At 61.1% G+C, this 55932-nt stretch carries 57 protein-coding genes (2 of these 57 cut by a window edge); 31 read left to right on the top strand and 26 right to left on the bottom strand.

Annotated elements, in window-relative coordinates:
- The 12 genes from H4V98_RS09425 to H4V98_RS09370 form a co-directional block, all read left to right on the top strand.
- Nucleotides 1–1558, top strand: partial view of a TonB-dependent siderophore receptor gene (locus H4V98_RS09425; protein WP_280757468.1) — the 3' portion only. It extends 605 nt beyond the left edge of the window; only the last 1558 of its 2163 coding nucleotides appear in the window; its start codon lies off the left edge, out of view; it ends in the stop codon at nucleotides 1556–1558.
- 86 nt (nucleotides 1559–1644) lie between these two features.
- Nucleotides 1645–2358, top strand: coding sequence for a Fe2+-dependent dioxygenase (locus H4V98_RS09420; protein ID WP_196862741.1), 714 nt, complete (start codon nucleotides 1645–1647; stop codon nucleotides 2356–2358).
- 139 nt (nucleotides 2359–2497) lie between these two features.
- Complete coding sequence (locus H4V98_RS09415) at nucleotides 2498–3700, top strand: imelysin family protein (protein ID WP_196862742.1); 1203 nt, start codon at nucleotides 2498–2500, stop codon at nucleotides 3698–3700.
- Between the two features lie 11 nt (nucleotides 3701–3711).
- Nucleotides 3712–5142 (top strand): di-heme oxidoredictase family protein, encoded by a 1431-nt coding sequence (locus H4V98_RS09410; RefSeq protein WP_196862743.1) that lies wholly within the window; start codon nucleotides 3712–3714, stop codon nucleotides 5140–5142.
- Nucleotides 5139–6221, top strand: a complete 1083-nt coding sequence (locus H4V98_RS09405; protein ID WP_196862744.1) for an imelysin family protein — start codon at nucleotides 5139–5141, stop codon at nucleotides 6219–6221. Before H4V98_RS09410 ends, H4V98_RS09405 begins: the two co-directional genes overlap by 4 nt.
- Before the next feature lie 3 nt (nucleotides 6222–6224).
- Entirely contained in the window at nucleotides 6225–6710 is a 486-nt protein-coding gene (locus tag H4V98_RS09400) for a DUF1513 domain-containing protein (RefSeq protein WP_255532137.1), read from the top strand.
- Entirely contained in the window at nucleotides 6595–7362 is a 768-nt protein-coding gene (locus H4V98_RS09395) for a DUF1513 domain-containing protein (RefSeq protein WP_255532138.1), read from the top strand. The genes H4V98_RS09400 and H4V98_RS09395 overlap by 116 nt, the downstream gene beginning before the upstream one ends.
- A 180-nt stretch (nucleotides 7363–7542) precedes the next feature.
- Nucleotides 7543–7776 carry a (2Fe-2S)-binding protein gene (locus H4V98_RS09390; protein ID WP_196862745.1) on the top strand — a complete coding sequence of 78 codons (234 nt, stop codon included), beginning with the start codon at nucleotides 7543–7545 and terminating at the stop codon, nucleotides 7774–7776.
- Nucleotides 7777–7909: 133 nt separating this feature from the next.
- Nucleotides 7910–8662 (top strand): energy transducer TonB, encoded by a 753-nt coding sequence (locus H4V98_RS09385; RefSeq protein ID WP_196862746.1) that lies wholly within the window; start codon nucleotides 7910–7912, stop codon nucleotides 8660–8662.
- A gap of 25 nt (nucleotides 8663–8687) precedes the next feature.
- Complete coding sequence (locus H4V98_RS09380; protein ID WP_196862747.1) at nucleotides 8688–9416, top strand: MotA/TolQ/ExbB proton channel family protein; 729 nt, start codon at nucleotides 8688–8690, stop codon at nucleotides 9414–9416.
- Nucleotides 9417–9418: 2 nt separating this feature from the next.
- Nucleotides 9419–9829, top strand: a complete 411-nt coding sequence (locus H4V98_RS09375) for a biopolymer transporter ExbD (RefSeq protein WP_196862748.1) — start codon at nucleotides 9419–9421, stop codon at nucleotides 9827–9829.
- Nucleotides 9830–9889: 60 nt separating this feature from the next.
- Nucleotides 9890–10054 (top strand): hemin uptake protein HemP, encoded by a 165-nt coding sequence (locus H4V98_RS09370; RefSeq protein ID WP_196862919.1) that lies wholly within the window; start codon nucleotides 9890–9892, stop codon nucleotides 10052–10054.
- A 233-nt stretch (nucleotides 10055–10287) separates the two neighbouring features.
- Here H4V98_RS09370 and H4V98_RS09365 read toward each other — a convergent pair whose 3' ends face one another.
- The gene (locus tag H4V98_RS09365) at nucleotides 10288–10695 is read right to left on the bottom strand and encodes a heme-binding protein (protein WP_196862749.1); all 408 of its coding nucleotides are present in this window, start codon (nucleotides 10693–10695) and stop codon (nucleotides 10288–10290) included.
- Between the two features lie 204 nt (nucleotides 10696–10899).
- Here H4V98_RS09365 and H4V98_RS09360 point away from each other — a divergent pair, with 204 nt between their 5' ends.
- Nucleotides 10900–11592 (top strand): Bax inhibitor-1 family protein, encoded by a 693-nt coding sequence (locus tag H4V98_RS09360; protein ID WP_196862750.1) that lies wholly within the window; start codon nucleotides 10900–10902, stop codon nucleotides 11590–11592.
- Nucleotides 11593–11654: 62 nt separating this feature from the next.
- Here H4V98_RS09360 and rlmD read toward each other — a convergent pair whose 3' ends face one another.
- From rlmD to surE, 4 genes are all read right to left on the bottom strand, one after another.
- Nucleotides 11655–13130, bottom strand: coding sequence for a 23S rRNA (uracil(1939)-C(5))-methyltransferase RlmD (gene rlmD, locus H4V98_RS09355; protein ID WP_196862751.1), 1476 nt, complete (start codon nucleotides 13128–13130; stop codon nucleotides 11655–11657).
- A gap of 285 nt (nucleotides 13131–13415) precedes the next feature.
- Nucleotides 13416–14285: a peptidoglycan DD-metalloendopeptidase family protein gene (locus tag H4V98_RS09350; RefSeq protein ID WP_196862752.1), complete on the bottom strand. Its 870-nt coding sequence runs from the start codon at nucleotides 14283–14285 to the stop codon at nucleotides 13416–13418.
- A 59-nt stretch (nucleotides 14286–14344) separates the two neighbouring features.
- Nucleotides 14345–15199: a protein-L-isoaspartate(D-aspartate) O-methyltransferase gene (locus tag H4V98_RS09345; RefSeq protein ID WP_231374646.1), complete on the bottom strand. Its 855-nt coding sequence runs from the start codon at nucleotides 15197–15199 to the stop codon at nucleotides 14345–14347.
- A 13-nt stretch (nucleotides 15200–15212) separates the two neighbouring features.
- Nucleotides 15213–15998: a 5'/3'-nucleotidase SurE gene (surE, locus tag H4V98_RS09340; protein ID WP_196862753.1), complete on the bottom strand. Its 786-nt coding sequence runs from the start codon at nucleotides 15996–15998 to the stop codon at nucleotides 15213–15215.
- A 154-nt stretch (nucleotides 15999–16152) separates the two neighbouring features.
- On the opposite strand from surE, the gene H4V98_RS09335 reads away from it, so the two are divergent.
- On the top strand, nucleotides 16153–17127 hold the full coding sequence (locus H4V98_RS09335) for an NADPH:quinone oxidoreductase family protein (RefSeq protein ID WP_196862754.1): 975 nt from the start codon (nucleotides 16153–16155) through the stop codon (nucleotides 17125–17127).
- Between the two features lie 6 nt (nucleotides 17128–17133).
- Here the strand turns inward: H4V98_RS09335 and H4V98_RS09330 are convergent, their stop codons facing one another.
- From H4V98_RS09330 to arsC, 4 genes are all read right to left on the bottom strand, one after another.
- Nucleotides 17134–17973, bottom strand: a complete 840-nt coding sequence (locus tag H4V98_RS09330; RefSeq protein WP_196862755.1) for a GNAT family N-acyltransferase — start codon at nucleotides 17971–17973, stop codon at nucleotides 17134–17136.
- A 110-nt stretch (nucleotides 17974–18083) separates the two neighbouring features.
- Nucleotides 18084–18332, bottom strand: a complete 249-nt coding sequence (locus H4V98_RS09325; RefSeq protein WP_196862756.1) for a hypothetical protein — start codon at nucleotides 18330–18332, stop codon at nucleotides 18084–18086.
- Between the two features lie 191 nt (nucleotides 18333–18523).
- Nucleotides 18524–19267, bottom strand: coding sequence for an arsenical resistance protein ArsH (arsH, locus tag H4V98_RS09320; protein ID WP_196862921.1), 744 nt, complete (start codon nucleotides 19265–19267; stop codon nucleotides 18524–18526).
- Nucleotides 19242–19673 (bottom strand): arsenate reductase (glutaredoxin), encoded by a 432-nt coding sequence (arsC, locus tag H4V98_RS09315; RefSeq protein ID WP_196862757.1) that lies wholly within the window; start codon nucleotides 19671–19673, stop codon nucleotides 19242–19244. The genes arsH and arsC overlap by 26 nt, the downstream gene beginning before the upstream one ends.
- Before the next feature lie 84 nt (nucleotides 19674–19757).
- Here arsC and H4V98_RS09310 point away from each other — a divergent pair, with 84 nt between their 5' ends.
- On the top strand, nucleotides 19758–20108 hold the full coding sequence (locus tag H4V98_RS09310) for a helix-turn-helix transcriptional regulator (RefSeq protein ID WP_196862758.1): 351 nt from the start codon (nucleotides 19758–19760) through the stop codon (nucleotides 20106–20108).
- 216 nt (nucleotides 20109–20324) lie between these two features.
- Nucleotides 20325–21608: an arsenic transporter gene (locus H4V98_RS09305; RefSeq protein ID WP_280757467.1), complete on the top strand. Its 1284-nt coding sequence runs from the start codon at nucleotides 20325–20327 to the stop codon at nucleotides 21606–21608.
- Nucleotides 21609–21713: 105 nt separating this feature from the next.
- Here H4V98_RS09305 and H4V98_RS09300 read toward each other — a convergent pair whose 3' ends face one another.
- The 4 genes from H4V98_RS09300 to H4V98_RS09285 form a co-directional block, all read right to left on the bottom strand.
- Nucleotides 21714–22031: a YnfA family protein gene (locus H4V98_RS09300; RefSeq protein WP_196862760.1), complete on the bottom strand. Its 318-nt coding sequence runs from the start codon at nucleotides 22029–22031 to the stop codon at nucleotides 21714–21716.
- Between the two features lie 3 nt (nucleotides 22032–22034).
- Entirely contained in the window at nucleotides 22035–22889 is an 855-nt protein-coding gene (locus H4V98_RS09295; RefSeq protein WP_196862761.1) for a universal stress protein, read from the bottom strand.
- Between the two features lie 38 nt (nucleotides 22890–22927).
- Nucleotides 22928–24403 (bottom strand): SulP family inorganic anion transporter, encoded by a 1476-nt coding sequence (locus H4V98_RS09290; protein WP_196862922.1) that lies wholly within the window; start codon nucleotides 24401–24403, stop codon nucleotides 22928–22930.
- Between the two features lie 330 nt (nucleotides 24404–24733).
- Entirely contained in the window at nucleotides 24734–25591 is an 858-nt protein-coding gene (locus H4V98_RS09285; RefSeq protein ID WP_280757466.1) for a cupin domain-containing protein, read from the bottom strand.
- 105 nt (nucleotides 25592–25696) lie between these two features.
- Here H4V98_RS09285 and H4V98_RS09280 point away from each other — a divergent pair, with 105 nt between their 5' ends.
- The gene (locus H4V98_RS09280; RefSeq protein ID WP_196862763.1) at nucleotides 25697–26245 is read left to right on the top strand and encodes a peroxiredoxin-like family protein; all 549 of its coding nucleotides are present in this window, start codon (nucleotides 25697–25699) and stop codon (nucleotides 26243–26245) included.
- Nucleotides 26246–26324: 79 nt separating this feature from the next.
- Here H4V98_RS09280 and H4V98_RS09275 read toward each other — a convergent pair whose 3' ends face one another.
- The gene (locus H4V98_RS09275; RefSeq protein WP_280757465.1) at nucleotides 26325–26855 is read right to left on the bottom strand and encodes a GNAT family N-acetyltransferase; all 531 of its coding nucleotides are present in this window, start codon (nucleotides 26853–26855) and stop codon (nucleotides 26325–26327) included.
- Between the two features lie 296 nt (nucleotides 26856–27151).
- On the opposite strand from H4V98_RS09275, the gene H4V98_RS09270 reads away from it, so the two are divergent.
- The 5 genes from H4V98_RS09270 to H4V98_RS09250 all read left to right on the top strand — a co-directional run bounded on the left by H4V98_RS09270 (nucleotide 27152) and on the right by H4V98_RS09250 (nucleotide 38083).
- Complete coding sequence (locus tag H4V98_RS09270; protein WP_196862764.1) at nucleotides 27152–28531, top strand: efflux RND transporter periplasmic adaptor subunit; 1380 nt, start codon at nucleotides 27152–27154, stop codon at nucleotides 28529–28531.
- A gap of 116 nt (nucleotides 28532–28647) precedes the next feature.
- Complete coding sequence (locus tag H4V98_RS09265) at nucleotides 28648–31824, top strand: efflux RND transporter permease subunit (RefSeq protein WP_280757849.1); 3177 nt, start codon at nucleotides 28648–28650, stop codon at nucleotides 31822–31824.
- 960 nt (nucleotides 31825–32784) lie between these two features.
- Nucleotides 32785–36024 (top strand): efflux RND transporter permease subunit, encoded by a 3240-nt coding sequence (locus tag H4V98_RS09260; RefSeq protein ID WP_196862765.1) that lies wholly within the window; start codon nucleotides 32785–32787, stop codon nucleotides 36022–36024.
- Between the two features lie 111 nt (nucleotides 36025–36135).
- Nucleotides 36136–37557 (top strand): efflux transporter outer membrane subunit, encoded by a 1422-nt coding sequence (locus H4V98_RS09255; RefSeq protein ID WP_280757464.1) that lies wholly within the window; start codon nucleotides 36136–36138, stop codon nucleotides 37555–37557.
- Between the two features lie 382 nt (nucleotides 37558–37939).
- Nucleotides 37940–38083 (top strand): DUF3149 domain-containing protein, encoded by a 144-nt coding sequence (locus H4V98_RS09250; RefSeq protein WP_196862767.1) that lies wholly within the window; start codon nucleotides 37940–37942, stop codon nucleotides 38081–38083.
- A 116-nt stretch (nucleotides 38084–38199) separates the two neighbouring features.
- On the opposite strand, the gene H4V98_RS09245 is transcribed toward H4V98_RS09250, so the two are convergent.
- Nucleotides 38200–38775, bottom strand: a complete 576-nt coding sequence (locus H4V98_RS09245) for a carboxymuconolactone decarboxylase family protein (RefSeq protein ID WP_196862768.1) — start codon at nucleotides 38773–38775, stop codon at nucleotides 38200–38202.
- 68 nt (nucleotides 38776–38843) lie between these two features.
- Nucleotides 38844–39425, bottom strand: coding sequence for a TetR/AcrR family transcriptional regulator (locus H4V98_RS09240; RefSeq protein ID WP_196862769.1), 582 nt, complete (start codon nucleotides 39423–39425; stop codon nucleotides 38844–38846).
- A 103-nt stretch (nucleotides 39426–39528) separates the two neighbouring features.
- Between H4V98_RS09240 and yghU the strand changes: the two genes are divergently transcribed.
- Nucleotides 39529–40416 carry a glutathione-dependent disulfide-bond oxidoreductase gene (gene yghU, locus H4V98_RS09235; RefSeq protein ID WP_196862770.1) on the top strand — a complete coding sequence of 296 codons (888 nt, stop codon included), beginning with the start codon at nucleotides 39529–39531 and terminating at the stop codon, nucleotides 40414–40416.
- Nucleotides 40413–41045 carry a glutathione S-transferase gene (locus tag H4V98_RS09230; protein WP_196862771.1) on the top strand — a complete coding sequence of 211 codons (633 nt, stop codon included), beginning with the start codon at nucleotides 40413–40415 and terminating at the stop codon, nucleotides 41043–41045. The genes yghU and H4V98_RS09230 overlap by 4 nt, the downstream gene beginning before the upstream one ends.
- 42 nt (nucleotides 41046–41087) lie before the next feature.
- Here H4V98_RS09230 and H4V98_RS09225 read toward each other — a convergent pair whose 3' ends face one another.
- The 3 genes from H4V98_RS09225 to merT are packed head-to-tail and all read right to left on the bottom strand — an operon-like array spanning nucleotide 41088 to nucleotide 41974.
- Entirely contained in the window at nucleotides 41088–41312 is a 225-nt protein-coding gene (locus tag H4V98_RS09225) for a GDCCVxC domain-containing (seleno)protein (protein WP_280757463.1), read from the bottom strand.
- Complete coding sequence (merP, locus tag H4V98_RS09220; RefSeq protein WP_196862772.1) at nucleotides 41309–41593, bottom strand: mercury resistance system periplasmic binding protein MerP; 285 nt, start codon at nucleotides 41591–41593, stop codon at nucleotides 41309–41311. Before merP ends, H4V98_RS09225 begins: the two co-directional genes overlap by 4 nt.
- A gap of 9 nt (nucleotides 41594–41602) precedes the next feature.
- The gene (gene merT, locus H4V98_RS09215) at nucleotides 41603–41974 is read right to left on the bottom strand and encodes a mercuric ion transporter MerT (RefSeq protein ID WP_196862773.1); all 372 of its coding nucleotides are present in this window, start codon (nucleotides 41972–41974) and stop codon (nucleotides 41603–41605) included.
- 42 nt (nucleotides 41975–42016) lie between these two features.
- Between merT and merR the strand changes: the two genes are divergently transcribed.
- On the top strand, nucleotides 42017–42424 hold the full coding sequence (gene merR, locus H4V98_RS09210; RefSeq protein WP_196862774.1) for an Hg(II)-responsive transcriptional regulator: 408 nt from the start codon (nucleotides 42017–42019) through the stop codon (nucleotides 42422–42424).
- 134 nt (nucleotides 42425–42558) lie between these two features.
- On the opposite strand, the gene glmM is transcribed toward merR, so the two are convergent.
- The 4 genes from glmM to H4V98_RS09190 form a co-directional block, all read right to left on the bottom strand.
- Entirely contained in the window at nucleotides 42559–43890 is a 1332-nt protein-coding gene (gene glmM / locus H4V98_RS09205; RefSeq protein WP_196862775.1) for a phosphoglucosamine mutase, read from the bottom strand.
- Nucleotides 43891–44044: 154 nt separating this feature from the next.
- The gene (folP, locus tag H4V98_RS09200) at nucleotides 44045–44893 is read right to left on the bottom strand and encodes a dihydropteroate synthase (RefSeq protein WP_196862776.1); all 849 of its coding nucleotides are present in this window, start codon (nucleotides 44891–44893) and stop codon (nucleotides 44045–44047) included.
- Nucleotides 44894–45018: 125 nt separating this feature from the next.
- On the bottom strand, nucleotides 45019–46944 hold the full coding sequence (gene ftsH / locus H4V98_RS09195; protein WP_196862777.1) for an ATP-dependent zinc metalloprotease FtsH: 1926 nt from the start codon (nucleotides 46942–46944) through the stop codon (nucleotides 45019–45021).
- Nucleotides 46945–47099: 155 nt separating this feature from the next.
- Entirely contained in the window at nucleotides 47100–47834 is a 735-nt protein-coding gene (locus tag H4V98_RS09190) for an RlmE family RNA methyltransferase (protein ID WP_196862778.1), read from the bottom strand.
- Nucleotides 47835–47875: 41 nt separating this feature from the next.
- On the opposite strand from H4V98_RS09190, the gene H4V98_RS09185 reads away from it, so the two are divergent.
- The 6 genes from H4V98_RS09185 (at nucleotide 47876) to madM (ending at nucleotide 53645) form a co-directional block, all read left to right on the top strand.
- The gene (locus H4V98_RS09185; RefSeq protein ID WP_029525222.1) at nucleotides 47876–48352 is read left to right on the top strand and encodes a YhbY family RNA-binding protein; all 477 of its coding nucleotides are present in this window, start codon (nucleotides 47876–47878) and stop codon (nucleotides 48350–48352) included.
- Between the two features lie 114 nt (nucleotides 48353–48466).
- Complete coding sequence (locus H4V98_RS09180; RefSeq protein WP_196862779.1) at nucleotides 48467–50518, top strand: M3 family metallopeptidase; 2052 nt, start codon at nucleotides 48467–48469, stop codon at nucleotides 50516–50518.
- 40 nt (nucleotides 50519–50558) lie between these two features.
- Nucleotides 50559–51242, top strand: a complete 684-nt coding sequence (locus H4V98_RS09175; protein WP_196862780.1) for a glutaredoxin domain-containing protein — start codon at nucleotides 50559–50561, stop codon at nucleotides 51240–51242.
- A 119-nt stretch (nucleotides 51243–51361) separates the two neighbouring features.
- Entirely contained in the window at nucleotides 51362–52276 is a 915-nt protein-coding gene (locus tag H4V98_RS09170; RefSeq protein WP_196862781.1) for a LysR family transcriptional regulator, read from the top strand.
- 185 nt (nucleotides 52277–52461) lie between these two features.
- Nucleotides 52462–52875, top strand: a complete 414-nt coding sequence (gene madL, locus H4V98_RS09165) for a malonate transporter subunit MadL (RefSeq protein WP_196862782.1) — start codon at nucleotides 52462–52464, stop codon at nucleotides 52873–52875.
- The gene (gene madM, locus H4V98_RS09160) at nucleotides 52872–53645 is read left to right on the top strand and encodes a malonate transporter subunit MadM (RefSeq protein WP_196862783.1); all 774 of its coding nucleotides are present in this window, start codon (nucleotides 52872–52874) and stop codon (nucleotides 53643–53645) included. Before madL ends, madM begins: the two co-directional genes overlap by 4 nt.
- Before the next feature lie 246 nt (nucleotides 53646–53891).
- Here the strand turns inward: madM and mdcH are convergent, their stop codons facing one another.
- The 3 genes in view from mdcH to mdcE are tightly spaced (each overlapping or abutting the next) and all read right to left on the bottom strand, a layout consistent with a single transcriptional unit that may run on beyond the window.
- On the bottom strand, nucleotides 53892–54827 hold the full coding sequence (gene mdcH, locus H4V98_RS09155) for a malonate decarboxylase subunit epsilon (protein ID WP_196862784.1): 936 nt from the start codon (nucleotides 54825–54827) through the stop codon (nucleotides 53892–53894).
- Nucleotides 54824–55510, bottom strand: a complete 687-nt coding sequence (locus tag H4V98_RS09150; RefSeq protein ID WP_280757462.1) for a malonate decarboxylase holo-ACP synthase — start codon at nucleotides 55508–55510, stop codon at nucleotides 54824–54826. The genes mdcH and H4V98_RS09150 overlap by 4 nt, the downstream gene beginning before the upstream one ends.
- Nucleotides 55507–55932 carry the 3' portion of a biotin-independent malonate decarboxylase subunit gamma gene (mdcE, locus tag H4V98_RS09145; protein ID WP_196862786.1) on the bottom strand. The gene runs 381 nt beyond the window's last position, so 426 of the gene's 807 nt are visible here — the last part of the coding sequence; the start codon falls outside the window, past its right edge; its stop codon occupies nucleotides 55507–55509. Before mdcE ends, H4V98_RS09150 begins: the two co-directional genes overlap by 4 nt.

Here is a 55932-nt window from a genome sequence, read left to right as displayed (position 1 = left end):
TGATGACGAGGCCGCCCTGCGCATCAATGCCATGGCGACCGACGGCGACGGACGCGGCGACAATGCCGGCGCCTCCACCCATCGACGCGGCCTGGCGCTTGACTACCGCTTCGGCATTGGCACCGCCAACGAATTCGCTGTCAGCTATTACCACCTGCATTACAACGACAAGCCCGACTGGGGTTTCCAGTGGCTGGAAGGCAAGCCGGCGCCCTCGCCCACCAACAAATACTGGTATGGCCTGGACAGCGACTTCCAGAAAGACAAGGCTGATGTGTTGACCCTGTCGCATACCCACCGCTGGAGCGACGGCAGCACCTTGAAAACCACCGCGCGCGACGGCTACTATTCACGCGCCATGTGGGCCACGCAGTCCAGCTTTGCCGCCGGCACGACCGGCCTGAACGTTAACCCGAACACGGTGGTGAACCGGCGCACGAATGCCAAGTCGGGCGAAGAACATCACACCTTTTTACAGACCGACTATCTGACCACGACCAACTGGTTTGGCCGCAAGAACAGCTTGCTGGCCGGCGCAGAATATGCGCTGGAAAAGGCCAAACGATCGACCTATCCTTCATTGATCCGCAACAAACTCGCGACAACGGCTGGCAATCCGGACAGTGCGGGCATCAGCGGCGACCTGACCGAGCGGCTGGCCACGCAATTCCAGGCGCGCACGCTGGGCCTGTATTTGCAGGACACGATTGACATTGCGCCTTACTGGAAACTGGTCGGCGGCTTGCGCATTGACAACTTCAAGGGCGACTACGAACGCACGGGCAATACCGCACCCAACAACACGCCGCTGTCGCGCTCGGACACGCTGCTGAGCAAACGCCTGGGCGTGATGTTCCAGCCAAACGAAGAAGTGAGCTATTACGCCTCGTATGGCACATCGTTCAACACATCGGGCGACCTTTACCAGTTTGACCCGACCTCGGCCAATACCGATCCAGAAAGCAGCCGCAACATGGAAATCGGCGCCAAGTGGGAACTGTATGGCGGTGACCTGTCGTTCCGCACCGCACTGGCACGCACCGAAAAATTCAACGAACGCAACACCGACATCGACACGGCCAACAATTCCTACCTGCTTTCAGGCAAGCGCCATACCGATGCGCTGGAGTTCGAGATTGCCGGTCGTATCACGCCGCAGTGGGATGTTTTTGCGGGCCTTGGTTTCATGAAAGCGGTGATTGACCAATCGGGCTCGAATGCCGCCGGTCAGGCTGAAGTCGGGAAAAACCCGGGCCTGAGCCCGAGCCGTCAAGCGACCTTGTTCACCACCTACCGAATTGGCGACAAGTGGCGCGTGGGAGGCGGCTTCACGGCGGTCAGCCAGAACAAGCCAGCCAACAGCGTCACTTCACTGAACCGCGCACCAGGTTATGTCAAGGCCGATGCGCTGCTGGAGTACCGTATCAATGAAGGCAACAGCGTGAAGTTCAACATCGACAACCTGTTTGACAAGGTGTACTACAACACGCTGTACCGGGGCTTTGCCGCGCCGGGCGATGAGCGCAGTGTGCGCCTGACGCTGACCAGCCGGTTTTAACCTGCAGCGCCTGCCATCAGGCGCCCCCCAGAACCTCGGACATTTCGGATTCACGCCGCAATGTCCGATTCCATTTGGAATTACACATGCTGCTTCGCATTCCACAAGTCCTTGCGCCTGACGAACTCGCACAAGTCCGCCACCTCATCCTCGGTGCAGACTGGTCTGATGGCCGCATCACCGCCGGCAGCCAGTCCAGTTCCGTCAAGAACAACCTTCAACTTTCAGAAGAGCTGCCGGCCGCCCAGCAGGCTCGCCACCTTGTTTCCATGGCACTGGCCCGCAACCCGATGTTCGTGACCGGCGCGCTCCCCAAATCAGTCTACCCGCCGCTGTTTAACCGCTACGGCGGTGGCAATGCCACCAACCACTTTGGCAAACACATCGACAACGCCGTGCGCACCCATGCGGCCACAGCGCGCCATGTGCGCACCGATATTTCCTGCACGCTATTTCTGAGCGACCCGGCCAGCTACGACGGCGGTGACCTGGTGGTGGAGGACACCTATGGCGAGCAGCGCATCAAGTTTGAAGCGGGCGACCTGGTGATGTACCCGGGCACATCGGTGCATCGGGTGGAGCCCGTCACGCGAGGCGAGCGGCTGGCCTCCTTTTTCTGGATAGAGAGCATGGTTCGCGCCGATTCGCAGCGCAGGCTGCTGTACGAAATGGACATGGCAATCACTTCACTCCGGCGCAAAGACATGGCGCAATCCGCGCCCGGCAGCGCCGAAAGCAGCGAGGTCGTCAAGCTGACCGGCTGCTATCACAACCTGTTGCGCATGTGGGCCGATGTTTGATGGCAATGCGTGACGCTTGGACGACTGCCTGCGTCGCTGCGCGCCAAGTTGAACATCCAAGTCCGGCCCTAGTATTAGAATAAAAATAATTCTCATTCGCAATTATTTTTTAATCCATCGTATTTATAGAGGACACCAGATGAAGCAACTCGTGATCGCAGCCAGCCTGATGGCGCTGCTTGGCACCTCGCAGGCCGTCCTGGCCCAGACGGCCAGCGCACCTGCAGCCGTCAACGCGTCGGTGGGCGCGGCGTCGTTCAATACCGTCGCCTCGAACTATGCAGTCCTGGTCAATGCCAGCTACGCCGACACCCTGGCGGCAACGAAAACCATGCAGCAGTCGATTGCCGCTTTCGTCAAATCACCCTCTGCCGACACCCTGGCGGCGGCGCGCAAGACCTGGCTGGCGGCGCGCGAGTTCTACGGCCAGACCGAAGCCTTTCGCTTTTATGGCGGTCCCATTGACGACGCCAACGGCCCCGAAGGCCGAATCAACGCCTGGCCCATGGACGAATCCTATGTTGATGGCACAAAAGGCAAGCCCGACAGTGGCCTGATCAGCAATCGCAAATTCGTCATCAGCAAAAAGAACTTGTCGGCGCAAAACGAGCGCGGCGGCGAAGAAAACATTGCCACCGGCTGGCACGCCATCGAATTTTTGTTGTGGGGCCAGGATGTCTCGGACACCGGACCGGGCGACCGCAGCTTTGAGGATTTCGTCGATGGCAAGGCGCCCAATGCCGACCGCCGCCGCCAATACCTGACGGTGGTCACGGACCTGTTGACCGACGATCTGGGCGGTGTGGCCAAGGGCTGGGCGCCTGGCGTTAAAAACAACTACCGCGCCAAGTTTGAAAAAGTCGGCCAGGAATCGGTTCGCAAGATGCTGCTGGGCTTGGGCTCGCTCTCGCGCGGCGAGTTGGCCGGTGAACGTCTGGAAGTGGCGATCAACAGCCAGGACCAGGAAGACGAGCATTCCTGCTTTTCCGACAACACCCACCGCGACGTGGTGAACAACGCCCTGGGCATCCAGAACGTCTGGATGGGGGAATACAAGCGCGCCGACGGCAGCCTGCTCAAGGGCGCCTCCTTGCGCGAGCTGGTCGCTGCCAAGGACCCGGCGCTGGCCGGGCAGACGACCCAGCGGATCAACGCATCGGTCCTGGCGGCACAAGCCATCCAGGCGCCGTTTGACCGTGAAATCATTGGTGCCAAGGAGGCACCGGGCCGCCTGCGCATCCAGAACACCATCGACAGCCTGACGCAGCAAAGCAAGGACCTGGCCGCATCAGCCAAGGCCTTGGGCATCACCCGGCTTGCAATCAGTGCGCCCGCAAAATAACACCGAGCACCATGACTGGAAAACGTTTTGCCGCGGCGCTGCTGTGCAGCAGCGTCGGGCTTGCAATTGCCTTGGGGAGCAGCGCAGCCAAACCGCTGGACGATGAAAGAACCGGCGGCGACACCACGGTTTATGCCACCGGGCGCAATGCCTTTTCGTTTCCGGCGGCCAACCTGGATGACGAGGAGCGCACGCGCTTTGTCATTGGCAACTCGTTTTTCAAGCGCAACTGGGTCGAAGCGCCTGCGTCCACGACGGCGCGCGACGGACTCGGGCCACACTTCATCGCACGGTCTTGCGGTGGCTGCCATGTGACAGACGGCCGGGGCGAGCCGCCGCAAATCTTCAACCAGCTGGTCAAGGCAGACCCGGCGGTGGGACTGCTGATGCGCCTGTCGGTGCCCGGAAAAGCTGACCCTCGGGTTGGCGTGGTGCCTGAGCCGGTGTACGGCGACCAGTTCAACAATGCGGCGGTGCATGGCGTCAAGCCCGAAGGCAGCGTCGTGATTCGCCACACGCCGGTCACCGGCCATTTTGCCGATGGCACCCGCTACACCTTGCAAAAGCCAGCCTACAGTTTCGACCACCTGAATTACGGCCCCATGCAGCCGGGCGTGATGATCGGGCCGCGCATCGCGCCTCAGATCATTGGCGTCGGCCTGCTCGAAGCGATTGCAGAATCGGAAATTCTGGGCAATGCAGCCCGACAAGCTGCGGCGCCCGGCCCGATCAAGGGCCAGGTCAATCGCGTATGGGACGAGTTTGCCCAACGGGAAATGCTGGGCCGTTTTGGCTGGAAGGCCAATGTGGCCACAATTGCGCACCAGACCGCTGCTGCGTTCCGGGGCGATGTCGGCATCACATCGTCACACGCGCCCGACGAAAGCTGCACCCCGACTCAAACCGACTGCCTTCAGGCACCACGCGGTGCGCAGGGCGAAGGCCCGGAAATCGATGACAAGACGCTGGGCGACGTGGTGTTCTACCAGGCCACGCTGGCTCCGCCGGCGCGGCGCAACGCGCAAGACCTCCAAACCGTGCGCGGCCAGCAACTGTTTACCCAGGCCCAGTGCGTCGCTTGCCACCGGCCGAGTTACGTCACTGCGGCCGGACCTTTTGCGCAGTTGACCAGCAAAGCGCTGAACGGCCAGCGCATCTGGCCGTATACCGACTTGCTGCTGCACGACATGGGCGACGGTCTGGCCGATGGCCGCCCCGACTTCCATGCCAGCGGCCGCCAGTGGAAAACGCCACCCCTGTGGGGCATTGGCCTGATCAAGGATGTCAACAGCCACAACCGGCTGCTGCATGACGGGCGCGCGCGCGGCACGCTTGAAGCGATCCTGTGGCACGGCGGCGAGGCTGAGGAGAGCAAGCAGCAGGTGCTGAAGTTCAACAAATCCCAGCGTGAAGCGCTGATTAAATTCGTGGAATCCTTATGAAATTGTTAATTCAGCCTGTCCTGGCGCTGACGCTTGGCTTAGGCCTGTTCGCCAGCGGATCGGCCATGGCGCAGACCAACTGGTCGCAAGTGGCGGTTCCGGCCTACAGCCCCACCCACGTCCTGCAAGGCCTGCACCAGTACTGGACGCTGCCCCGGTCTGACGACTTTGCACGAGAAGCACAGGCTTTGCCGGTGGCGGTCATGGCGCTGTGCGAAGCCGCATCGCCCGCCTCACAGGCACAGGCAGTGGCACGCGGGCAATGGCAGGCCACCACCCATGCCTGGGAGCGGCTTTCGGCAGTGGCTGTCGGGCCACTGATCACACGCCGCTCTCAGCGGCAAATCGACTTCTCGCCGACGCGCCCGGCGCTTATTGAACGGGCGATCAAGTCCGCACCGGTCGGGCCGCAAGCCATGGAACTGGTCGGAACGCCCGGCAAGGGTTTGCCAGCACTCGAATGGCTGCTCTGGACACGTCCGGTCGCGCCCGGCTCTGCCGCCTGCCGTTATGCCGTGGAAGTGGCACATGACATCGAGCGTGAAGCGCTGGCCTTGCAGCAGGACTTCAAGACTTTGGCGGCAACCGACTGGCAAAATGCCGAGCTCGCAACAGTGGCGGCCGGCATGAGTGAACTGGTCAACCAGTGGGCAGGCGGCGTGGAACGCTTGCGCTGGGCGCAAATGGAAAAACCGCTGCGCGCGGCTGGCGACAAGGAAGCGCCCGAGTGGCCCCGCGCGTCCAGCGGCCAGACAGTGCAAAGCTGGACGGCACAATGGGAGTCGTTGCAAGCGCTGGGCGTGTTGCAGGGCAAGGAAGCGCCTGCGCTGGGGCGGGGTCTGGTGCCGCTGGAAACCTACCTGCGCGGCATGGGCCTCAACCCGGTGGCCAACGCATTGCTGGCCGCAACGCAGCACTCAAACCAACGCATTCAAAAATTGGCTGGCAGCCGTGCACCCGGCCATCCGCAGGTGCTGGACGCCTCCCGTTCGCTGGCCGCGCTCAAGCGGGTAACAGAGGGCCAGGTGGCGCCTGCACTGGACATTGGCATGGGCTTTTCGGATGCGGACGGAGATTAGGCCATGACCGCCCGGCGTGACATGCTGCGCATGCTGGGCAGTCTGGGATTGGCGCCATGGCTGACCGGCGCCGCCACGCACGGCGCCAGTTCGCAACCTTCCGCCCGGCTTGTTGCCGCCTGGCAAAGCGCTGACGTTTTCCGGATTGGCGTGCTGGCAGCGCAAACGCAGGGCGTAATGCGCGCCGCACAATCGATTGACGTGCCGACCCGGGCGCACGGTCTGCTGGCTCTGGCGGACGACAATGTGCTGGTGGTGGCCCGGCGGCCCGGCGACTGGCTGCTGCGCTGGTCGCCCGGTGGCAGCAAGCCGGAGCAATGGCAGTGGATCGAATCGAGCCGGGCCTTCAATGGGCATGTGATTGCCAGCCCTGATGGCAAACGGCTTTTCCACCACCGAGACCAACCTGGAAACTGGCGCCGGCCTGGTGGGCGTCAGGGATGCACGTTCCTTGCACAAGCTGGACGAGTGGCCGACTTTCGGCATTGATGCGCACGAGTTGCTGTGGGACACGAGCGAGCCGGGTCGCGCAACGCTGATGGTGGCCAACGGCGGCGTTCTGACGCAGCCCGAAACAGGACGCGCGAAACTTGACCTTGACCAGATGGACTCCTCTCTGGTCAGGCTCGATGCCGCCAGCGGCGCACTGCTTGGCCAATGGCGCTTGGCGGACCAGCGTTTGAGCCTGCGGCATCTGGCCTGGCAAAGCGCACCGGCTGGGAAAAATCCGCTGTTGGGCATCGCGCTTCAGGCCGAGCACGACAACGCCGCGCAAAAAAATCGGGCGCCAGTGCTGGCCCTGTTTGACGGCACCATGCTCAAACCGGTGCAAACCACCACCAGCCTTGCGGGCTATGGCGGCGCCATTTGTGCCATGCAAGACGGCTGGGCAGTGGGCTGTCCGCGGGCGAATGGCGTTGCCCTGTTTGGCAACGACGGTTCGTGGCGCGAATTGGTCGCCCTGCCCCATGCCTGCGCCGTTGCCACGGTGGAGGATGGCTGCTGGGCGGGCGGCCAGGATGAGGCCTTGTGGACCATCGGCGAAACCAAGGCGGCAAACATAACCCTCACGCTGAGCCCAGACACGGTCCGATTGGACAATCACTGGACATTGATGCCGAAGTCTTCACGCAAGGCATAGCTTGACGCTGGGCTGCAGGCCTGCTCAAGCAAGAATTTGTTCCAGGTTGAGCAGACTGTCAATTCAACCCGGATACAAAAAAGCAGCCAACAAAATTCAAGGCTATTGCAAATAAGATCGATTCGCATTTATACTAAACCTCATTCCTTGTTCATCAGCCTGCCAACTCATTTATCCATCATGATTATTTGTGTCTGCCGTCGAATCTCTGACCGTGAAATTGCCCGTCATGCACGTGCCGGCATGGGCTTTGACGACATCCAGTTCGAGCTCGGCGTGGCCACCCAGTGCGGCCGGTGCGAAGGCAGCGCCCGCGATGTGGTGGCGCAGTGCAGTGGTACCTGCCCAAGCGCCAATATTTCGCAGGCTGCAGACATTGCGCAAACTCTGTCATGGAACATCCAGCCAAATTGATCTCAATCCTGCCTGTCAGCCTGATCCTGGTGATTGGCTTTGCATGGTGGATTTTTCGCCGCTAGACCTGTCCACGGCTTGTTGAACACTGGTGGTCCAGTGAAGCATGGCTTCCCCTGAAAACCAATTTTTAATGAACGCTACTTTCTCAGGTTCTCCCTACGATCCCCCCAAGCCACCGACGCGCCTGAGCCGCACTGCCGTGATTGCTGTGGCCGTGGTGGTGTTGCATGTGGGGCTGATCTGGGCGCTGCAAAGCGGGTTGCTGCTGCGCACGGCCGAATTGATCGTGCCGGTCGAGGTGCTGGCGCAACTGATCGAGTTGCCCCAGCCCCAGCCTGAACCCGCGCCACCTGCGCCACCCGCACCCCCTGCGCCGCCTGCTGCGCCAGCGCGACCCGTCAAGCCAGCGCCGGTACAGAAAAAATCCGTTCCCAAGCCAGTGGCTCGGCCACAAGCACAGCCGCTGGCCATGGCCGACCCGACTCCGTCGCCCGACGCGCCCACTGGCAGCTTCATACCCGCCCCTGCAGTCACCCCAGCACCCATGGAAGCGGCTGCAGCACAAGCCGCGCCTGCCACTGCCGCGCCCGGGCCGCCCAGCGTCCAGTTGCCTTCCAGCAACGCCGATTACCTGCAAAACCCGAAACCGCCTTACCCTGCGCTCAGCAAGCGCCTGGGCGAGCAAGGCAAGGTCATTGTTCGCGTGCTGATTGGTACCGACGGCACACCTCGAAAAGCTGAACTTCGCCAGTCCAGCGGTTTTGATCGCCTTGACCAAACGGCACTCAATACCGCCCTCAAATGGCGCTATGTCCCTGGCAAACGCGGTGGCGTGGCAGAGGAAATGTGGTTCAACGTGCCCATCAATTTTGTTCTTGAATAATTAATTCCCTGGAGTAGCTAAGTCAATGGAAACCCAATTCGGCCTTGCCAATGTCTGGTCACAAGGCGATATCGTCACCAAAAGCGTCGCAGTGCTGCTGCTGCTCATGTCGCTGGCCTCGTGGATCGTCATCATCACCAAGGCGCTGGACGTGCGCCGGCTCTCTGCCCAGGCCAAGGCGACTGAAAGCTTTTGGCACAGCGCCGACTTTGCCGATGGCCTGTCCAAGTTCGGCGCTGACCCGGCCAATCCTTTTCGCTTGCTGGCCCTGGAAGGACGCGAGGCCACGGCCCACGTGTTGCACAAGGATGGCAATGCCAAGCCCCAGTTGCATGACGCACTGGACCTGAGCGAGTGGGTTTCCCGCAGCCTGCGCAATTCCATTGACGACATCACCACCCGGATGCAGTCCGGTCTGGCCGTGCTGGCATCGGTCGGATCCACCGCGCCGTTCGTCGGCCTGTTTGGCACGGTCTGGGGTATATATCACGCGCTGCTGGCGATTGGCCTGAACGGCCAGGCGAGCATTGACAAGGTGGCCGGCCCGGTCGGCGAATCCCTGATCATGACGGCGCTGGGACTGGCCGTGGCGATTCCTGCCGTGCTGGGCTACAACGCCCTGGTGCGCGGCAACAAATCGGTCAGCGGCAAGCTGAACCGCTTTGCCCATGACCTGCATGCCTACTTCGTCACCGGCGCCCGGGTCAGCAATCCTGGCGCCGCCAACGTCCTGGCCATGAAAAAAGGGAGCTAACCATGGCCTTTGGAACCCAGGACGACACCGACGAGGTGATGAACGAGATCAACATGACGCCGCTCGTCGACGTCATGCTGGTGCTGCTCATCATCTTCATCATCACCGTACCCGTTATGCAGCATTCGGTCAACATCGACCTTCCACGCGCCAGCAACGAGCAGGAGATTGTCAAGCCGGAAACGGTCAGGCTCAGCGTGGATGCCGATGGCAGCTATTACATCAATGACAACAAAATCGCCGACGACTCGCTGGCGCCCCGGTTAAAGGCTGCAGCAGCGCAGAATCCGCAACCTGACCTGCATATCCGCGGCGACAAGGCGGTACGCTACGAGCGCGTGGCGCAGGCCATGGCGGCAGCGCAACAAGCTGGATTGCGCAAGATCGGCTTCATTACCGAACCGAAGAATTGAGGAGTCTGCATGTACAAAACGCCATTCCACCCCGCCAGCAAAGACCAGCACCCGGGCGCCATGACAGCAGGCAAGGCGTCAAGCCCTCAGGCAGCCGGTTCGCCTTCGGTCTGCGTGGACAGCACCGAGCTGTTGCGTGGGCAAAAAACGGTCGAGATCAGCCACAACGGCTCGACCTACCGCCTGCAGGCCACGCGCCTGGGCAAGCTGATCCTGACCAAATAGAAGAGGACAGCACTTCCCTGCATTTTCATTTCAACCAGTTTCATCGTGGGACGATCCGGGCTAACTGCCCCAAGGTCGTTTTTGCCAGCCACGGACCTTGAACAGGTCGAATAGCCAGGCTTTTTTTACCGCAAAGAGACAATGATTTCATCACGGACACAAAAAAAGCCGACGGTCATTGCGTCGGCTTTTTTCCGTCAGGCGTGTAGCCTGACCGGCAGTGATCTGCGCTTTTACAGACCGATGGCAGCAATTCCGGCGCGTGCAATCTGGGCATCCTCGTTCGACTTCACGCCGCTGACGCCTACGGCGCCCAGGCAGTGGCCGTCCTTGATGATGGGTACGCCGCCTTCGAGCAGACCAGCCAGATGGGGTGCTGACAGGAAGGACATGCGGCCACCATTGACCATGTCTTCATAGACCTTGCTTTCGCGGCGACCCATCGCGGCGGTGTTGGCCTTGGACGGTGCGATGTGCGCCGAAATGGGTGCGGCACCATCAAGGCGATTCAAATGCAGCAAGTGACCGCCGTCATCGACAATCGCGATGGTCACGGCCCAGTTGTTCTTCAGCGCCTCGGCTTCGGCAGCGGCGGCAATGGCCTTGATGTCGGCATGATCTAACAGCGATTTGGATTTCATGGGAGGGTACTTTCCGTAGTTTTTGTAAAAGGTGTCGAGCATACGCATATTTGGGGAACCCCGACAGTGCCATTGACTCGAATACAGTCAAAAGAGCCCTTACAAATAGTAGGAGCTGCACGGGTCCAATGGTTGGGAAAAATCGGCTTGGCCCATAAAATGGATGCATCGCCCGCACACGCGGGTTTTAAAGGAGTGGAAATTATGACTGACAACGTACGGACCTACGGCTACGGCGGAGTCGAGCAGTCGGCCGAGCAGCGCAACAGGGTACTGCGCAACACCTACTGGCTGCTGGCGCTGAGCCTGCTGCCCACAGTGGCAGGCGCCTGGCTGGGCGTGGCCACAGGCATCACGCAGGCATTGACCGGCGGACTGGGTCTGATTGTCTTCCTGGGCGGGGCTTTCGGCTTCATGTACGCCATCGAAAAGACCAAGAATTCGTCCGCTGGTGTTCCTGTGCTGCTGGGCTTTACCTTCTTCATGGGGCTGATGCTGTCACGCATGATTGGCGCGATATTAGGTTTCAGCAACGGCTCGCAGCTGATCATGACGGCCATGGGTGGCACGGCCGGTGTGTTCTTCGTGATGGCAACGCTGGCCAGCGTCATCAAACGCGACATTTCCGGCATGGGCAAGTGGCTGTTCGTCGGCGCACTGGTGGTCATGGTAGGCGCCGTGGTCAATGTGTTTGTCGGCTCAACCGCCGGCATGATGGCCATTTCAGTGGCCGTGATCGGCATTTTCAGCGCCTACATGCTGTATGACCTGAAGCAGATCCTGGACGGCGGCGAAACCAATTACATCAGCGCCACGCTGCGGCTTTATCTGGACATTTTCAACGTGTTCCAGGCGCTGCTGGCCCTGCTGGGCATCATGGGCGGCGAACGCGACTGAGCTTTTTGATACGGATACAAAAAAGGGCCTTTTTAGGCCCTTTTTTCATGTCTGCGGCTGTTTCAAGGTTCCATGCGTTCAAACACCGCCATCGACTCGACATGCGCCGTGTGCGGAAACATGTTGACCACACCCGCCGCCGTGCAGCGGTAGGCACCGCTTTCGACCAGAACGCCGGCATCGCGCGCCAGCGTGGCCGGGTTGCAGCTGACATATACGATACGCTTGGGCAACGTCCAGCCGTCCAGCGCCAGACTTTGCTGATGCACGCCGTCATCGCACGGCACGCCGGTCACGATCTGCTGGTGCAACGCGGCCAGCGACTTGAACAACTCGAACGCGCCTTCGCGCGGCGGATCGACCAGCCATTTTTCGGCAGCGCCGTCCCGCACCAGCATGGCCGGCGTCATCTCGAACAAATTACGCGCTACAAATTTGGTAGCTGCCAGCGCGGGCCGCACCAGCGAAGCTGGCCTGTTTCGCTCATAATTTTCACGCGAGCGGGCAACCAGCACTTCGCTGCCTTCAATGCCGAGCACCTCGCGCGCCTTGGTCGCCAGCGGCAGCGTGAAATTGCCCAGGCCGCAAAACCAGTCAATCACCCGTTCGCTCGGCTGCACGTCCAGCAGGCGTAGCGCGCGCGACACCAGCACCTGGTTGATGTGCGGATTGACCTGCGTGAAATCGGTCGGCTTGAATGGCATGGTGATGCCGAACTCGGGCAGGCCGTAGTTGAGTTCAAGGCTCACCTCGTCAAGCAGCTTCACCGTGTCCAGCCCGCCTGGCTGCAGCCACCACTGCAGTCCCGGGTTCGCGCCGGCAAAGGCGCGCAGCCGCGCCAGGTCGCCGTTGCTCAGCGGCTCCATGTGGCGAAGCACCATCGCCGTCACATCGTCGCCGCAGGCCAGTTCGATCTGCGGAATGGTTTCGCGTGCATCCATGCTGCTGATCAGCCCGCGCAACGGCAGCAGCATGTCGCTCACATGCTGCGGCAGCACATGGCATTCGCGCATGTCGGCCACGTAGGCGCTCTTGCGCTCATGAAAACCGACCAGCGCGGTCCCTTTTTTGCGCACGTAGCGCACCGACAGGCGCGCACGGTAGCGGTAACGCCAGGCGGGGCCCTCAATCGGCCGGAGCAGGTTGTCGGCTTTCAGCTTGCCGATGAAACGCAGGTTGTCTTCAAGCACGCGTTGTTTGACGGCGACCTGCGCACCGATGTGCAGGTGCTGCATCTTGCAGCCGCCACAGGCGCCGGTGTGCATGCCAAAGTGCGGACAGGCCGGACGCACGCGCTGGGACGATTCGTGGTGCACCACCAGCAGCGTGGCTTTTTCAAAGCTGCTTTTCTTGCGGTATACATTGGCGGTCACTACCTCGAAAGGCAGTGCGCCTTCGATGAACACCACCTTGCCGTCGGCGCGGTGGGCGATGCCCTGCGCTTCAATGTCGAGCGATTCGACGGTCAGCAGGTCAATCGGATATTCCCTGGGCTCGGAAGGCAGTTGAATGAGAGGGTCTTGCGTCTTTTCGGTCATCCTGCATTGTCTCAGGCTGCAGCATCCCTTTATTGGACATCGCGGCAACTGCAGACGGATGGCGGTCTGGCCGATCCGTTCGGTCACAGATTCGATTTACTGGCGTTCAAGGGCTACAGCTGCGAGGAACTGGTGCACATCTGAGGCAGACTGCGGCGCATCGCCGTCCACCATTTACTCATATTTTTATAGCAAATAATGCAGGCGCATCAAGCGCAAGAAGGATATTTAACCAAAAAAAGGAACCAGGCCAAGGCTTGATTCCTTTTTTCAGACTTCAGCGGCTTAGCGCGCTGGCAGGTATTTGGCGGGATCGACCGGCTTGCCCTGGCGGCGGATTTCAAAATGCAGCTTGACCTTGTCAGCGTCGCTGTTGCCCATTTCGGCAATTTTCTGACCGCGCTTGACGGTCTGGTCTTCCTTGACCAAAAGCAGCTTGTTGTGCGCGTAGGCTGTCAAAAAGGTGTTGTTGTGCTTGAGGATGATCAGGTTGCCATAGCCGCGCAGACCAGAGCCCGAATACACCACGCGGCCATCGGCTGACGCCACCACCGGATCGCCAGACTTGCCTGAAATGTCCAGCCCCTTGTTCTTGGCTTCGTCAAATCCACCCACCAGCGTTCCTTGCGCTGGCCAGAGCCAGTCAATGTCCTCGTCACTTCCCGTGGGCGCGGCAGAGCCCGGTCGCACAGCCGTGGCGGTCGTGGGCGGTGTGATGGCCACGCTTCCCGGCAAAACCGGCCGGGTCACAACTGCAGCGCTTTCGCTGACCGGCGGTACCACCCGCAGCACCTGACCAACTTCGATCAGGTTCGGGTTTTCAAGGCTGTTCCAGCGGGCCACATCACGCCAGTTCTGGCCATTTTCCAGGCCGATGCGGATCATGGTGTCGCCCGGCTTGACCACGTAGTAGCCCGGTTTCCCGGCGTTCTCGGCACCGGGCATGGGTTTGACCGCGTCGGCCGGCCGCATCATGCCGGTTCCACGGTCCTCGACCGGTGCGCTGTTCAGCGTGCGGGATCCGCAACCGACCACCAGCAGCAAGGCGGCGACGGCCGCACAGGGAAGCGCCAGGCGCGAAGTCCAGCCGGTGCGCTTGGGGGGTTCAGAAGCAGGAAAAGATTCCATGCGATACGACCAGGTGCTGTTGCTCATTGATTCCTTCATCTTTAACCATTGCCTGATTGGCACCGGGCATGACATGTCAGCCCAGCTCATCCGACTCCTGATTTTAAAGGGACAAAGTGCACCGCCTCCAGTAAAGTCTGGCGAATTCCCTGCGATGTCCTGTCGATCACCACCAATGCCTGTGCGCCGCTGGCATCCTGCAGGGGCGCGACCAGGCGCCCGCCGATGGCAAGTTGCTCGGTCCACGCCGTCGGGATCGCCTCGCCGCCCGCCGCGGCAATGATGGCGGCGTAAGGCGCGCCCTTGGCAAAGCCGTTCATGCCGTCGCCAAACAGCAGATGCACATTGGCCAGGCGCAGGGTTCGCAGGTTCTCCCGGGCTTTTTCGTGCAGGCCGCGCAGGCGCTCCATGCTGTAGACCTCGGTCGCCAGGTGGCTGAGCACAGCCGCCTGGTAGCCACAGCCGGTGCCAATTTCCAGTACCCGGCCGAGCCTGCCACTGGCATCATGAACGCCCTGCTGCAGCAATTCGAGCATGCGCGCCACCACGTTGGGCTTGGAAATGGTCTGGCCCAAGCCGATCGGCAGGCTGGTGTCCTCGTAGGCCAGGTTGGCCAGCGCGGTATCGACAAAGTGATGCCGGTGCACGGCGCCCATGGCGGCCAGCACCTGCACATCAACCACACCCTGCTCGGCCAGGCGGCGAACCATGCGTGCGCGCACCGCCGAGTCGAGCCCCAATCCGCTCGAAGCCCCCGGCTGAAACGCCCTTCTCAGTTCATTAAGGCCTGAAGCGCCCGTAGCACGGGCAGCTATTGCTACTTTTTTTGCGGCAAACGGATTATCCCTGTCGGGATGAAGTTGCACCGGAAACGCAGGGCGGACGCCAGCAGAAGACAGTTTTCCCGTGGAATCAAGGGGCGGCTTCAGCGGTGACTTCATGCGTATCCCTTTTTCAGTGCTTGTGGCTCAGCTTGGCCGCTGTCTGTGCCCAGTAAGGCAGTCGTTCATGGTCCGTCAGGTCCACCTTCAAGGGCGTGATGGACACGTAGCCCTGCGCGGTGGCATGGAAATCAGTGCCTTCGCCGGCTTCCTTGGCCTGGCCGGCGCCGCCAATCCAGTACATGGTCTCGCCACGCGGGCTGGTCTGCATGATGACACGCTCGGCCGCATGGCGGCGCCCCAGCCGGCAGACCTTGAAGCCCTCGACCTGCCCGGCGGGCAAGTTGGGAATGTTCACATTGAGGAGCCAGGGCGGAACGCTCGGCTGCGCGCCTTCGGCCACAGCTTCCAGTGAAGGCATGAGCTGCTGGACCAGATTACGCGCCTGCAGCGCCGCCACGTCGATGTGCGCCCAGCCTTTTTCAGTTTGTGAAAAGGCGATGGCCGGGATGCCGAAGAGATAGCCTTCCATGGCCGCCCCGACGGTACCGGAATAAATCGTGTCGTCGCCCATGTTGGCGCCGTTGTTGATGCCCGACACCACCAGGTCCGGCCTGTAGCCGAGCAAACCGGTCAGGGCAATATGCACGCAGTCGGCGGGCGTTCCGTTGACGTAGCGAAAGCCGTTGGCCGCCGTCTGCACATACATCGGCGTGTGCAAGGTCAAGGCATTGGATTTGGCGCTGTTGTTGTGTTCTGGGGCGACCACCTCGACATCGGCAATGGTTTTCAGCGCTTCGTAAAGCGCCACGATTCCGCTGGCCTGGTAGCCATCGTCGTTGCAGATCAGGATTTTCATGCTTTGATTCTACGGTCCCGGTCGTGACAGGGCCTGCGGGTTTTCAGGAAGGCCCCGTCAGCGGGTTTGCCTATGATGACAGCTTGACCTTTTTGCCGGGCCGCCCAAGCAGCGCCCACCCGGCTTTTACCCTTTCATTTCTGGAGACCTGTCCATGCATGCCTGGCTTTGTGAAAATCCCACCGGCGTTGACGCCCTGACCTGGACCGAACTGCCCACGCCCAAACCCCAGGCCGGCGAGGTGCTGATCGAAATCAAGGCGGCGAGCCTGAATTTCCCCGACCTGCTGATTGTGCAGAACAAGTACCAGATGAAGCCGCCGCTGCCTTTCGTTCCGGGCTCGGAATATGCCGGCGTGGTGCAGGCCGTGGGCGACGGCGTGACGCACATCACGGTTGGCCAACATGTCGCCTGCCTGTCAGGCACCGGCGGCTTTGCCACGCACACCATTGCACTGGCCGCGCAGTGCATGCCCCTGCCTGAAGGTTTTCCCTTTGTCGATGCCGCGGCCTTCATCATGATCTACGCCACCTCGCACCATGCGCTGGCCGACCGGGCGCAACTCAAGCCCGGCGAAACCGTGCTGGTGCTGGGCGCGGCTGGCGGCGTCGGCACGTCGGCCATCCAGATTGCCAAGGCACTGGGGGCGCGTGTCATTGCCGCCGCGTCAAGCGATGAAAAATGCGAGTTGTGCCGGTCCATCGGCGCCGATGCCACCATCAACTACAGCACGCAGGACCTGCGCGAAGCCCTCAAGCTGTTGACCGGCGGCAAAGGCCCTGACGTGATCTACGACCCGGTGGGCGGCGACCTGGCCGAGCCGGCCTTTCGCTCGATTGCCTGGCGCGGGCGCTACCTGGTGGTCGGCTTCGCGGCAGGCAGCATTCCGGCGCTGCCGCTGAACCTGACGCTGCTCAAGGGTGCGTCCATCGTCGGTGTGTTCTGGGGCGGTTTTGCCAAGAACGAGCCCAAGGCCAACGCAGCCGCAATGGCCGAACTGGCTCAGTGGTATGCGCAAGGCAAGATCAAGCCGGTGATCGACGGCACCCTGCCCATGGCGGACCTGAAGGCCGCCTATGCGCGCATGGGCTCGCGTGCCGTCAAAGGCAAACTGGTGATGGTGAACTGAGCGGTATCAGGTCCCGGCCGCATTGGCGGAAAAATGCCTGAGATAGCGCGCTGGCAGGTCTGGGAGTCGCATCATCATCGGCAGATCGGCCGAGTTGAAGTCCGGATCCCACGCCGGCGAGCCCAGCACCCGGGCCCCCAGGCGCAGGTAACCCTTGATCAGGGCTGGCGGCTCGACCACCAGAGAATCGTCCAGATGCTCCACTGGCAGGGGCAGGCGTGGCGTGACCCGGAATTCAATCCCGGCCAGATGCGTCTGCCGGACCTGGCGCCAGATGCTGGCGGCCGCATGCCCACCCGGAACGCCCTGGTGCTGCATCGGAATGCTGGCGCAGCCCATCATGGTGTCCAGCCGGTTGCGCCCCATGAACTCGGCCAGCGCGCCCCACAACGCCAAAATCACGCCGCCGTGGCGGTGGTCGGCGTGCACGCAACTGCGGCCCAGCTCGACCATGCGCTCGCGCAAAAACCACAACCGCCCCAGGTCGAATTCAGTGTCGCTGTAGGTGCCGCCGACGCGCCTGGCCTGGGTAGGCGTCAGCACCCGGTACGTGCCAATGACCTGCGCGCTGGCCGCGTCGCGCACCAGCAGATGCTCGCAGTAGTCATCGAACAGGTCGACGTCGTGGCCGGCCAGCGTTTTGGGCAGGGTTGCACCCATTTCCAGCGCGAACACCTGGTACCTCAACCGCTGCGCTTCCCGGACTTCATCCTGGTGCCGCGCCCAACTGACCAAAATTTTCCCTGGCCGCTGAACTGGAGCAAGCGCATGAACGCCCGGATGAAGCGACCTTTGGGGCGTTGCGACCGGCGAAAACGCAAAGGTTGGAATGGGCAGTTCTTTCATGGCGTCTTCCTGGTTGTCCGGTCGATCACACAACACCTGGCCGGCTCCTGGGTGTGGGGCGTGCGGGATGTGAAAAAGCCCCGGAGACGGGGCTTGAAACAGGCGGCAATTCAACACGCGGCAGGCTGCAGTCTGGCGCCCTTATGCCGGCCTTGGCCGCTGCCTGGCGCTGAGGGCAGGCCTTCAAGCCACGGCCGGGTGCCCGGCTTGAAGCGCAGACCGCCGGGGCTGCTGGCCATGGCGTGAGCGGTGCAGCGAAGAATGCGCAGCCGCTGCCGGTCGAGGTCGTGAGGAGGGACGCCGTCAAAGCGGCCTGCGGTGGGTCCGGGCTCGCCGGCAAGGTTCAGATCGATGGCCATGGCATGCTCCTTCAAGCGGTCATGGCGCAATTCTGGGCGCTGTGCGTGACGTCGCCATGTCAGTTCTGTGGCAGTTGCGTGACAGCTGAAACGGCGCAGACCCAGCGCACCGGGCGCTATTGAATCAAGAGCTGCAATCGCTCGCCAAGTATGCGACAGAAGTCGATTTGATGTATTTTTCGGCGTGCTGGCTAGAGCGAACGCTGGTTCACCCGTTTTGACAGCGCTTCGGCACTTTCGCAGCGCTCGCTGTAGCGGTCCGTCAGGTACGACGACACGCCCCGGGTCAGCAGGGTGAACTTGACGAGTTCTTCCATGACATCGACCACGCGGTCGTAATAGCTCGAAGGCTTCATGCGACCGGCCTCGTCAAATTCGAGGAAAGCCTTGGCGACAGACGACTGGTTGGGAATCGTCAGCATGCGCATCCAGCGGCCGAGCACGCGCAGTTGGTTGACGGCATTGAACGACTGCGAGCCGCCCGACACCTGCATCACCGCCAGCGTCTTGCCCTGCGTCGGCCGCATCGCGCCGTCTGCCAGTGGAATCCAGTCGATCTGCGCTTTCATGACGCCGGTCATCGCGCCATGGCGTTCAGGCGATGTCCAGACCATGCCTTCGGCCCATTGCGCCAGCTGGCGCAACTCCTGCACCTTCGGATGGGTATCGGGCACGTCGTCGGGCAGCGGCAGGCCGCGCGGGTCAAAGGTGCGGGTTTCGGCACCCATTGCATTCAGTATGCGTGCGGCCTCCTCGCTGAGCAGCCGGCTGTAGGAACGTTCGCGCACCGATCCGTAGAGCAGCAAAATGCGCGGCGCATGCGTGCTGAGGGCTTGTGGCTGCAGGAGAACACTGGCGGGCGCGTCAAACTGTGCGCTGTCGATGTTCGGTAGGTCATGGATGAAAGGTTTAGCGGCCGGCAACACGCTCTCCATGTTCATTGACCAGCACTTCGCCATCTTCCTTGCGGAAGGCGGCACGCTGTGGCAGCGGCAGGATGTCGAGCACCGCTTCTGACGGACGGCAAAGCCGGGTGCCCAGCGGTGTCACCACAATGGGCCGGTTGATCAGGATGGGGTGGGCCAGCATCGCATCGACGAGCGCGTTGTCGTCAAGGCCCGGGTTGGCCAGCGTCAGCGCTTCATACAGCGTTTCCTTGTGCCGCATCACTTCACGGACGGGAACCGCCATCTGCGCGATCAGCTCGAGCAGCTTTGCACGCGTCGGGGGCGTTTGCAGGTACTCGATGACCACAGGCTCAACGCCGGTGTTGCGGATCAGCGCCAGCACATTGCGCGACGTGCCGCAGTTCGGATTGTGGTAAATGGTGATGTCCGCCATGGTTTGGATACTCCTGTTGAAATTAAAAGACGCTTGCACAATTGAAAAATTGCAATGTTTCAATTGTTCAATTATATTTGAAACATGGAAACGATTACACAGACTGAACTTTCACCTCTCGACGAGTTGTCCGCCGTCAAGGCGCTGGCCGCACTGGCACAGGCACAGCGCCTGCGGGTGTTCCGGACCCTGGTGGTGGCCGGTCCGGGCGGGCTGACGCCCGGCGTGATGGCCGAACAACTGGCCGTGGCACCGAGCGCGCTGTCGTTTCACCTCAAGGAGCTGGCGCATTCCGGCCTGGTCAGCAGCGAGCCGCGCGGCCGCCACCTGATCTACCGCGCCGACATCGGCCACATGAATGCGTTGCTGGCCTACCTGACCGAGCATTGCTGCGAAGGCCAGGCTTGCAGCCCCGTTACAGCGCTTGTTTGCTGATTTTTCAAGGTATTTCAGCCATTTTCGCAATGGCGGCGAGCTTAATCAGCTATTTATTTCATAGCAAATACTTTTCATGCACCGAAGGCTGACCCTGCGGGTCAGCCTGCCCACTAAAAAAACCCGAACGATCCTGCTGCAAAGCAAAGCCTGCGATTTGAACCCGTCCTGATCAAGCACTGAACCCCGCCACAAGATTCATAAAACCTGCCCGACATGCTCACTGCCCTGCTCATCTTCATCTTCACCCTGATTCTTGTCATCTGGCAACCACGCGGCCTCGGAATTGGCTGGAGCGCCTCGCTCGGGGCAGTGCTTGCGCTGCTGACGGGCGCTGTACAGGTGAGCGACATCACGACGGTCTGGCTTATCGTCTGGAACGCCACCGCCACCTTCATCGCCATCATCATCATCAGCCTGCTGCTCGACGAATCGGGTTTTTTCGAGTGGGCCGCGCTGCATGTGGCGCGCTGGGGAAAAGGAAACGGCCGGCTGCTGTTTGCGCTGATCGTGCTGCTGGGCGCTGCGGTGTCGGCCCTGTTTACCAATGACGGCGCGGCACTGATCCTCACGCCCATCGTGATTTCGCTGCTGCTGGCACTCGGTTTCAGCGCCGGGGCGACGCTGGCGTTCGTGATGGCAGCCGGTTTCATTGCAGACACCGCCAGCCTGCCGCTGGTGGTGTCCAACCTGGTCAACATTGTTTCAGCCGATTTTTTCAACATCGGCTTTGACCGTTACGCATCGGTCATGGGCTGGGTCAACCTGGCCGCGATTGCCGCCAGCCTGGGAATGCTGATGCGGTACTTCTGGGGCAGCATTCCGGTGCGCTACGACACGGCGCAGATCAGACCGCCGCAAGACGCTATACGCGACGCCACCACCTTCAGGGCTGGCTGGGTTGTGCTGGCGCTGCTGCTGGTCGGCTTTTTTGGGCTGGAACCCCTGGGCGTGCCGGTCAGTGCGGTGGCCGTAAGCGGTGCGCTGGTGTTGCTGGTCGTCGCCGGGCGGGGCCAGGTCATTTCGACACGCAAGGTGGTGCGGGGCGCACCCTGGCAGATCGTGGTTTTTTCCCTGGGCATGTACCTGGTGGTGTACGGCCTGCGCAACGCCGGCCTGGCAGGCGAAATCGCTTCGTTGCTGAACCTGTTTGCGCAAGGCGGGGTTTGGGGCGCGGCCTTCGGCACCGGCCTGCTGGCGGCTTTGCTGTCCTCGGTGATGAACAACATGCCAACGGTGCTGGTGGTTGCCTTGTCCATCTATGCCAGCAGTGCCGCCGGGGTGGTGAAGGAGGCAATGGTGTATGCCAATGTGATCGGCTGCGACCTGGGGCCCAAGATCACCCCGATTGGCAGTCTGGCCACCCTGCTGTGGCTGCATGTGCTGGCGCGCAAAGGCACGATCATCACCTGGGGCTACTATTTCAAGGTCGGTATCGTGCTGACCGTTCCCGTGTTGCTGGTGACGCTGGCTGCGCTGGCAATACGCCTGGGCTTGTGATTGCCGGCATGAACGGCCACTGGCTTGCTGAAACGGCCTGCAGGGCTTTGCGGCGTTCAAGTTGCCGGCGGTTGCCAAAGCATTGCCCTGAGCCTGTGCGGCAACTTATTTTGGCTGGTACATGATCAGCCCCATGCCGGTCAGGCTCAGGGCGACGCCGGCCACGTCCCAGGCCGTCGGGCGCACACCGTCCACCGCCCACAGCCAGGCCAGCGCCACGCTGATGTAAACCCCGCCATACGCGGCATACACCCGCCCGGCGGCGGCTTCGTGCAGCGTCAGCAGCCAGGCGAACAGCGCCAGGCTGAAAGCCGCCGGAACCAGCAGCCAGATCGACGCCTGCCTGACCAGCCACAGGTAGGGCAGGTAGCAGCCGACGATCTCGGCCAGCGCGGTCGCCAGGAACAGGAAAAAGGTTTTCACTCGTCAGCGCAGGATCAGCACCGGCACCTCGCTGAGCCGCAGCAGCGTGGTCGTCGTGCTGCCGACGATCAACTGGCGAATGCGCGAATGGCCATAGGCGCCCATCACCAGCAGCGAGGCACCCCGCGCCTTGACAAAGGCTGGCAGCACGTCTTCCGGCTCGCCGGGCAGCAGCGCTATCGACGCCTCAAAACCCGCCGTCGCCAGCGAGTGACAGGCTTCCTCAAGCTGGCGTTGCGCCTGCATGGTGTCGTCGCCCGCCATCGCCACAATCACCGGCAGGCCCTTGAGCATCGGGCTGCGCGCCACGGTCTCGACAGTCGTGCGCGACGTCGGGCTGCCGTCAAAGGCGATGACAACCCGCGTGGGCGGCGTAAATGGTGCCCCCGTGACCACCAGCACCGGGCGTTTCACCGAACGGATCACGCGCTCAACATGGTGGTCAAGGTGAATCATCGATGTATCGCTGGCACGGTAGTGCTCGCCCAGCACAAACAGGCGCGCGTCCGGCTCCATTTCAAGCACGTTGTCGAGCAGTTCGCCATGGCGCAGGCGCACATCAACGGACGCCACGCCGGCCGCCGTGGCGCGCGTCTGGGCATCGGCCAGCATCCGCTTGCCCGCTTCGAGCGCCACCTTGGCGCGCTGGGCATCGAGCACGCTCAGTTCTTCAAGCAGCGCCTCCTGCGCGCCCAACCCGATGGACCCACTGAAGTCGCTCAGCAGCGGCCGATCGGCGCGCTCCAGCACATGCAGCAGGTCCAGGGGTGTACCCAGCCGCTGCGCCGACCAGGCGGCCCAGTCGATCACGCAAGCGGTGTTGTCCAGACCGTCGATGCAGGCATAAACCTTGTTCATGGAGTGTTCCTTTTGTCCCGTTAATGTGGATGATGCCGTCAGTGCATGAGTTTTTCAACAGCACCGGGTTTGTCGTGAACCGCAAAGCGGTCCATCATCGTCGTACTGGCTTTGTCAAGGCCGAGCACCTCCACCTCGGTGCCTTCGCGCTTGAATTTGAGCACCACTTTGTCCAGCGCGCCGACCGCCGTGATGTCCCAGAAGTGGGCGCGGCTCACGTCGATGCAAACTTTTTGCACCGCTTCCCTGAAATCAAAGCTGTTGATGAAGGTTTCCGACGAGGCAAAGAACACCTGTCCCACCACGCTGTAGGTGCGCAGGCGGCCCTCGGCATCCAGGCGGCGGTCGATGCGCAGCACCTTGCCGACCTTGTGTGCAAAGAAAATTCCCGACAGCAGCACGCCGACAAACACACCCTTGGCCAGGTCATGCGTGGACACGGTAATGACCACGGTGGCGATCATCACGATTGTTGAACTGGGCGGGTGCTGGCGCAAGTTGCGGATCGAGTCCCAGCTGAAGGTGCCGATGCTGACCATGATCATCACCGCCACCAGCGCTGCCATCGGAATCTGCTTGACCCAGGGGCCAAGGAACACGATCAGGACCAGCAGCGCAAGCCCTGAGACCAGCGCAGACAGGCGCCCGCGACCGCCCGATTTCACGTTGATCACCGACTGGCCAATCATGGCGCAGCCGGCCATGCCGCCGATGAAACCGGTGGCGATGTTTGCGACGCCCTGCCCGACGCATTCGCGGTTCTTGTTGCTGGGGGTGTCGGTCAGCTCGTCAACAATCGAAGCGGTCATCATCGACTCCAGCAAGCCGACGGTCGCCAGCGTGAGGGCATACGGAAAGATGATCTGGAGCGTTTCCAGCGTCAAAGGCACATCGGGCAGTAAAAAGACCGGCAGACTGTCGGGCAGCTGGCCCATGTCGCCCACGTTACGAATGTCCAGCTTGAGCAGCATGGCCACGCCGGTCAGCACGACGATGGTGACCAGCGGTGACGGCACCGCCCGGGTGATGTAGGGAAAGCCGTAAATGATGGCCAGGCCCGCCGCCGTCATTGCATACACCACCCAGCTGACGTTGGTGAGTTCCGGCAGCTGCGCCATGAAGATCAGAATGGCCAGCGCATTGACAAAGCCGGTGATGACCGAGCGCGAGACAAAACGCATCAGCGCGCCCAGCTTGAGCAAGCCGGCCACGATCTGCAGCACACCGGTCAGCACGGTGGCGGCCAGCAGGTATTGCAAACCATGCTGCTTGACCAGCAGCACCATCACCAGCGCCATGGCGCCGGTGGCGCCCGAAATCATGCCGGGACGGCCGCCGGTGAAGGCGATGATCACGGCGATGCTGAACGACGCATACAGGCCGACCTTGGGATCGACCCCGGCGATGATGGAAAAGGCGATGGCTTCGGGAATCAGGGCCAGCGCGACCACCAGACCGGCCAGCAAATCGCCCCGGATATTGGAAAACCAGTCTTGGCGGAGGGATGCGTAAATTGTTTTCAATGGATAAAAGCGGCGTCAGGCATGACCGGACAACCGTGAGTCAAAGGGAAATGGAAAATCAGGCAGGACCCGCGAAAAGCGGCCTGACTCGGTGAACATCGGGACGATTTGCGCCCAGGGTGACGACTCAGGGCGGTGTCACCGAGCAAAAATAGCCACGCGGCAACCCGCTGCCAGGGTAGGAAACCCGGAACGTGGAAAGCGTGGCAATGAATCTTTGCATCGATGCATTTTACCCATGAAGCCTGCCTGCAAGCCCGGCAGCATGCCGCCGGGCCTGAAATCGCTTCACTTCTGAAGGCGTTTTTTGCGGCAATTCCTTCATGCGTCTGCCTGGGCCCGGGGCCGGGAAAGCGTCCGCGCTTTCGAGAGCACGCGAGACAAGGCTGACACGTTGGAAAAACCCGAGGCACTGGCCGCCGCCTTGAGGCCCTGGCCCGATTGGACCGCGCGTTGTGCAATCTGCAGCCGCAACGTATTCAGGTATTTGCCCGGAGGGCTGTTCATGGTGTCCCGAAAGCGCACGGCAAACGCAGTTCGTGACATGCCTGCGTGCTGCGCCAGGGAGTGCAGCGTCCAGTCGTTTTGCGGCGCATCGTGCATGGCCACCAGCGCGCTGGCAATGCGCGGATCGGCCAGTCCGTTAAACAAGCCGCCATGCGCGGCAGGATGTGCCACCAGATGGCGCAGCAAGGCAATAAAAATAATTTCGCCGACGCGATTGATCAGCGCCCCCTGGCCGCAGCGCGGCTCGCGCACCTCGCTGCGCACCAGCGCCAGCAGATGCTGCAGCAAGGACTCTTCCGCTGCCAGCGGCACAGCCCGGGGCTGGACAAATTCGGCCAGCAGCAAGGGCGCCACCGGCCCTTCCAGAAACACCCTGGCCGATATCAGCGGCGCTTGCGCATTGCCGTCCCTCGGCACGAGGTCGTGCGCCTGGTCACCACGGCAAATCAAAAAAGCAGGCGCACTGGCCTGCAGGGCGGTGGCCGGTGCTGCGCCCGTTCTTAGCAGTTGCGCCATGCCGTTGCTGATGACATGCAGATAAAGCATCGGCACCCCGCAGGCGGCAAAGTGCACATCAGCGGCGCCATCTTTTTGCGGCAATACGGTGGACATTTCGACGCGCGGTGCCAAGCCACGCAGCAGGGCCGAAAGGCGGTCAGGTTTGACAGGCATATTCATTTTTGTACGCAAGGCAATATTTTATGAACCAATTTTTGCACAGGGTACATAACAATGCCTGTTCCTTTCCGTTTCCGTCCATCAACCCAGGAAATCTTCATGCGCAGTTCAGCCCTTATGCCCCGTTACCCCGTGCCGGCCCTCAACGTGGCCTTGACGACAGGAGGCCGTTTTGTGCTGGGTGCGCAACCCGGAGACAAGTTTGACCTGCTGGTGTTTTACCGTGGGCTGCATTGCCCTATTTGTGCCAAATACCTGCTGGAACTGGAACGCCTGGTGCCCGAGTTCGCGGCGCGCGGCGTGCAGGTCGTGGCCATCAGCAGCGACGACGAAGACCGTGCCGGGCAAATGGCGGCCAAGGTCAGCGCCAACGGGTTGAAGCTGGGCTACGGCTTGAGCCTGCGCGCCGCCCGCGAGTGGGGTTTGTACCTCAGCGCCTCGCTGGGAAAAACGTCCATCGGCATTGATGAGCCAGCCGTGTTCAGCGAGCCGGGTGTGTTTATCGTGCGTCCCGATGGCACGCTGTATTACGGCGCTGTGCAGACCATGCCTTTTGCCCGGCCACAGTTTCAGGACTTGCTGGGTGCGATGGACTTTGCCATCAGCAAGAACTATCCCGCTCGGGGCGAGTTCACAGGCGAGGTTTGAGCCTGGACTGCAGGATATCTTTTCAGGCGGCGCCGGCGTTCGGAACAAAAACAAACGGCAGCTGGCTGTTTTTGCGCCCTCAGCTCAGCCACTTCTGAAAAAACTGCGCCTGCCCCATGGCCGGATCGAGCTGGTAGCCGGCAAAGCCAACGCGTTCATACAGCCGGACAGCGCTGGCATTGCCCTGCAGCACTTCGAGCGTCAGCTTGCAGGCGCCGCGCTTGCGGGAAATTTCCTCCACCAATGCCAGCATCTGCTCACCCACCCGCTGGCCCCGGTGGCTGGCAAGCACCGCCACATCGTGAACATTGACCAGCGGCCGGCAGGCAAAGGTCGAAAAGCCTTCGATGCAGTTGACCAGCCCGATGGGCTGACCGCCCTCACCGCCCTCATCGCCTGAAAACGCCAGCACGCTGAAGGCCTGCGGCCGCGCGGCGAGTTCTTTCACCAGGTTGGCCTTGGAAAACGCGCTCAGGGCTTCGCCGCCACCGGCCGGGTCCTGCGCATAGGCGTCGAGCAGATGGACCAGCGCGTCGGCGTGGACCGGATTGCGGTAATCGGCCTGGCAGACATGCAGACGGGATGAAATCGATTGGGTGAAATGGGTCACTGGGCAGTCTTTGGCTGATGGCTGAGGCCTGATTTTAAGGACCGCACGGCCGCCATCCTGGCAAGCGCCTGTGGTGACTGCGGAGCGGCTTTTTTACAGCTTTTGCTTTACCGGACATTTACCGGCCTATTTCCAGCGCGACACCTGCGCCCGGAGGCTTGCAGGGATAATTATCCAGCGCATGACCTGCCAGAGGCGCCCGGGCCATTCGCCAGGGCCGGACAGGGCGCCCTCCTTCCTGTAGAAATAAAAATACCGCCGCCAGCGACTTGTCGCCGCATGCAAAAGGACCGCTGATGGATACCCGTGTTGAATCCCCGCCCATCCACAGCAACACCCCTCCCGTCAAACGCATGAGCCGCCGCGCACGCCTGATTGGCAGCGTGCTGGCGGTGGCGGTGCTGGCCGGCACTGGCTGGCTGGCCTGGCACCTGACGCATCCCGATACGCCAGAGGCCGGTGCGGCAGGCGGGCGGCGTGGCGCACCGGCCACCACCGTTGGCGTGGCGACCGCCGAAAGCACCTCTATTCCGGTCATTCTGGATGCACTGGGCACCGTTACGCCGCAGGCCACCGTCAAGGTTCGGCCACAGGTGTCAGGGGTGATGGAAAAGGTGCTGTTCAAGGAAGGCCAGATGGTGCGCGCAGGCGAGCTGATGGCCACCATCGACCCGCGCCAGTTCGAGCTGGCGCTGATGCAGGCCAGCGGCCAGCGCCAGCGTGACGAGGCGCAATTGGCCAGCGCCCGCGTCACGCTGACGCGTTTTCAGACGCTGCTCAAGCAGGACTCGATTGCGCGGCAGGAAGTCGACACCCAGGCCGCGCTGGTCAGGCAGCTTGAAGGCACGGTGATGATCGACAAGGCCAACGAAGGCGTCGCCCGGCTCAACCTGGGCTATGCCCGCGTCGTCGCGCCCATCAGCGGACGTGTCGGCTTGCGCACGGTGGATGTCGGCAATGTGGTCAGCAGCAGCGACGCCAACGGCATTGCCCTGATCACGCAGGTCACCCCGATTGACGTGGTATTCGCCGTTCCGCAAGACCGCGCAGGGGAGTTGCAGCAGTCTGCCGTGTCCGGCCGGTCGATGAAGGTCACGGCGCTTGACCGGACACGCTCCAGTGCGCTGGACACCGGCGTGTTCACCTCGCTGGACAACCAGGTCGATGTGCAGACCGGCACGGTCAAGGCCAAGGCGCGCTTTGCCAACGCCCAGCTGGCGCTGTTTCCAAGCCAGTTCGTCAATGTGCAACTGGAGCTGCGAACCATTGAAAACGCTGTCACGGTGCCGGTGGCGGCGCTGCGCCATGGCAATGCCGGCGATTATGTCTATGTGGTGAATGCGGCCGAGCGCACGGTCAGCCTGCGGCCGGTCCAGCGCGGCCAGGCCACGGCCGACAAGATACAGATTGCCTCGGGCCTGAAGGCGGGCGAGCAGGTCATCACCGAAGGCGCCGACCGGCTCAAGGACGGCGCGCCGGTGGTGCTGCCCGGCGACAACCCCAGGGGCATGAACGGTGCAGGTGCCGGCAAGCGACAGCGTCCGGGCGCACCCGCCGACGGCGCCCGGCCGGGCGCGTCAGCCGCTGGCGATGCAGCAACGCCAGCGACCCTGCCGGCTTCGGGCGCGGCCAGCGCACCACGCCGCCGCCGCGCGTCTCAAGCCGAGGGCGCATGAACCCGCGCGCGCCAGCCAGTGCGCCGGATGTTCCCCCCGGCGATGGCGGACCTGACGGCCAGCGGGATGACATTGGGCCTTCGGCCGCCTTTGGCGACAACGCGCCCGCCTCGACGCTGAGCCCGTCCCGGCCCTTCATCATGCGGCCGGTGGCCACCGCGCTCTTGATGCTGGCCATCGTGCTGGCGGGCCTGGTCGGCTTCAGGCTGCTGCCGCTGTCGGCGCTGCCGCAGGTCGACTACCCGACCATCCAGGTCCAGACGCTCTACCCCGGCGCCAGCCCCGAAGTGATGGCGCAAACCGTCACCGCGCCGCTGGAGCGCCAGCTGGGCCAGATGGCCGGCCTGTCCCGCATGAGCTCGACCAGCACGGCGGGCGTGTCCATCGTCACATTGCAGTTCGGACTGGGGCTGGCACTGGACGTTGCCGAGCAGCAGGTGCAGGCGGCCATCAACGCCAGCGGCTCGCTGCTGCCGGCCGACCTGCCGGCGCCGCCGGTGTATGCCAAGGTCAATCCCGCCGATGCGCCGGTGCTCACGCTGGCCATCACCTCCGACACGCTGCCGCTGACCGAGGTGCAGAACATCGTCAACACCCGGCTGGCGCTGAAGATCAGCCAGGTGAGCGGTGTCGGGCTGGTGGCCCTCAGCGGCGGCCAGCGCCCGGCCGTGCGCATCCAGGCCGACACCCGGGCGCTGGCCTCGTATGGCCTGGGGCTCGACGCGCTGCGCACGGCGATCAGCGCCGCCAACGCCAATGGCGCAAAAGGCAGCATCGACGGCCCGACGCGCTCGTATTCGATCAACTCCAATGACCAGTTGCTGGCTGCGCAGGACTACCAAAAGCTCATCATTGCCTACCGCAACGGCGCGGCGGTGCGGGTGTCCGACGTGGCGCGGGTGGTCGAAAGCGCCGAGAACACCCAGCTGGGCGCCTGGGCCAGCATCGCCTGCACACCGAATGCTCCTGCGGCCTTAAAAAATCAGGAAGATTGCCTCGGAACGCCGGGCCAGCGGATGGTTCCCGCTATTATTTTAAATGTTCAGCGCCAACCCGGCGCGAATGTGATTGCCACGGTGGACGCCATCAAGGCGCGCCTGCCCGAGTTGCAGGCCGGCCTGCCAACCTCGATGCGCGTCGATGTGCTGAGCGACCGCACCACCGGCATCCGGGCTTCGGTGCTGCATGTCGAGATCGAGTTGCTGCTGGCGGTGCTGATGGTGGTGCTGGTGATCTTTGCCTTTTTGCACAACCTGCGCGCCACGGTGATCGCCAGCCTGTCGGTGCCGATCTCGCTCATCGGCACCTGCGGCGCAATGTATTTGCTCGGCTACAGCCTGAACAACCTGAGCCTGATGGCATTGACGATTGCCACCGGCTTCGTGGTGGATGACGCCATCGTCATGATCGAGAACATCTCGCGCTACATCGAGGAAGGCGAAAAGCCGATGCTCGCCGCGCTCAAGGGCGCGAAGCAGATTGGCTTCACGATCATCTCGCTGACCGTGTCGCTGATTGCCGTGCTGATTCCGCTGCTGTTCATGGGCGACGTGGTCGGCCGGCTGTTCCGTGAATTCGCCATCACGCTGGCCATCACGATCTTGATTTCGGCCGTCGTTTCGCTGACTTTGGTGCCGATGATGTCAGCGCGCTGGCTGAAAGCAGAACCCAAAAAGGTTGAAAACCGCCAGGACAACTCCATCGGCGCACGCTTTCAGCGCTTCTTTGACAACGTCATCGTCCGCTACGACCAGTCGCTCACCTGGGTGCTCAGGCACCAGGGCGCGTCGCTGGTGGTGGCGCTGGCGACCTTGGTGCTGACCGTGCTGCTGTATGTCTTGATTCCCAAAGGCCTGTTCCCGACGCAGGACACCGGCCAGTTGCAGGCGCGCGTCGAAACCGCCCTGTCGGTGTCGTATGCGCGCATGTCGGAGCTGCAGCAGGCAGCGGCGCGCGAGATTTTGAAGGACCCGGACGTTGAGGCGCTGAGTTCCTTCATCGGCGTCGATGCGGCCAACAACACCATGCTGCACACCGGCCGCATGCTGATCAACCTGAAAAAAGAGCGCATCGGCAGCCAGCAGGAAACCATGGACCGGCTGCGCCAGCGCGCCAGCCAGGTCGCCGGCGTGACGCTGTACCTGCAGCCGACGCAGGATCTGACGATTGACGCCGAGACCGGTCCGACGCAGTTCCGCGTGTCGATGGAAGGCGCGAGCAACGCCGTGGTGGTGCAGTGGGCCAACCAGCTGGCCGAGCGCATGGCGCTGTCCACCAGCCTGCGCAATGTGGTGTCGGACGCCGGCGCGCAGGGCACGGCGGCTTTCATCAACGTGGACCGCGACACGGCGTCGCGCCTGGGCATTTCCGCTTCGGTGATTGACGATGCGCTGTACAACGCGTTTGGCCAGCGCATTGTCTCGACGATCTTCACCGAAACCAACCAGTACCGGGTGATTCTCGAAGCGCTGCCGGATGCGCGTGCCACGCCGGCATCGCTGGGCAACCTGCCTTTGAAAACCAGTGCGGGCACGACCACGCCTCTAGCGTCGATTGCCACCATTTCCGAGCAGCCCGCGCCGCTGCAGATCACCCACGTCGCCCAGTTCCCGGCAACGACGCTGGGCTTTGACACCGCGCCTGGCGTGTCGCTCGGCAAGGCGGTCGACGAGATCCGGCAGGCGGCCAGGGACATCGCCCTGCCGTCGAGCGTGACGATGACGTTTTTGGGCGCGGCGGGGGCTTACCAGTCGTCGCTTTCCAGCCAGTTGTGGCTGATTTTGGCGGCGGTGGTTTGCGTGTACATCGTGCTGGGCGTGCTGTATGAAAGCTATGTGCACCCGATGACGATTCTCTCGACGCTGCCATCGGCGGGCGTGGGGGCGCTGCTGATGCTGATGCTGAGCGGCTCTCCCCTGGGAGTGATTGGCATCATCGGCATCATTTTGTTGATTGGCATTGTAAAAAAGAACGCCATCATGATGATCGACTTTGCGATTGACGCCGAGCGCAACGAGGGCAAGTCGCCGCAGGAGGCGATTCACCAGGCGGCGCTGCTGCGCTTTCGGCCGATTTTGATGACGACGCTGGCGGCGCTGTTTGCGGCGGTGCCGTTGATGCTGGGGTTTGGCGAGGGGGCGGAGTTGCGGCGGCCGCTGGGACTGGCGATTTTTGGCGGTTTGATCGTCAGCCAGGTGTTGACGCTGTTCACGACGCCCGTTATCTATCTGGCGTTTGACCGGCTGGGGCGGCGGTTTGGGCGCAAGGAGCGGGTGGATGCTGCTGTTGCCTGATTTTCATGCTTTTTATGCGGTTTGCGCATATCCTGCTTGCGCTGGCAGCTCTTTAATTGATAGTGGATTTGGGGCTTCGTCCTTGGCTTGGTTTGGGGTTGATTTGAGGCTGGGTTTACGCTGCGTGGGCCTGCTGGCCGGGGGTTGCCCGGCGGCAAGTAACTTTCTTTTGCTTCGCCAAAATAAAGTCACCAAAGAAAAGGCGACCCGGCTGTCCGGGTCCCTGCGCTGCGCTTCGGGCGACCTGCGCTGCCCCAAAAAAACGGGGGTCGGCGCAAACTCGCTTCACTGCGTTGCGCTCAAACAGCGCGCCGCCCTGATCCCGTTTTTTCAGGTCATCACAGGCCCAGACAGAACGGGACAGGCGGGAAATGAAATCCGAACAGCAGAACAGCCAAACAGCCACCGCGTTCAGGCTTTGGGGAGGCAGACAATTCCGATGTCTTCATGTCATGCCGGGCTTGATCCGGCATCCATGAATTCGGGGCCATGGATTGCGGGTCAAGCCCGCAATGACAGACATTTGAAACAGGCACTTTTGCAATTTCAGCCTCCCTTAGCTCAAGACGCTATTAATTGGATAGCTAATTGCACAGTCTTTACGTGCGGAAGTGGCACTATTTATGCACAGACACGGGTTCTTGCACCCGCACCCGCATCCGCATCCGCTCCCGCCAGTCCCGTTCTGGCTGGGCCTGTGATGAGCGGCAAAAGCGGGATCAGGGCCGCGCGCTGTTTGAGCCGCAGGCGAGTTTGCGCGGACCCCCGCTTTTGTCGCTCATTACAGGTTGCCCGTAGCGAAGCGAAGGGACCCAGACAGCCGGGTCGCCTTTCTTTTGCTTACTTTTCTTTGGCGAAGCAAAGAAAAGTGAGTTGCCGCCGGGCAACCCCCGGCCAGCCGGCCTCAGCCAAGCTAATCCAACACGAAAACAAGGCAACGCCATCGACAGGCGCAACACCATGAACCTGTCCGAACCCTTCGTCAGGCGCCCCATCGCCACCGTCCTGCTGACCATCGCCATCGCCCTGGCCGGCATAGGCGCCTTCTTCGTCCTGCCCGTCTCCCCACTGCCCCAGGTCGATTTTCCCGTCATCTCGGTCAGCGCCTCCCTGCCCGGCGCCAGCCCCGCCACCATGGCCAGCAGCGTCGCCACGCCGCTCGAAAGGCGCCTGGGCGTGATCGCCGGCGTCAACGAAATGACCTCCAGCAGCGGCGCAGGCTCGACCCGCATCAGCCTGCAGTTCGAACTGAACCGCAAGATCGACTCGGCCGCCCGTGAAGTGCAGGCCGCCATCAACGCCTCGCGCGCCGACTTGCCTGCCACGCTGCGCAGCAACCCGACCTACCGCAAGGCCAATCCCGCGTCTTCACCCATCATCATCCTGGCGCTGACCTCCAAGAACCGCTCTCCAGGCGAAATCTACGACGAGGTGTCCAGCCTGGTGCAGCAAAAAATCGCCCAGGTGCCGGGTGTTGGCGATGTCGAACTCGGCGGCGGCTCGCTGCCCGCCGTGCGCGTCGAGCTGCTGCCCTTCGCCCTGAACCGCTACGGCGTCAGCATGGAAGACGTTCGTGCCGCACTGCAGGCGGCCAACGCCAACCGGCCGCGCGGCGCGATTGAAGGCAACGGCCAGCGACTGCAAATCTATGCTGTCGGCAACACCGCATTGGGAGGACTGCGCGCGGCCGACTACCGGGGGCTGATCGTCGCTTGGCGCAACGGTGCGGCGATTCGCCTGAGCGACGTGGCGGAGGTCAGCAACGGCGTGGAAAACACCAACACGCTGGGCCTGTTCAATGGCCAGCCAGCGGTCGTCGTGCTGGTCACGCGCCAGCCCGATGCCAACGTGATTGCCACGGTAGACGGCGTGCGCGCGCTGCTGCCCGAGTTGCGGGCGCAATTGCCGCCGGACGTGGATGTGCAGGTGGCGTCCGACAGCACCAACTCGATCCGCGCCTCGCTGCACGAAATCGAGGTCACGCTGCTGATCTCGATTGCGCTGGTGGTGCTGGTGGTCAGCGCCTTTTTGCGCAGCGTGCGCGCCACCTTCATTCCAGCCGTCGCCACCGTGGTGTCGCTGCTGGGTACTTTCGGTGTGATGTACCTGATGGGTTTCAGCCTGAACAACCTGAGCCTGATGGCGCTTACGGTTGCCACCGGCTTTGTCGTCGATGACGCCATCGTGGTGCTGGAAAACACCAGCCGCCACATCGAAGCCGGCATGGACCGCTTCAAGGCGGCGCTGCTGGGCGCGCGCGAGGTCGGATTCACCGTGCTGTCGATCAGCCTGTCGCTGGTGGCGGTGTTCATTCCGCTGCTGTTCATGGGCGGGCAGATCGGCCGGCTGTTCCGCGAGTTCGCCGTCACGCTGTCGGCAGCTGTCATGATCTCGCTGGTCATCTCGCTCACCACCACGCCGATGATGTGCGCCTGGCTGCTCAAGCCGCATGCCGACAACAAGCCGCCGGGACGCTTGGCACGCGCTTTTGAAAGCGCCTTCAATCGCCTGCTCAAGAGCTATGAAACCGCACTGGACTGGGCGCTTTCGGCCAAATTGCTCGTCATGCTGATCCTGCTGGCCGTGATCGGGCTGAATGTCTACCTGTACATCGCCGCGCCCAAGGGTTTTTTTCCGCAGCAGGACACCGGCCAGATCAACGGCTTTTTACGCGCTGACCGCAGCATCTCCTTCCAGGCGATGCAAAGCAAGCTCAAGCAGCTGGTGGACACCATCCGCGCCGATCCGGCGGTCGACACCGTGGTCGGTTTTACCGGTGGCTCGCGCGCCGGGGGTGGCTTCATGTTCATCAACCTCAAGCCGGTGGCGCAGCGCAGCGAGTCAGGCCAGGCGGTGATTGCGCGGCTGCGTCCGAAACTGGCGCAGGTCACCGGCGTCACGCTGTTCCTGAACCCGGTACAAGACCTGCGCGGCGGCGGGCGGCAGAGCAATTCCACCTACCAGTACACGCTGAAAAGCGACAACACCGCCGATCTCAAACGATGGGCAACGCGGCTGGCCGACCAGTTGAAGCTGTCGACCGCGCTGACCGACGTGGACACCGACCAGGAAGAAAACGGCGTCGAAACCATGGTCACCGTGGACAAGGAAAGCGCCGCGCGGCTTGGCGTGAGTTCGCGCGATGTCGACAACGCGCTGTACAACGCCTTCGGCCAGCGGCAGGTCGCGACGATCTACGGCGAGATGAACCAGTACAAGGTCATCATGCAGGTCGCGCCACGCTACATCGGCAGTCCCGAGGCGCTCAAGGACATCTATGTGCCAGCAAAAAATGCAGCGCTTACCGGCACATCCATCGCGAACCCTGCCCTGCGCGACCCGTCTGCCGGCCAGGCGCTGAGCACCACTGTCACCACCATGGTGCCGCTGTCGGCGATTGCCAGCTTCAGCGAAAATTCGGCGCCGGCATCAATCAGCCATGAAGACGGCGAGCTTTCCACCACGATTTCCTACAACCTGGCCACCGGCAGCACGCTCAGTGATGCGCAGGCCGCCGTCCAGGCAGCGGAGGCGGCGATCGGCCTGCCCAACAATGTGCGCGGCAGTTTTTCGGGCACGGCGCTCAGCGCGCAGCAGTCGCAAAATGAACAACCGCTGCTGATCCTGGCAGCGCTGGTGGTGATCTACATCGTGCTCGGCATCCTGTACGAAAGCCTGATCCACCCGCTGACGGTCATTTCCACACTGCCGTCGGCTGGCGTGGGCGCGCTGCTGGCGCTGCTGCTGTTCAAGATGGACCTGTCGATCATCGCGTTGATCGGCATCTTTTTGCTGATCGGCATTGTCAAGAAAAACGCCATTTTGATCATCGACTTTGCGCTGGACGCCGAACGCGCGCGCGGCTTGACAGCCGTGCAGGCGGTGCGCGAGGCTTGCTTGCTGCGTTTCCGGCCCATCCTGATGACCACCATGGCCGCCATCCTGGGCGCGCTGCCGCTGGCCATCGGCTTTGGCGAAGGGGCGGAGCTGCGCCGGCCGCTGGGCATCACCATCATTGGCGGGCTGATTGCCAGCCAGCTGCTGACGCTCTTGAGCACGCCGGTGGTGTATGTGCTGCTCGACAAGCTGCGCCACCGCAGCCCCTCGGAACGCCACCTGAGCCGACATCCGCACGGTCCGGCAGACATGACCGATACGGCGCCTTATCCTCTTGCGCCCTCTGGGAGGGGGCTGGGGTGAGGGCCAGCGGACCGAAAACCGCATGGAAAAATCCTGTGCCCACCTTGTCACACCCCGCCCCGCAACCCTCGTTCCCGCAAAGGCCGGAATGACGAATTCACCAAGTCGCCCATGCCTTCAAAACTGCCTTTTCATCTGCTGACGGTTGCCGCACTGGTTTTAGCGGTCAGCGGCTGCGCCATCGGGCCCGATTACCGGCGCCCTTCCACGCCGGACATCAGCGCCTACAAGGAAGCTGCAGGCTGGGAGCGTGCAGCCCCCGCCGATGCGCTGGAACGCGGGCCATGGTGGTCCCTGTTTGGCGACCCGGTGCTCGACCAGCTGGCCGCGCGGGTCGAAGTGTCGAACCAGAACGTCGCGGCAGCCGTGGGCGCTTATGCGAAGGCGCGCTCACTGGTGCGCGAGCAACGGGCCTCGATGTTTCCCTCCGTCACGCTGAATGGCGGCGCCAACCGCTCGCACAGCAGTTCGGGCAACAATTCCACCAGCGTCAGCGGCGGGCGCACCGGCAACAGCTTCAGTGCCAGCATCGGCGCGAGCTGGGAGCCCGATGTCTGGGGCCGATTGGAGCGCGCGGTGGACAGTGCCTCGGCCAGCGCCCAGGCCAGCGCCGCCGACCTGGCGTCGGCCCGGCTGTCGGCACAAGGCGAACTGGCGATCAACTACCTCACGCTGCGCCAGGTGGATGCACAAAAAGCGTTGCTGGAAAACACGCTGACCGGGTTCCGGCGCACGCTGGAGATCACCCAAAATCGCTACGCCGCCGGCATTGCGGCCAAAACCGACGTGCTGCAATCGCAGACCCAGCTGGCCAATGCGCAGGCGGACGATGCCGGGCTGGTGCGCCAGCGCGCACAGCTTGAACACGCCATCGCCGTGCTGGTGGGCGAAGCGCCGGGTAATTTTTCGCTCACGCCGGCCGCGTGGAATCCATCGGTGCCCGAAGTGCCGACCGGCGTGCCATCCACCCTGCTGCAACGCCGCCCCGACATTGCTGCGGCTGAACGCCGCGTGGCCGTGGCCAACGAACAGATCGGGATTGCGAGAAGCGCCTATTACCCCAACCTGCCGCTGGGTGCGTCGTATGGATTCGGCGCCAGCCGCGTGGCCGACCTGTTCAGCGCTTCCACCAGTGTCTGGTCGCTGGGCTTGTCGGCAGCGCAGACCTTGTTCAATGCCGGCGCCACCACCGCACGGGTCGAAGGCAGCGAAGCGGCGCATGCGCAGGCCGTGGCGCGTTACCGGCAAACCGTACTGACCGCGTTTCAGGGGGTGGAAGACCAACTGGCGGCCACCCGCGTCCTGCTGACCCAGCAGGATTTGCGGCGCCAGGCGTCGAAATCCGCCGACCAGGTCGAGCAGCAGGTGCTGAACCGCTACCGCAGCGGCCAGGTCAGCTACACCGAAGTCATCACCGCCCAAGCCACGGCACTGAGCGCCCGCCGCGCACTGGTTCAAGCCATGGCCGACCGCCAGACGACGGCAGTGGCGCTGATCCAGTCGCTGGGCGGCGGGTGGGCAGCAGACCAATGATGCTGGCGGCACTGGGCACTAAACGTTGATTCCAGCGGGTCCATCCTGATTCTTTTGCTATGTTTTAAATAGCTTCTTGCGCAGGCAAATATTGCGCTGGCGGCCTGTTTGATACATAAAGCGAAAGCGCAGCCGCTGAAGGCCGCCGCCAATGTTGCGGTGAAATTTTTGCCTTCTGGCCAGATTCCGTTTTCAAAGCAATTCGAAATCAGATGCACAGCCACGCGGCCATAGGCTTGACCGTGCCGCTTTTTTGCCAGCACTGCACAGCAAATTAACCTTCTGCCTCTGAAATTCGCCCTTAACCACCCACTGTTAACCTGGATCAGCATGAGCCTGTAGCTAACAGGCAATAGTCCAAACAACAAAGGGAGTGACCGCCATGAAACTGCTGACTGACCTGTTTTCAACTGACTACGGTTTGATGAGCATCCTCGGCATTGTCTTCATGATGGGCATGGGCGTGTTCTTTCTTCGCCTGTTCATGGGCAAGATGAAACACGATCCTACGGTCCCGCGCAAGTAAGCGGAGAAGTTGCCTGCAGCAACCTGAGTGCTCAATGGTTTGGCAGTCACCTGTCTTGATGAAGATGCCAAATTGAAGAAGACCCGCCTTGGACGGGGCTTGACTGCCAAGCCTGTTTAAACCTTTGGTGCCCAGACTTGTGCCTTGAACATGGCGTCAACCGGTGTGTGCAGCACGTGATTTGAATAATTGCTGATCGTCTTGACTGCAATTGCCAGAATAATGTCGAGAACGTTTTTTTCGGTATAGCCGGCGTTCAAAAAATCCGACAGTTCCTGCGGTGTTGGTTTTCCGCGCGAGGAAACCATTGTCTGCGTGAATTGGTTCAATGCTGCCAGCTTCGCATCTTCCAATGGCGCATCGTCGCGAACGGCCTGAACGGCTTGAGCAGGCGTCTTGGAAACAGCAGCCGCTATGAAACTGTGCGCTGCAACGCAATAGGTGCACTCATTGACGCGGGCAATGCTCAGGAATACGAGTTCCTGTTCAGCAGGGGTGAAGCCGGACTCGTCACGAAAAAGTTGATAGCCATGAAGATAACCGTCCAGAAGCGCAGGCGAATTGGCCATTCCAGCGTACATGTTGGGAATGCCGCCGGCCGATTTCTTGCCAGCCTCCAGCACTTCTTTGGTCCGGCCTTGCGCGGTCTCGAGGCTGGTGGGAGAAAGAGAAAGTTTTGCAATGTTACGCATTGATAGCTCCTAAAAAAATGGAAAAAGAAAAAAATATTGGACCGATCAGTCCAAATTAAATAAAAAAATTAGAGCGCCAATCCATGCACCATATTTTCAATAGCTGGATCGAGATCAACCCCTGAAAATCCGCTTTTAGCAAGAACGCGCAGGCCTGCAATGCCGGTCACGAGGATGATGGCGTACCGGTACGGGTCCACGTCAGTGTTGAAATGGCCTGCGCCCTGCCCGGCGCGGATGAGGGTCGAAAAAGCATCCCTCATCCCGTCGAAACCAGCCTTGACGTGTTGACGTACTTCGCTGTCACGTGCCCCGAATTCAGCGGCCGTATTCACCAGCAAGCAGCCTCGCCCCGCGTTGTTATCGGACGCTGCCTCTCGCAATATCTGGCGCAGCAGCACTGCCACATTTTCACTTTTGGAGCCGGCACAAACCTTCGATCGCTGATCGTCGGCATAGTGCTTTAACGATTCAATGAACAGGTTTTTCTTTGAACCAAACGTGTTGTACAAAGATGACTTTGCAACGCCCATTGCCTGCGCAATTTCAAGCGCAGGCAATGCCCCATAGCCCATTTTCCAGAAAGCATCAACAGCCCGGGTGAGTGCTTCACCACGATCAAACTCCAATTGTCGTGCCATCGTCAGCATACCTTTTCATAAATTCTGGACCGATCGTACCAGAATTTTGGTACTATTATCTTTTCATACAAATCCTGCGCAGCAAATTGCGCGACGTTACCAAGGCTATCCAATGACCAGTGCAAACGAGTACATCCCTCCCAAGGTCTGGACCTGGGACAAAGAAAGCGGCGGCAAGTTTGCCAACATCAACCGGCCTGTGGCGGGTGCCACACATGACAAGGACCGGCCACTGGGACGCCACCCGTTGCAGCTTTATTCACTGGCCACGCCGAACGGCGTCAAGGTAACGATCATGCTGGAAGAGTTGCTGGCACTTGGACACAGCGGCGCCGAGTACGATGCATGGCTGATCCGTATCGATGAAGGTGACCAGTTTGGCAGTGGCTTTGTTGGCGCCAACCCCAACTCAAAAATTCCGGCCTTGATGGACCACAGTGGTGAAACACCGGTTCGGGTGTTCGAGTCTGGTGCCATCCTGCAGTACCTGGCCGAGAAGTTTGGCGCCTTTTTGCCCGCAAGCGGCGCAGCACGAGCCGAGTGCTTGTCCTGGCTGTTCTGGCAAATGGGCAGTGCGCCCTTTCTGGGAGGAGGTTTTGGCCACTTCTACGCCTACGCACCGGCCAAGTTTGAATACCCCATCAACCGCTTCGCCATGGAAGTCAAACGCCAGCTTGATGTGCTGGACCGTCAGCTGGCAAAGCACCGTTTCCTGGCAGGCGACGACTACACCATCGCTGACATTGCAGTTTGGCCTTGGTACGGCACGCTGGTCAAGGGCCTTCTTTACGAGGCAGGGGAGTTCCTCGGCGTGCAGGAGTACAAGCATGTGCTGCGCTGGACTGACGAGATTGCGTTGCGTCCCGCCGTGCAGCGAGGTCGAAAGGTCAACCGAACCTGGGGGGAGCCTTCAAGCCAGCTGTTCGAACGCCACGAGGGCAGCGACTTTGAAACCCAGACCCAGGACAAAGTCGCCCCTTCCACGGAGGACAAACCATGATTACCCTGTACGACTGCGCCACCGCACCCAGCCCGCGCCGCGCCCGGATCTTTTTGGCTGAAAAAGGCATGTCTCATGAAACTGTGGAGATCGATCTGCGTGGCACCGAACACATGGGCGAGGCTTACCGCCAGATTAACCCGCAGTGCACCGTGCCTGCGCTGCGAACAGAAGAAGGCTCATTGCTTACCGACAATGCCGCCATTGCCGCTTACCTTGAAGCGCTTCACCCTGAGCCACCATTGATGGGCCGCACGCCGCAAGACAAGGCGGAAATCGCCAGCTGGCAGTGGCGGGTCGAGTTTGAAGGCCTGCTGGCAGTAGCCGACGCATTTCGCAACAGCAGCCCTGCCATGGTGAATCGCGCCCTGCCAGGTCCGGTGGACTATCCGCAAATTCCTGAACTGGGTCAGCGTGGTCTGGCCCGGGTTGAGCAATTCTTTTTGACTCTGAACAAACAATTGGCTGGGCGCGATTTCATCGCTGCAAACCAGTTCAGCATTGCAGACATCACGGCGGTGGTGGCACTGGACTTTGCGCGGGTGGTCCGGCTCAAACCCGCAGGAGATCTGGAACATCTGCTTCGATGGCGTGCAGCAATGGGGGAGCGCCCTTCCATCGCTGGCTGAACAGCACGGTCAGCTGTGGACTCGGCGGGGGTACCGGGCTGATCAGCTACCGCTGCTACAACTGCCTTTGCCGCGCTCTTGAATTGGCGGACACGACACCGAGCCGTACGAGCAGTAGACACAACAGTCACCCGACTTTGGTTTGAGCACCGCATGGCATTGCTCGCACTCATAAAACCACTGACAAGCATCGGTGGGCATCGTCTCGGACTTGGCATGTCCACACTCAGGACAGGTCAGTGTGGATTCCGTCATAACAATGGTCACTTGGCAGCACCCACCACAGTCGAGGGATAACCAGCGTTCTTGGTGGCACGGGTGAGTACATCGACGTTCGTTTTCGCATCGTCGAACGTCACCTTCGCCTCGCGCCGCTCTAAATTCACCTCCGTCTTGCCAACGCCAGACACCTTGCCCAAGGCCATCTTGACGGTGATCGGGCAAGCCGCACAGTTCATGTCCGGCATAAATAGCGTGACCGATTGCGTGGCTGCCCACAAAGACGAGGTCAGTGTGGCCAGCATGACCAGCGTAAATATTTTTTTCATGTTGCCGTTTCAATAAAACCAGGGGGCGGCTAGCGGAAACGCAAGTGCAATGAACACCAGCATGACCACGGCCCAGAACAAGACCTTGTAGCGGCGGTTGATGTGCCGTAGTGCGCAGACCTGGCCCGGCGCACAGTTTGCTGCGGGTCGCCAGATACGCAGATACGCGAAGTACAGCGACACGACTGCCGCACCAATGAAAATCGGCTGATAGGGTTCGAGCAAGGTCAGGTTGCTGATCCACGCACCTGATACACCAAGCGTGAGGAGCACCAAGGGCCCGAGGCAGCACGTGGAGGCCAGGATGGCCGCCAGACCGCCGCTCAGCAACGCACCTTGCCCGCCATCACGTGAAGATTCAGCTGATAAATCTTTTTTCATGCTGTAAGCTTATCTCCGTACTCAAGTACGGAGTCAAGCACCATGAATGAACCATCCAAAACACGCACCATCGGCGTCCTGGCCGATGCCGCCGGCGTCAATGTAGAGACGATCCGCTTCTACCAGCGCAAAGGTCTGATGCTGGAGCCTGACCGTCCATTGGGTGGTATTCGTCGTTACAGCAGCGCAGCTCTGGCCCGCGTGCGCTTCATCAAGTCCGCCCAGCGATTGGGTTTCAGTCTGGATGAGATCGCAGACTTGCTCCAACTTGAGGATGGGTCACAGTGCGCCGAAGCGCGCGAGAAGGCCGAGCATAAACTGACAGACGTGCGAGTGCGGCTTGCCGATTTGCAAAGAATCGAGGAGGCTCTGAAAACGATTGTCGAGCGTTGCCGCACTACAAGCGGTCGGGTGAAGTGTCCGCTGATTGCGGTATTGAAGGAGAAATGACGATTTAACTGTCAGGAATCTGTTTCTGATTCCCCGTTACCACTTTGAAAATTGCTATTTATTTAATAGCTATAGCTTGTTGATGGCATTGCGAGAAATCATTCTTTTCTTAAAATTTCTCCTCGCAATCCGGCTCAAGACCGTATTGTGTTGGCGACCCGCTCAGCACAAGCCCTGGCTTGCTCGGCATCGCGTGCTTCCACCATCACACGCAGCAACGGTTCTGTGCCACTGGCCCGGATCAGGATACGACCGGTATCGCCCAGTTCAACCCGTACCGCTTCAGTGTGCGTCGCCAGTTCTGCACTGTCTTTCCAATTCTGACCAGGCTTGAGCCGCACATTGATCAGGGTCTGCGGGAACAGTACCACATCGGACAGCAGTTCAGAAAGCGTCTGCTGGCTGCGCACGCAGGCCTGCAGCACCTGAAGTGCGCTGATCAGGCCATCGCCGGTGGTGTGCTTGTCCAGTGCCAGCAAATGGCCGGAACCCTCGCCGCCTAGCAGCCAGCCACGCTTTTCAAGTTCTTCAAGCACATAGCGGTCGCCAACCTTGGCACGCACAAATTCCAGACCTTTGGCTTTTAACGCCAATTCCACAGCCATATTGGTCATCAGGGTACCGACAGTGCCCGGAACTTTTTCGCCGCGCGCAAGACGCTCGTTAACCATCAGAAACAGCACTTCGTCGCCGTTGAAAAGACGGCCTTCGGCATCGACTACCTGCAGCCGGTCAGCATCGCCGTCGAGTGCAATGCCGTAGTCAGCCTTATTGGCGAGCACCGCAGCCACCAGTGCGTCTGGATGGGTTGCACCGAAACCATCGTTGATGTTCAGGCCATCGGGCGCGCAGCCGATGGCAATCACCTCGGCACCTAATTCATGAAACACCATGGGGGCAATGTGGTAGGCCGCCCCGTGTGCGCCGTCGACCACAATCTTCAAGCCTTTGAGCGTCAAGTCGTGGGCAAAAGTGCTTTTGCAAAATTCAATGTAGCGTCCGGCAGCATCGTCAAGCCGACGGGTTTTTCCCAATGACGCTGAATCTGCCCAGACCGGCGGCTCATCAAGTGCGGCTTCCACCGCGGACTCCCATTCGTCATTGAGCTTGGTACCGTGGGCGCTGAAAAACTTGATGCCGTTGTCGGCAAAGGGGTTGTGGCTGGCACTGATCACCACGCCCAGGCTGGCACGTTGCGCCCGCGTCAGGTAGGCGACACCGGGCGTTGGCAAGGGCCCAAGCAGCACCACGTCAACACCAGCGGAATTGAAACCGGACTCCAGCGCACTTTCCAGCATGTAGCCTGAAATCCGGGTGTCCTTGCCGATCAGCACAGTCGGGCGCGTTTCGGTTCTGCGCAGTACGCGTCCTACTGCATGGGCGAGACGAAGTACGAAATCAGGCGTGATGGGCGCCTGTCCGACCGTGCCGCGGATGCCATCGGTGCCAAAGTATTTTCTTGTCATGGGTGTTGTGGTTTATTGACGTTGTGGTGCAGTATTCAGCCCATTAAGAGCACGACTTGGCACTGATTTTATGGCCGTCTTTTGAGCTTGGACCAAACGACTGCCATTTTTTGTGCACTGCAACAATCATGCGTCATGTGCCAAGCGCATTGTCCTATGGGCTGGCAGCTTTCCAGACTTTCAATACTTGCACGGTTTCCCGCACGTCATGAACTCGCACGATATGTGCGCCGCGTTCAATGGAGAGCAAGGCGGCGGCTACGCTTGGAATCATGCGCCCCTGAGGTGAAGCTGTTGCCAGATCATCACAGACCGCGGCCAGCGATGATTTACGTGACCAACCCGCGAGCAGCGGATAGCCGGCTGCCAGCAATTCATGCTGGCGTGCCAGCAGGACAAAATTCTGCTCCACTGTTTTTCCAAAACCAATGCCCGGATCCAGCACGATACGGGATTTTTCGACCCCGAGCGTTTGCAAGGTTTGTGCTGCCTCCTTCAGAAACAAGAAAACCTGAGGAACCACGTCACCCTGCATGGGCGTTGCCTGCATGGTTTGCGGCTCGCGATGCATGTGCATCAGGCAGACACCACAAGACGCATGCGCCGCCACAGCTTCAAGAGCTCCTGGCTGACGAAGCGCCCAGATGTCATTGATGATGTCGGCCCCAAGATCGAGCACGGCGCGCATGACTTCGGGCTTGTAGGTGTCCACTGAAACCGGCACGCCCAGCGTGACGGCATGGCGAACCACCGGCAGCACACGGGCCAGTTCCTGCTCCAGCGGCACTGGCAAGGCGCCAGGACGCGTGGATTCGCCGCCGATGTCCAACAGGTCCGCGCCATCCCGAACCAACTTTTCGCAATGGGCCAACACGACCGACAAATTATCAGTAGCAAAGGAATAGTTTGCGCCGTCAGAAAATGAATCTGGCGTGACATTGACAATGCCCATGACGCGAGGTTGCGACAGGTCCAACTGAAAACGCGCGGTTTGCCAGATCACGAAAGGTCCTTGCGGGTGACTACGGATTGAACGATTAAATGGGGCATAACGATAACAACAGGCCCAAAGAAAAACCGGGGACTGGCCCCGGTTTTCAGAATATCTGGCGAACTGAAGGGTCTAGATCAGGCGGCGTTAGGGGCCGGGTCAGTTGTAACCGCTGGACTGCCACCACTCGGGCCAGAGCCCCCGCTGCCAACGGAAGGATTGCGTGGCGTCCAGTCTTTGGGAGGACGCGGCTCCTTGCCGGCCATGATATCGTCCATCTGCTCAACGTCGATGGTTTCCCATTCCAGCAAAGCCTTGGCCATCGCGTGCATCTTGTCCTTGTTGTCTTCGATGATTTTGCGCGCCAAGCTGTATTGCTGATCAATGATGCGGCGCACTTCGTTATCGACTTTTTGCAGCGTGGCTTCACTCATGTTGTTGGTCTTGGTCACAGAACGGCCCAAAAACACTTCGCCTTCGTTCTCCGCATAAACCATGGGGCCGAGCGCATCGGTCATACCGTAGCGCGTCACCATGTCCCTTGCCAATCCGGTAGCCCGCTCGAAATCGTTGCTGGCGCCAGTGGTCATCTGGTTCATGAACACTTCTTCAGCGATACGGCCACCGAACAGCATGCTGATCTGGCTCAGCATGTATTCGCGGTCGTAGCTGTAGCGATCCTGCGCCGGGAGACTCATTGTGACCCCCAGGGCGCGGCCACGCGGAATAATGGTGACCTTATGGACTGGATCGCACTTTGGCAGCATTTTGCCGAGCAAAGCATGGCCAGACTCATGGTAAGCCGTATTTCGACGCTCTTCCTCAGGCATAACCATGCTCTTGCGCTCGGGACCCATCAGGATCTTGTCCTTGGCTTTTTCAAAGTCCTGCATCTCCACAGTGCGGGCACTGCGACGCGCGGCCATCAAAGCCGCTTCGTTGCACAGGTTGGCCAGATCGGCCCCCGACATGCCAGGGGTACCGCGGGCAATCACACTGGCATTCACGTCCTGTCCCAGCGGGACTTTGCGCATGTGGACATTAAGGATCTGTTCGCGGCCGCGAATGTCGGGCAGCGTGACATACACCTGGCGGTCAAAACGACCGGGACGGAGCAAGGCAGCGTCCAGAATATCGGGGCGGTTGGTGGCCGCCACGACGATCACACCTACATTGGTTTCAAAACCATCCATCTCAACCAGCATCTGGTTCAAGGTCTGCTCGCGCTCATCATTGCCACCACCGACACCGGCACCACGCTGGCGGCCAACGGCGTCAATCTCGTCAATGAAGATGATGCAAGGCGCATTTTTCTTGGCATTGTCAAACATGTCGCGAACCCGGGCGGCGCCCACGCCAACGAACATCTCAACGAAGTCGGAACCGGAAATCGAGAAAAACGGAACCTTGGCTTCACCGGCAATACCCTTGGCGAGCAAGGTTTTACCAGTGCCCGGAGGGCCAACCAAAAGCAAACCACGGGGAATGCGACCGCCTAGTTTCTGGAACTTGGCCGGATCCTTCAGGAAATCGACCACCTCCTTGACTTCTTCCTTTGCCTCGTCGCAGCCTGCCACGTCAGCAAATGTCACGGTGTTGGTGGATTCATCCAGCATGCGTGCCTTGGATTTACCAAAACTGAAGGCCCCGCCCTTGCCGCCGCCTTGCATTTGTCGCATGAAGTACACCCACACCCCGATCAGCAGCAGCATGGGACCCCAACTGACGAGGAGCGTCATCAGCAAGGAGCTTTCTTCGCGCGCCTTGACGTCAAACTTCACATCGTTGGCGATCAAATCGCCAATCAAGCCACGGTCAAGGTAGGTGGCCGTAGTGCGGATTTTGCGGTCATCGATGGTTGTGGCGGCGATTTCAGTGCCTCCCTGACCTTCGGCGATAGTTGCCGTCCTGATGCGCTTGCCACGCACCTCTTCAAGAAACTCGGAGTAACCCAAGTAATTGGAGCCGGTGCCGGCGCGTGTGTCGAATTGCTTGAACACGGTGAAAAGCACCATAGCAATGACAAGCCAGATTGCTACTTTAGAAAACCACTGATTATTCAAGGACTGCTCCGATATATGAATCCAAAACCGATTGCATCGCACATGAGACTCATTTTAGGCGTTTCAAGAGGCCAGACCGGCGATTAAGGCTTTGCATCCCTGTGCAGAACACGGATTTAACCGGATATTTCAGCGTTACGAACGTAATTTCATCCTCATGTCATATTTTTCAGACCCTTGCCAATCAAGAAGGTTTCAGAAGAATTTGAACGCGAAGCCTTGGGCTTCATGCGCTTGACCACCTTGAAACTGGCCTGAAACAGCTTGACAAGATCGTCATAACCGCTGCCGTGAAACAGTTTGACGACCAGTGAGCCGTCCGGCTTCATGCGGGACTGGGCAAATTCCACCGCCAGTTCGACCAGATGGGCGATGCGCGCCGCATCCACCGACTCAATGCCGGACAGATTGGGCGCCATATCCGAAATCACCAGGTCCACCTTGACAGCGCCCTGCTCTGAGCGCAACGCTTGCTCCAGTTTTTCCAGCACGTCGGGTTCGCGGAAGTCGCCCTGTATAAAGGCCACGCCTTCAATGGGTTCCATGGGCAACAAGTCCAGCGCGATGATGCGGCCATTGAGCGCTCCCGCTGCGGCGCCGGTTGGCGAGAGCTTGCGCCGGACATACTGACTCCACGCGCCCGGCGTGCTGCCCAGGTCGACGACGCAGTCGCCGGGCTTGACCAATCCCAGCGTTTCGTCCATTTCCTTGAGCTTGAAAGCAGCGCGGGCGCGATAGCCTTCCTTGCGGGCCTGCTTCACATAGGGGTCGTTGATATGGTCGTGTAGCCACGCCTTGTTGACTTTTTTACCTTTTGCATCACCCTTGGTGGCGACCTTGGAGGTCGATTTCGGGAGGAGTTTGTGGTCTGACTTGGCATTTACTTTCATGCGGCCTATTGTCGTCTTCCCGACACCGCCGATAATTGCGCATGGCTCAAATACAACTTACCCCTGCCCAGCGCAAAGACCACCGCGCTGAAGCGCACCATCTCAATGCCGTCGTGATGATTGGCTCCGACGGCCTGACCGACAATGTAAAAAAGGAAATCGACGCCGCCTTGAGTGCCCATGGCCTGATCAAGGTACGGGTCCAGTCCGACGACCGTGCAGGCCGCGAAGACATGTTCCGCTCGCTGGCTGAAGAACTTGACGCTGCGCCCATCCAGCACATCGGCAAGTTGCTGGTGTTCTGGCGGCCGGTTCCCGAGAAAGAGAAAAAGGTCAGCGAAGACCGCATGGCCGGCCCGCGCGACGTGAAAGTGCTGAAGAACAGTTCGCGCTATGGCCAGCGGCCAGAAGTCAAGACCCTGCGGGTGCTGGGCAACCAGCGCCTCACACCGGGCGGCAGCGTCAAGCGCGCCAAGCCCCGCCAGCAAGTCAGCGTCAAGAAACGGTCACAAGACTGAACTTTCTCCAAGCCCTGAACCGACCTTGCGACTTCGCTGGTCGGTTTTTGCTTTTTCATGTATAAAAAAACTTGCGGCCTTTAGATTTACCCCAGCCGCCCACAGTTAAATATGATGAAAAATCCACTTCTTGACTTCTCTGACCTTCCCCTGTTTGACCAGATCCTGCCCGAGCATGTCGGCCCGGCGATGGACGATTTGCTTGCCAAAGCCGAAACGGCGCTGGAGCAGGTCACGGCAGATGACTTTCCGGCGACGTGGAGTGGTATTGCCGGCGTGCTTGATGTGGCCACAGAAAACCTTGGCCGTGCCTGGGGCGCCGTTAGTCACCTGAACGGCGTGGCGGACACACCTGAGTTGCGTGCCGCCTACAATGCCGCCCTGCCCCGCGTCACCGAATTCTGGACGCGCCTGGGCGCTGACGAACGCCTGTATGCCAAGTACAAGGCCATCGACGCGGGCAGCCTGAATGACGAGCAGCGCCAGGCACACAAGAATGCCATCCGAAACTTTGTGCTTTCGGGCGCCGAACTGACGGGTGCGGCCAAGGAACGATTCGCGCTTATTCAGGAGCGCCAGGCCGAACTCAGCCAGAAATTCAGTGAAAACTCGCTTGACGCTACGGATGCGTTTGCTTACTACGCCACCGATGATGAAGTGGAAGGCATTCCAGAAGACGTGTTGCAAACCGCCAAGGCGCAGGCTGAAGCCGAGGGCAAGGCCGGCTATCGGCTCAGCCTGAAAATGCCAAGCTATCTGCCGGTGATGCAATTTGCCGAAAGCAGCAGCCTGCGCGAGAAGCTCTACAAGGCCTACACCACGCGCGCCAGCGATCAGGCTCCGGCTGAATTCAGCCAGTTTGACAACAGCGCGGTGATGCAGGAAATCCTGGCCTTGCGTCAGGAAGAATCACGGCTGTTGGGTTACCAGAATTTCGGCGAGGTCTCGGTGGTGGCCAAGATGGCCAAGTCGCCCGAAGAAGTCGTGACCTTTCTGCGTGACCTGGCCCGCCGCGCCCGTCCCTATGCGGAAAAAGACATTGCCGACCTGCGCAGGTTTGCGGCTGAGAAACTGAACCAGTCGGCCCCCCAGGCCTGGGACTATGCCTACATTGGTGAAAAGCTCAAGGAAGAGCGCTATGCCTTCAGCGAGCAGGAAGTCAAGCAGTACTTCACCGCACCCAAGGTGCTGGCGGGCCTGTTCAAGATCGTCGAAACCCTCTTCGAGGTGCAGATTCGCGAGGATTCAGCGCCTGTGTGGAAGCCGGGCGTGGCGTTTTACCGCATCGAGCGCGATGGCCAACTGGTCGGCCAGTTCTACCTTGACCAGCCAGCCCGCAACGGCAAGCGCGGTGGCGCCTGGATGGACGATGTGCGGGCCCGCTGGCTGCGCCCCGACACCGGCATGCTGCAAACGCCTGTTGCGCATTTGGTGTGCAATTTTGCCGACAGCGTCGGCGGCAAGCCCGCGCTGCTGACGCATGATGACGTGACCACGCTGTTTCACGAGTTCGGCCATGGTTTGCACCACATGCTCACGCAGGTCAACGAGCACGACGTGTCGGGCATCAGCGGCGTCGAATGGGACGCGGTCGAGTTGCCGAGCCAGTTCATGGAAAACTTCTGCTGGGAATGGGACGTGCTAAAACAGATGACGGCGCATGTCGACACGGGCGAGCCACTGCCCCGCGCACTGTTCGACAAGATGCTCGCTGCCAAGAATTTCCAGAGCGGCATGCAGACATTGCGCCAAGTCGAGTTTTCGCTCTTCGACATGCTGCTGCACACCTCGCACAACCCGGACGAGGACCTGATGGGCCTGCTGGGCGAGGTGCGCCGCGAAGTGGCAGTCATTTCTGCGCCAGCCTACAGCCGTACAGCGCACACCTTCAGCCATATCTTTTCAGGCGGCTATGCGGCGGGCTACTACAGCTACAAGTGGGCTGAAGTACTGTCGGCAGACGCCTATGCGGCCTTTGAAGAAACCGCAGCCGCCAACGACCAAGCAGGAAACGACAAGTCAACCGTCAGCGTGCAAGCTGGCAGAAAATACCGCCAGGCGATTCTCGAATCGGGCGGAAGCCGCCCGGCCATGGAGTCGTTCAAGGCATTTCGAGGCCGTGAACCTTCACTCGACGCCTTGCTGCGCCATCAGGGCATGGCTTGAAACCCATGCTGAAAATACTTTGAAAAACTGGACCGGAACCATGAAATCAAGCGCATTGTGTTTTTCCGGATTCAAGGCACTGTTGATGCTGGGGCTGGCAGCCAGCGCCCTGTCTTCATTGCAGGTGCAGGCGCAGCAGATTTACCGCATCGTCGGGCCGGATGGCAGGCTGATTTTTTCGGACCGGCCACCGCCAGTGTCGGCGCCCAATACCCGAGTCAGCGAAGTCAATGTATCTGGCGGCGCAGGTGACAACACACCAGCCGGCCTGCCGTTCGAACTTCGCCAGGTGGTGCTCAAGTACCCGGTGGTCCTGTACACCGGCGAAAACTGCGCGCCCTGCGGCGCAGGCCGTTCATTGCTGACCCGTCGGGGCGTTCCATTCAATGAAAAAACGGTCATCACGGTCGCCGATACCGAGGCGCTTCAACGTCTGAGCGGCGAAACCTTATTGCCCTTTCTGACCATTGGCGGCCAGCATCTCAAGGGTTTTTCCGATGCGGAATGGACCCAGTTCCTAAATGCTGCGGACTATCCAAAGTCTTCGGTCCTGCTGCCCAGCTACCGATTGCCCAGGCCAGTGCCGTTGGTAGCCGAGTCGCTCTTGCCGGCATCGCCTCCTTCTGGCGAAAACAGCGAGCCGAAAACAGCGAAGAAAACCCCTGCGTTACGCCCCGTACAGGCACCTGCCAACAGCAGCAATCCGGGCGGCATCAAATTCTGACCGATGTGAACAGCCTGTAATTCGAGCTCGCCGATCAACAGCCCGGTTGAGCGCAGGCGCTGCTTTGTTTTCGAAGTTTTGGCGGCACGTTTGGCACAATGCAAAACAGAAAGGCCAGAATGCACCAACGAATCAGCGAAGAGATCACCTTCCGCAAGCTGGAAGTTTTGCTGGCTTACATGGAAACCGGCAGCCTGACGCGTGCGGCCGAGCGGCTTGATGTCAGTACGGTCAGCGTGCATCGTGCGCTTCACTCACTCGAAGAAGGGGTACGCTGCACCCTTTTCCGGCCTGAAGGCCGCAACCTTTTGCCTACCGATGCTGCGCAGGCGCTGGCCGAAGTAGCACGCGACGTGCTCAAACTGATGGCCGACGGTATCACCTCGACCCGGCAGGCTGGAGGCTATGCGGCTGGCAGCATCAGGATAGGCTCGTTGTATTCGCTCACCATCAAGACTGTGCCTACGCTCATCATGGGCATCAAGCTGCGCAAGCCGGAGTTGCAAACCGAACTGATACTGGGCTCCAATGCGGACCTGCTGCAAAAGCTCAGGCAGGGTCTGGTCGATGCAACCCTGATGGCGGATTCCGAAGGCGAGGCCGACATTGAATCCATTGCGCTGTTCGATGACGACATCTACTTTGCCGCGCCCGTCGGTTCCCCTTATGCGAACCTGGACTCTGTAGACCTCAGCGCCTGCGCTGACGAGCGCTTTGTCAGCCTGACTGAGGGCTTTGCCACCTATTCAGGCTTTGTAGAAGCCTTTCGGGTTGCTGGCTTCACACCCAGCATTGCCATGAAGGTGGGCGACATTTTCTCGCTCATGAATCTGGTCAGCGGCGGCATTGGTTGCACGCTGCTGCCGGGCCGGGTGCGCGACGTGATTCCGAACAAGGTGCAATTGATTCCGCTGCAGCCGAGGTTCCTGATGCGCCAGCATATCGCTCTCAATTTCCTGCGCACCCGCGAGCGCGACCCGAATTTACTGGCGCTGGCATCGGTCTGCCGACTGTCGCGGCAATTGCTGGCGTGACTTCAGGGTTAACCCCCGACTGTTTCACCCACTGAAATCGTGACGCCTGCGCGTTAATTGATCTGCCTTGCCGGCGCCGATAAAGTCGCACTCAAGAAACCAACGCGGCAAACCTTCCGGCTTGTGCGGGACCCGGTTTCTAACCATTCGGCCGAATACTGGCGGTGTAATAGGAGACAAGCATCATGATCATCTACGGGGTAGCGCTGCTGTCCATCTGTACCTTGCTCGGGGTACTCATCGGCGACCTGCTGGGCGCGGCAATCGGTGTCAAGGCAAATGTAGGGGGCGTCGGTTTTGCGATGATCCTGCTGCTGTTTTTCTCAGAACATCTCAAGAACACCGGACGATTCGTGCAGCAGTCGTCCCAAGGCGTGGCTTTCTGGACGGCCATGTACATCCCGATCGTGGTGGCCATGGCCGCGCAGCAAAACGTGCTTGGCGCGATCAAGGGTGGCCCGATGGCAATCATCGCGGGTGCTTTGGCAACGGTGATCTGCTTCGCGCTGATACCGGTCGTCGACCGGATCGGCAGGCCCAAACTGCAACCCTCAGATCAGCCGCCGTCCGGCCAGCACCGTTCAGGAGAAACGGCATGACCAGCACGCTGGACATCCTGACCAGCGCGCTGGTCAAAAATGGGCTGCTGACGGCTTTTGCCGTCGTGGGCGTCACGATGTGGGTGTCGTATGTGCTGTCGGCACGGCTGACGCGTGGCCACCTGCAGGGGTCGGCCCTGGCCATCATGCTCGGACTGCTGATGGCCTACATCGGCGGCGTCGTGACCGGCGGCAAGAATGGCGTGGTTGACTTCAAGCTGCTGAGTGGCGTCGGGCTGCTGGGCGGCGCCATGCTGCGCGACTTCGCCATTGTGTCAACCGCTTATGGCGCCACCCTGACAGACATGCGCAAGTGCGGTGTCAGCGGCATTGTTTCGTTGTTACTGGGCGTGGTCTTGTCTTTTGTCGTCGGCGGTGCCGTGGCAATGGCTTTCGGCTACACCGACGCAGTCAGCATCACCACCATCGGGGCCGGCGCAGTGACCTATATCGTGGGACCGGTGACTGGCGCGGCCATCGGCGCCAGTTCCGAGCTGATCGCCCTGAGCATCGCCGCAGGACTGGTGAAGTCGGTGATGGTGATGATCGGCACGCCCTTCTTTGCCAAAATGATCGGCCTGGACAACCCCCGTACGGCGATGATCTTCGGCGGCATGATGGGCACCACCAGCGGCGTCTGCGGCGGTTTGGCAGCGGTGGACCCGAAGCTGGTGCCCTACGGCGCCATGACCTCGACGTTCTACACAGGGCTGGGTTGCCTGATGGGGCCGTCGGTGCTGTTCTTTGCCACGCGCGCATTGATCGGTTAAGGACATTTGCGCTGACTGTGCATCACGCCAGTCAAGGCAAAAACAGCTTATTGCTATTAAATATATAGCTGCTTGTACATGCCAGTCAAGCGCCAGAGGCATATTTCATGCTTAAAATCCTGTTTTTTGGCAAGACCGGCACCACAGCAAGCCCAGGCCGCAGCGGTCTTAAAACCCATGCCGCGCGGCGTCATGCGTTTGCAAAGCTGGCGGCAGGCTCTCATCGGCCTGCATTGACCCCGACACCTATTGTTCGCGCTGCCGCTCCCGCGCCATCAGGACCGCCAGCGTGTCGGTGCGGGTGCCGGCTGCGGCCACCGACACGGCATCGGGAAACGCCAGCCCGCCAAGCTTGGTCAGCACGCTGCCCGGCGGCATTTCAACGCTCAGGCGAACGCCGTGCTCGTGGGCCAGCACGCTGGTGTCGTGCCATTTCACCGGCAACGCCATGTTGCGCGCCAGGTCGTCGGCAATAAGGGCGGGCGCACTCAGCGCGCGGCCCAGGCTGGCGCTGAAGTAGCGCAGGCGCGGCGCAGCCACCGGCACAGCAGCCATGGCCAGCGCCAGTTCGGCTGCCGGCGCGTCAAGCAGCGGGCAGTGCGACGGAACACTGATCGCCACCGGCTTGGCGGCATAGGCGCCCCGCTTCTGCGCGAGTTCAGCCACATGCGCCATGGCGGCATGCGCGCCGGCCACCACCAGTTGCGTCGGGGCATTGACGTTGGCCAGGAAAACGGGTGAAACGGCTGAATGCACCTGGGCAATGAGCGGCTCCAGCGCGGCACGCTCCAGACCGAGGATCGCGGTCATGCCATAGCCGCAGGGATAGGCCGCTTCCATCAGCCGGGCACGGCGCTCGACCAGCCGCAGCGCATTTGCATAGGACAGCACCGACGCAACCACCGCCGCCGGATAGGCGCCCACCGACAAGCCGGCCACGGCATCGGGCGGACCGGCCTCGCGGATCAAATGGCGCGCCGTGGCAACGCCGGCGATCAGCAAGGCAAGCTGGACCGCGACGGACGAACGCAGCGCTGCATCGCTGTCCAGCGCCAGGGCATCGCGACCCAGCACCTCGCTGGCCTCGTCCATCACCTCGCGCACGAGCGCATTGTGCGGCAACGCATGCAGCATGCCGGCGCGTTGTGCGCCCTGACCCGGGAAGGTGAACAGGATGCTCATGCCGGCATGGGGCAGCAGGCAGCACTGAAAAAAGCCGGGTCCGGACGCGCCCAGGCGTTGTCGGTCAGGACGGGGCCTCGGTTCGTCTTGAGCAAAACCGCCCCGCCGGTGCGCGTCCACTCGTTCAAGGCAAAGGCACCAAACGGTGTCTCGACCTGCACATCGACGCGCGCATCAAGGTCGTGCAGCAGCTGGGCAACTGCACGCAAGGCATCGGCATCGGGCGCCAGCGGCACGCGCAGGATCAGGTCCAGGTCGCTGCCGGGGCGCAGCACATCGCAGCCGCTGGCCAGAAAAAATCCGACTCCGCCTGTTACACCCCATGCGAGCGGCAGGGCGTCGAGTTTCGGGCCGAGCCGGGCCAGCGCTTGCAGGCAGGCCAGCGGCGATTTGCGCACCCGGACACTGACTGCCGCGCTGTGGGCAATTTGCTCCGGCGTGAGCACCCGCACGACGTGCCCAGCCGCCAGCCGGGCAGCACAGCGCTCGCTGCGGGTGATGCCGCGCAGCCCCACCGGCACCTGGACCGCGTCAGCCAGCGTGGCGCGCCGCACCACCACCGGGGCCGCGGCAAGCCAGGCCGGCGTGGCCCACGACGGCGGCGGTTCCGAAAAAATCAATGCCGAAGCCGCCACCGGCCACAGCAGATCGTGCGGACGATGGATGGCGGCAGGTGCATTCACCACTGCGCGCGCAGCTTCTCTCGGACGCGCGACGAAGCCTGCCGGTTGACGCCGCCCAGACGGCTGCGCAAGTCAGCCGCAGGGTCGGTTTTGATGTTGTCCAGTGCGGCCACGAGCGCGCCACGCACATGTTCCAAGTCGGCCGCCAACGGATGTTCGGCGCTGGCCACATCGACCAGCTTCCACAGCAAGCCCAGCGTGGCGTAGCTGGCAATGTCGTAGGCCATTGGCGGCACGTCGGCGGCCAGCCGTTCAAGGTCTTCGACGCTGCGCAGCGTCACGCGGGCGGCGGCGGCCTTGCCCATGGCATGCACCATCACGCCGTCGTCGTTCAAGGCAATCAGCCGGCTGGCCTGGTAGCCGTGGGCCAAAAAGGCGCCCGACATGGCCTTGCCGACGATCAGGCCGATCACCGGATGGCC

The sequence above is a fragment of the Polaromonas sp. CG_23.6 genome, assembly GCF_029892315.1.
Classification (GTDB): Bacteria; Pseudomonadota; Gammaproteobacteria; order Burkholderiales; family Burkholderiaceae_C; genus Polaromonas.
Note: the sequence above shows the minus strand (reverse complement) of the source record. Positions and strands in the feature narration are given on the sequence as shown.

What these genes read in the sequence shown, in the direction of transcription:
- H4V98_RS09420 (WP_196862741.1), top strand. Translation starts at nt 1,645, where the DNA reads ATGCTGCTTCGCATTCCACAAGTCCTTGCGCCTGACGAACTCGCACAA.
- H4V98_RS09415 (WP_196862742.1), top strand. Translation starts at nt 2,498, where the DNA reads ATGAAGCAACTCGTGATCGCAGCCAGCCTGATGGCGCTGCTTGGCACC.
- H4V98_RS09410 (WP_196862743.1), top strand. Translation starts at nt 3,712, where the DNA reads ATGACTGGAAAACGTTTTGCCGCGGCGCTGCTGTGCAGCAGCGTCGGG.
- H4V98_RS09405 (WP_196862744.1), top strand. Translation starts at nt 5,139, where the DNA reads ATGAAATTGTTAATTCAGCCTGTCCTGGCGCTGACGCTTGGCTTAGGC.
- H4V98_RS09400 (WP_255532137.1), top strand. Translation starts at nt 6,225, where the DNA reads ATGACCGCCCGGCGTGACATGCTGCGCATGCTGGGCAGTCTGGGATTG.
- H4V98_RS09395 (WP_255532138.1), top strand. Translation starts at nt 6,595, where the DNA reads ATGGCAAACGGCTTTTCCACCACCGAGACCAACCTGGAAACTGGCGCC.
- H4V98_RS09390 (WP_196862745.1), top strand. Translation starts at nt 7,543, where the DNA reads ATGATTATTTGTGTCTGCCGTCGAATCTCTGACCGTGAAATTGCCCGT.
- H4V98_RS09385 (WP_196862746.1), top strand. Translation starts at nt 7,910, where the DNA reads ATGAACGCTACTTTCTCAGGTTCTCCCTACGATCCCCCCAAGCCACCG.
- H4V98_RS09380 (WP_196862747.1), top strand. Translation starts at nt 8,688, where the DNA reads ATGGAAACCCAATTCGGCCTTGCCAATGTCTGGTCACAAGGCGATATC.
- H4V98_RS09375 (WP_196862748.1), top strand. Translation starts at nt 9,419, where the DNA reads ATGGCCTTTGGAACCCAGGACGACACCGACGAGGTGATGAACGAGATC.
- H4V98_RS09370 (WP_196862919.1), top strand. Translation starts at nt 9,890, where the DNA reads ATGACAGCAGGCAAGGCGTCAAGCCCTCAGGCAGCCGGTTCGCCTTCG.
- H4V98_RS09365 (WP_196862749.1), bottom strand. Translation starts at nt 10,695, where the DNA reads ATGAAATCCAAATCGCTGTTAGATCATGCCGACATCAAGGCCATTGCC.
- H4V98_RS09360 (WP_196862750.1), top strand. Translation starts at nt 10,900, where the DNA reads ATGACTGACAACGTACGGACCTACGGCTACGGCGGAGTCGAGCAGTCG.
- rlmD (WP_196862751.1), bottom strand. Translation starts at nt 13,130, where the DNA reads ATGACCGAAAAGACGCAAGACCCTCTCATTCAACTGCCTTCCGAGCCC.
- H4V98_RS09350 (WP_196862752.1), bottom strand. Translation starts at nt 14,285, where the DNA reads ATGAGCAACAGCACCTGGTCGTATCGCATGGAATCTTTTCCTGCTTCT.
- H4V98_RS09345 (WP_231374646.1), bottom strand. Translation starts at nt 15,199, where the DNA reads ATGAAGTCACCGCTGAAGCCGCCCCTTGATTCCACGGGAAAACTGTCT.
- surE (WP_196862753.1), bottom strand. Translation starts at nt 15,998, where the DNA reads ATGAAAATCCTGATCTGCAACGACGATGGCTACCAGGCCAGCGGAATC.
- H4V98_RS09335 (WP_196862754.1), top strand. Translation starts at nt 16,153, where the DNA reads ATGCATGCCTGGCTTTGTGAAAATCCCACCGGCGTTGACGCCCTGACC.
- H4V98_RS09330 (WP_196862755.1), bottom strand. Translation starts at nt 17,973, where the DNA reads ATGAAAGAACTGCCCATTCCAACCTTTGCGTTTTCGCCGGTCGCAACG.
- H4V98_RS09325 (WP_196862756.1), bottom strand. Translation starts at nt 18,332, where the DNA reads ATGGCCATCGATCTGAACCTTGCCGGCGAGCCCGGACCCACCGCAGGC.
- arsH (WP_196862921.1), bottom strand. Translation starts at nt 19,267, where the DNA reads ATGGAGAGCGTGTTGCCGGCCGCTAAACCTTTCATCCATGACCTACCG.
- arsC (WP_196862757.1), bottom strand. Translation starts at nt 19,673, where the DNA reads ATGGCGGACATCACCATTTACCACAATCCGAACTGCGGCACGTCGCGC.
- H4V98_RS09310 (WP_196862758.1), top strand. Translation starts at nt 19,758, where the DNA reads ATGGAAACGATTACACAGACTGAACTTTCACCTCTCGACGAGTTGTCC.
- H4V98_RS09305 (WP_280757467.1), top strand. Translation starts at nt 20,325, where the DNA reads ATGCTCACTGCCCTGCTCATCTTCATCTTCACCCTGATTCTTGTCATC.
- H4V98_RS09295 (WP_196862761.1), bottom strand. Translation starts at nt 22,889, where the DNA reads ATGAACAAGGTTTATGCCTGCATCGACGGTCTGGACAACACCGCTTGC.
- H4V98_RS09285 (WP_280757466.1), bottom strand. Translation starts at nt 25,591, where the DNA reads ATGCCTGTCAAACCTGACCGCCTTTCGGCCCTGCTGCGTGGCTTGGCA.
- H4V98_RS09280 (WP_196862763.1), top strand. Translation starts at nt 25,697, where the DNA reads ATGCGCAGTTCAGCCCTTATGCCCCGTTACCCCGTGCCGGCCCTCAAC.
- H4V98_RS09270 (WP_196862764.1), top strand. Translation starts at nt 27,152, where the DNA reads ATGGATACCCGTGTTGAATCCCCGCCCATCCACAGCAACACCCCTCCC.
- H4V98_RS09260 (WP_196862765.1), top strand. Translation starts at nt 32,785, where the DNA reads ATGAACCTGTCCGAACCCTTCGTCAGGCGCCCCATCGCCACCGTCCTG.
- H4V98_RS09255 (WP_280757464.1), top strand. Translation starts at nt 36,136, where the DNA reads ATGCCTTCAAAACTGCCTTTTCATCTGCTGACGGTTGCCGCACTGGTT.
- H4V98_RS09250 (WP_196862767.1), top strand. Translation starts at nt 37,940, where the DNA reads ATGAAACTGCTGACTGACCTGTTTTCAACTGACTACGGTTTGATGAGC.
- H4V98_RS09245 (WP_196862768.1), bottom strand. Translation starts at nt 38,775, where the DNA reads ATGCGTAACATTGCAAAACTTTCTCTTTCTCCCACCAGCCTCGAGACC.
- H4V98_RS09240 (WP_196862769.1), bottom strand. Translation starts at nt 39,425, where the DNA reads ATGCTGACGATGGCACGACAATTGGAGTTTGATCGTGGTGAAGCACTC.
- yghU (WP_196862770.1), top strand. Translation starts at nt 39,529, where the DNA reads ATGACCAGTGCAAACGAGTACATCCCTCCCAAGGTCTGGACCTGGGAC.
- H4V98_RS09230 (WP_196862771.1), top strand. Translation starts at nt 40,413, where the DNA reads ATGATTACCCTGTACGACTGCGCCACCGCACCCAGCCCGCGCCGCGCC.
- merP (WP_196862772.1), bottom strand. Translation starts at nt 41,593, where the DNA reads ATGAAAAAAATATTTACGCTGGTCATGCTGGCCACACTGACCTCGTCT.
- merT (WP_196862773.1), bottom strand. Translation starts at nt 41,974, where the DNA reads ATGAAAAAAGATTTATCAGCTGAATCTTCACGTGATGGCGGGCAAGGT.
- merR (WP_196862774.1), top strand. Translation starts at nt 42,017, where the DNA reads ATGAATGAACCATCCAAAACACGCACCATCGGCGTCCTGGCCGATGCC.
- glmM (WP_196862775.1), bottom strand. Translation starts at nt 43,890, where the DNA reads ATGACAAGAAAATACTTTGGCACCGATGGCATCCGCGGCACGGTCGGA.
- H4V98_RS09190 (WP_196862778.1), bottom strand. Translation starts at nt 47,834, where the DNA reads ATGAAAGTAAATGCCAAGTCAGACCACAAACTCCTCCCGAAATCGACC.
- H4V98_RS09185 (WP_029525222.1), top strand. Translation starts at nt 47,876, where the DNA reads ATGGCTCAAATACAACTTACCCCTGCCCAGCGCAAAGACCACCGCGCT.
- H4V98_RS09180 (WP_196862779.1), top strand. Translation starts at nt 48,467, where the DNA reads ATGAAAAATCCACTTCTTGACTTCTCTGACCTTCCCCTGTTTGACCAG.
- H4V98_RS09175 (WP_196862780.1), top strand. Translation starts at nt 50,559, where the DNA reads ATGAAATCAAGCGCATTGTGTTTTTCCGGATTCAAGGCACTGTTGATG.
- H4V98_RS09170 (WP_196862781.1), top strand. Translation starts at nt 51,362, where the DNA reads ATGCACCAACGAATCAGCGAAGAGATCACCTTCCGCAAGCTGGAAGTT.
- madL (WP_196862782.1), top strand. Translation starts at nt 52,462, where the DNA reads ATGATCATCTACGGGGTAGCGCTGCTGTCCATCTGTACCTTGCTCGGG.
- madM (WP_196862783.1), top strand. Translation starts at nt 52,872, where the DNA reads ATGACCAGCACGCTGGACATCCTGACCAGCGCGCTGGTCAAAAATGGG.
- mdcH (WP_196862784.1), bottom strand. Translation starts at nt 54,827, where the DNA reads ATGAGCATCCTGTTCACCTTCCCGGGTCAGGGCGCACAACGCGCCGGC.